The organism is Pseudomonas putida (genome assembly GCF_005080685.1).
In the GTDB taxonomy this organism is placed as follows: Bacteria; Pseudomonadota; Gammaproteobacteria; order Pseudomonadales; family Pseudomonadaceae; genus Aquipseudomonas; species Aquipseudomonas putida_V.
The window spans coordinates 396,983-454,653 of sequence record NZ_CP039371.1 but is presented as its reverse complement, the minus strand read 5'-3'; the positions used below and the strand labels follow the sequence as shown (position 1 = coordinate 454,653).

Genomic DNA, 57,671 nt, shown 5'->3' with positions numbered 1-57,671 from the left:
CCATGTCGCCGACCCAGCTGGGGCCAATGATCAGTATTCTCATGCTTAGTCCAGAAACGGTCGGGGAGGCTGCAGGCTGCGTTACAGCCTGGCCTCCCCTCTTTATATTCAGGCTATGTGGCGGACAGTGTAACACTGGGGGTGCGAAGTGCCCTCATCGCCGGCAAGCCGGCTCCTACATGAACCGCAAAGGCCCGGTAGGAGCCGGCTTGCCGGCGATTGGCCCTCACCTCAAACCGAGCTCTCCCCAGATCCGCCGCACCTCGCGGCGCTCATCGGCGAACTGCGCCGCGTCGATCACCCCGGCCTGCTTCTGCAAGGCCTGACGGTGCGACGCCGAGCGGAACGCCTTGTACACCTCGCGCAGCAGGACCGCATCGCTGGCCGGCATCAGGCCGGCCTGCTCGAGTTCCTCGAGGATACGAATGTTATCGGTCCAGCGCAGGATGGCCGGATGGTCGTGGGACCAGGCCAAAGCGGCGTATTGCACCATAAATTCGATATCGACGATACCGCCGGCATCCTGCTTGATGTCGAAGGGCATGCCGGCGTCGAAGGCATTGCCCGCAGTGCCCGAGGCGGTGGCCTTGGTGCCGAGGTTGTCGCGCATCTTGGCGCGCATTTCGCTCACTTCGGTGCGCAGCCCGGCCAGGTCGCGGGCGCGCCCCAACACCTTGGCGCGCACCCCCTCGAACGCCGCCGCCACCTGTGGGCAGCCCACCAGCACGCGCGCGCGTACCAGCGCCTGGTGCTCCCAGGTCCAGGCCTCGTTCTGCTGGTAGCGCTCGAACGCCCCCAGCGAGCTGACCAGCAGGCCCGAGGCCCCGGACGGGCGCAGGCGCATGTCGACCTCATAGAGCTGGCCGGAGTTGGTCTGGGTGGTCAGCAGGTGAATGATGCGTTGCCCCAGGCGGGTGAAGAACTGCGCGCTGTCGATCGGCTTGGCACCGTCGGTTTCCGCCTGCGGGTCGCCATCGTGGATGAACACCAGGTCCAGATCCGAGCCGTGGCCAAGCTCCAGGCCACCGACCTTGCCGTAGCCGATGATGATGAAGCCGGGGTCGCACAGGCTGCCGTCGCTGCGCTTGGGCTGGCCATGGCGTGCCACGGTCTGGCGCCAGGCCAGGGCAAGTACCTGGTCGAGGATGGCCTCGGCGAGCCAGGTGAGGTAGTCGCTGACCTTCATCAGCGGCAGGTTGCCGGTAATCTCCGAGGCGGCCACACGCAGGCTGTGGGCCAGCTTGAAGTGGCGCAGCGCTTCCATCTGCTGCTCCAGGTCGTCCTCGGGGATGCGCGTCAGTCGCTCGCGCAGTTCGGCGGCCAGCTCTGGAGCCAGGGGCGGGCTGAACAGCCGCCCCTCGTTGAGCAGTTCGTCGAGCAGCAATGGATAGCGCGCGATCTGCTCGGCGATCCACGGGCTGGCGGCGCACAGGGTCAGCAGCCGGCGCAGGGCCCCCGGGTTCTCGGTCAACAGCACCAGGTAGGCCGAGCGCCGGGCCACCGCCTCGACCAGCGGCAGCACGCGTTCGAGCACCAGGTCAGGGTTGGCGTGCTCCACGGCCTGGGCGAGCAGACGCGGGATGAAGGCATCCAGGCGCTCGCGGCCAATGCGCTGCATCGAGCGCAGCTGCGGGCTGGCCCGCAGGCCGGCCAGGCGGCGCAAGGCTTCGGCGGGTTGATGGAAGCCGGCCTCTTCGAGCTGGCGACCGGCCGCGTCCTCGTCCTGGGCCTGCTCCCACAGCGGCGACCATTCGCCACCGACCACCAGCTCGCCCTCGCTTTCCTCTTCGTCGGGGTCGGCGATGACCTGGCGGAAATGCCAGTCGACCCGGCCACGCCAGTACATCAATTGGTCGTGAAACGCCTGCCAGTCGGCGAAGCCGAGCATGTAGGCGATCCGCGCGCGATCGCTATCGCCTTCGGGCAGCATCTGCGTCTGGCGGTCGGCGATGGCCTGGATGGCGTGCTCGGTGTAGCGCAGGAATTCATAGCCCTCGCGCAGTTCCTGGACCACTGCCGGCGGCAGGTAGCCCTGCCCTTCCAGGGTCGCCAACACCTTGAGCAGCGGCCGCTGCTGCAAACTCAGGTCGCGCCCACCATGGATCAACTGGAAGGCCTGGGCGATGAACTCGACCTCGCGGATGCCGCCCGCGCCCAGCTTGATGTTGTCGGCCATGCCCTTGCGCCGCACCTCCTGCTGGATCAGGTGCTTCATGGTGCGCAGCGCTTCGATGGCGGAGAAGTCGAGGTAGCGGCGATAGACGAACGGGCGAAGCATGTCCAGCAACTGCGCGCCGCTGGCCTGGTCGCCGGCGACCACCCGCGCCTTGATCATCGCGTAGCGTTCCCAGTCGCGTCCCTGGTCCTGGTAGTAGTGCTCCAGCGCGTTGAAGCTCAGCACCAGGGCGCCGGACGAGCCGTAGGGGCGCAGGCGCATGTCGACGCGGAACACGAAGCCATCGACGGTCACCGGGTCCAGGGCCTTGATCAGCCGCTGGCCGAGGCGGGTGAAGAACTCCTGGTTGTCCAGCGAGCGCTTGACCCCCTCGGTTTCGCCGCCTTCGGGGAAGGCGAAGATCAGGTCGATGTCCGAAGACAGGTTCAGCTCCACCGCGCCCAGCTTGCCCATGCCCAGCACCACCATGTGCTGGGGCAGGCCGCTGCGGTTGCCGATCGGCGTGCCGAACTGCTGACAATGGCGCGGGTACAGCCATTGGTAGGCCTCGTCGATGGCCGCATCGGCGAGATCGGACAGGTCCTGGCAGGTTTCGCCCAGTTCGGCCTGGCGGGTGATGTCGCGCCAGATGATCCGCAGCTGCTGGCGGTTGCGCTCGCGTCGCAGGTTGCGCGCCAGCTCATCCTCGCTCTGCGCCGCCTGGGCCACTGCGGCGATGTGCCCGCGCAGCTCGCCGGGGGCGTAGCGCCGGTCGAGTTCGCCACTGGCCAGCAGCGTGCAGAGCATCAAAGGTTCGCGCTGGGCCTGGTCGAGGACGAAGTCGCTGGCAGCGGCAACCTGATCGAACTGTTGCCGGTGCACCGGGCTCCAAGCCTTGAGGTCGAGGTCTGGGTAAGCGGCCACGGCATCGTGCAGGAACTGCTGGTTACGTGCGACCAGCGGCTGCAGGGCGGCGGGCAGATCGAGCGGCAAAGGCAGGCGCATGGGCTATCCTTGATCGGCGAGAAAGTGAAGGGTAGAAGCGGCCACGGGGACGCTGGACCACGGTTGGACTGTCGTACAAAAGTTGGAAATAGCTGAAAAATCCGAAACATTGGCAAGAAACATCACTAAACACCCGCTCGCGACACCACGCCAACCAACATGAACGTTTTTCCCCACAAGCCGAGGTGCGACCAAACGTCGCATTTCTGTAGTTTTACTACTACCCCGAAGCGGTAAAAGCATGAAATGCGAAAGCATTTGTAGTAAAACTACACGGCGCCGGATCACACACCGGTAATCCAAGAATTCACGACGTCTGCCCATAAGGCCAGTCGCAAACTCAGGCCCCCGATTCTGGTGGCCTTTCCGCCCTGGAGCAAGCCATGCAAGACCTCGATCCAATCGAAACCCAGGAATGGCTGGATGCCCTGGAGTCGGTCCTCGACAAAGAAGGCGAAGACCGCGCTCATTACCTGATGACCCGTATGGGCGAGCTGGCCACCCGTAGTGGCTCGCAGCTGCCGTATGCCATCACCACGCCGTACCGTAATACCATCCCTGTCACCCACGAAGCACGCATGCCTGGCGACCTGTTCATGGAACGCCGCATTCGCTCGATGGTGCGTTGGAACGCCCTGGCCATGGTCATGCGCACCAACCTGAAAGACTCGGACCTGGGCGGACACATCTCCAGCTTCGCCTCCAGCGCCACCCTGTACGACATCGGCTTCAACTACTTCTTCCAGGCCCCGACCGAAGAACACGGCGGTGACCTGGTGTTCTTCCAGGGCCACGCCTCGCCTGGCGTCTACGCTCGCGCCTTCATGGAAGGCCGCATCAGCGAAGACCAGATGAACAACTTCCGCCAGGAAGTGGACGGCAACGGCCTGTCGTCGTACCCGCACCCATGGCTGATGCCTGACTTCTGGCAGTTCCCGACCGTTTCGATGGGTCTGGGTCCGATCCAGGCAATCTACCAAGCTCGTTTCATGAAGTACCTCGAAGCCCGTGGCTTCATCCCGGCCGGCAAGCAAAAGGTCTGGTGCTTCATGGGCGACGGCGAGTGCGACGAGCCGGAATCCCTGGGCGCGATCGCCCTGGCCGGCCGCGAGAAGCTGGACAACCTGATCTTCGTCATCAACTGCAACCTGCAGCGCCTCGACGGCCCGGTTCGCGGCAACGGCAAGATCATCCAGGAACTCGAAGGCGTGTTCCGTGGCGGTGGCTGGAACGTCAACAAGGTCGTCTGGGGCCGCTTCTGGGACCCACTGTTCGCCAAGGACACCAACGGCGCCCTGCAGCGTCGCATGGACGAAGTCATCGACGGCGAGTACCAGAACTACAAGGCCAAGGACGGTGCGTACGTCCGTGAACACTTCTTCAATACCCCAGAGCTCAAGGCCATGGTCGAAGACCTGTCCGACGACGAGATCTGGAAGCTCAACCGTGGCGGCCACGACCCGTACAAGGTCTACGCGGCATACCACCAGGCTGTGAACCACAAGGACCAGCCGACCGTCATCCTGGCCAAGACCATCAAGGGTTACGGTACCGGTGCTGGCGAAGCCAAGAACACCGCGCACAACACCAAGAAGGTCGACGTCGACAGCCTGCGTCACTTCCGTGACCGCTTCGACATCCCGGTCAAGGATGCCGACCTCGAAAACCTGCCGTTCTTCCGCCCAGAAGAAGGTTCCGCCGAGGCCAAGTACCTGGCCGAGCGCCGCACCGCCCTGGGTGGCTTCGTGCCGCAGCGCCGCGCCAAGAGCTTCAGCGTGCCGACCCCGCCACTGGAAACGCTCAAGGCGATCCTGGATGGCTCGGGCGACCGCGAAATCTCCACCACCATGGCCTTCGTGCGCATCCTGGCGCAGCTGGTCAAGGACAAGGAAATCGGCCAGCGCATCGTTCCGATCATCCCGGACGAAGCCCGTACCTTCGGTATGGAAGGCATGTTCCGCCAGCTGGGCATCTACTCGTCCGTGGGCCAGCTCTACGAGCCGGTCGACAAGGACCAGGTGATGTTCTACCGCGAGGACAAGAAGGGCCAGATCCTCGAGGAAGGCATCAACGAAGCCGGCGCCATGTCGTCGTTCATCGCTGCCGGTACCTCGTACAGCTGCCACAACCAGCCGATGCTGCCGTTCTACATCTTCTACTCGATGTTCGGCTTCCAGCGTATCGGCGACCTGGCCTGGGCCGCTGGCGACAGCCGCACCCGTGGCTTCCTGATCGGCGGTACCGCCGGCCGTACCACCCTCAACGGTGAAGGCCTGCAGCACGAGGACGGCCACAGCCACATGATGGCGGGCACCATCCCGAACTGCCGCACCTATGATCCAACCTACGGCTACGAGCTGGCGGTGATCATCCAGGACGGCATGAAGAAGATGACCGAAGAGCAACAGGACATCTTCTACTACATCACCGTGATGAACGAATCCTACCAGCAGCCAGCCATGCCGGCCGGTGTCGAGGAAGGCATCATCAAGGGCATGTACCTGCTGGAAGAAGACACCCGCGAAGCCGCGCACCACGTGCAACTGATGGGCTCCGGCACCATCCTGCGCGAAGTCCGCGAAGCTGCGAAGATCCTGCGTGAAGAGTTCAACGTCGGTGCCGACGTGTGGAGCGTCACCAGCTTCAACGAACTGCGTCGCGACGGCCTGGCCGTGGAACGCGCCAACCGCCTCAAGCCTGGCCAGAAGCCACAGCAGACCTACGTCGAGCAGTGCCTGAACGGTCGCAAGGGTCCGGTCATCGCCTCCACCGACTACATGAAGCTGTTCGCCGAGCAGATTCGCCAGTGGGTGCCGAGCAAAGAGTTCAAGGTCCTGGGTACCGATGGCTACGGCCGCAGCGACAGCCGCAAGAAGCTGCGTCACTTCTTCGAAGTCGACCGGCACTTCGTGGTGCTGGCTGCCCTGGAAGCCCTGGCTGACCGTGGCGAGATCGAACCCAAGGTTGTGGCTGACGCCATCGTCAAGTTCGGCATCGACCCGGACAAGCGCAACCCACTGGACTGCTGAGGAGTATCTTTAAGTGAGCGAACTCATTCGCGTACCTGACATCGGCAGCGGTGAAGGTGAAATCATCGAGCTGTTCGTCAAGGTCGGTGACCGTATCGAGGCTGACCAGAGCCTGCTGACCCTGGAGTCCGACAAGGCCTCCATGGAGATTCCGGCCCCCAAGGCCGGCGTGATCAAGGAACTCAAGGTCAAGCTGGGCGATCGCCTGAAAGAAGGCGACGAGCTGTTGGTCCTGGAAGCCGAGGGCGCCGCTGCTGCGGCCCCTGAGGCTCCTGCCGCCGCACCTGCCCAGGCAGCAGCGCCTGCTCCTGCAGCCGAAGCGGCGCCTGCTCCTGCTCCGGCCGCAGCCCCGGCTGCCGCCAGCGTGCAGGACATCCACGTGCCGGACATCGGCTCGTCGGGCAAGGCCAAGATCATCGAAGTACTGGTCAAGGCCGGTGACACCGTCGAAGCCGACCAGTCGCTGATCACCCTGGAGTCCGACAAGGCGTCCATGGAAATCCCGTCGCCCGCCGCTGGCGTGGTGAAGGAAGTGATCGCCAAGCTGGACGACGAAGTCGGCACCGGTGACCTGATCCTCAAGCTGGAAGTCGCAGGCAAAGCACCTGCTGCCGCCCCGGCTCCGGCTGCTGCACCGGCCAACGCCGAAGCCGCGCAAGCAGCAGCGCCTGCCGCTGCTGCCCCGGCTGCCGCCCCTGCGCCAGTGGCCACCGCTCCGGCCGCCGGCAGCAACGCCAAGGTGCATGCCGGCCCGGCCGTGCGTCAGCTGGCCCGTGAATTCGGTGTCGACCTGGGCGCGGTCGCCGCGACCGGCCCGCACGGCCGTATCCTCAAGGAAGACGTACAGGTCTACGTCAAGTCGGTCATGCAGAAGGCCAAGGAAGCACCGGCCGCCGGCGCGACCGGTGGTGCCGGCATTCCGCCGATCCCGACCGTCGACTTCAGCAAGTTCGGCGAAGTGGAAGAAGTCGCCCTGACCCGCCTGATGCAGGTCGGCGCCGCCAACCTGCACCGCAGCTGGCTGAACGTGCCGCACGTCACCCAGTTCGACTCGGCCGACATCACCGAGCTCGAAGCGTTCCGCGTCGCGCAGAAGGCCGTGGCCGAGAAGGCCGGCGTCAAGCTGACCGTTTTGCCGCTGCTGCTCAAGGCCTGTGCCCACCTGCTCAAGGAGCTGCCGGACTTCAACAGTTCGCTGGCACCAAGCGGCAAGGCGATCATCCGCAAGAAGTACGTGCACATCGGCTTCGCCGTGGACACCCCGGATGGCCTGCTGGTCCCTGTGATCAAGAACGTCGACCAGAAGAGCCTGCTGCAACTGGCTGGCGAAGCCGCGGCCCTGGCCGAAAAGGCGCGCACCAAGAAGCTGTCGGCCGACGACATGCAAGGCGCCTGCTTCACCATCTCCAGCCTCGGCCACATTGGCGGCACCGGCTTCACGCCGATCGTCAACGCGCCGGAGGTGGCGATCCTCGGTGTCTCCAAGGCCACCATGCAGCCGGTCTGGGACGGCAAGGCCTTCCAGCCGAAGCTGATGCTGCCGCTGTCGCTGTCCTACGATCACCGCGTGATCAACGGCGCTGCCGCCGCGCGCTTCACCAAGCGCCTGGGCGACCTGCTGACCGACATCCGCACCATGCTGCTGTAACAGGCAGCCAACCTGCCTCCCTCCGGGGAGGCAGGCACCCTTTTCGAGCTGCCACGCTCGTACCTCAACCCCGCCCTCTGGCGGGGCTTTTTTTGCCTGAAATTCAACACGATCGTTAGGAGCTTAATCACAACGCGTCCGGAAGCGTCCTACGAAAGCTCATTTGCTGTTGGACGTATGCTGGAAGCTCAACCATTCATGTAATGGTGCTGCTCCTGGTTATCGCAGATACAAAAAACCGATTGCGGCCATTTCATGAATAGTGGAACATGAACTCACTACTCAGCCCCGTACGCAGTGATTCAGTTCACTGGCCGTTGGGGTGAAAAAACCGGCCAAGGCCGGTTTTTTCGTTTTTAGGAATAGTCAATCTTGCGTACCGCGTGCTTTGTCGACGGCTACAACCTCTTCTATGGCCTCTTGGCCGGCACCCAATACAAGTGGCTTGACCTTCAGGGCCTCCTGGCCCATATCCTACGTGTCCAGCACCCTGGAAATACGCTGGAGTCAGTCAGCTTCTTCACTACCGGCGTTAAACCTTCCCTGGCCTCCCGTGGCACTGCCTCCAAAGAAGCCCAGGACACCTATCTGAGGGCATTGATCGCACTAGGTGTGGAGGTTTTCCATGGGCGCCATCAGCTGGAGCCAGGCAAAGCGCCCCGCTTCGTTGACAAAAGAACTCCAGCTTCTCGAAACGATCAAGTCGAAATCTGGAAGCTCGAGGAAAAAGAAACAGATGTTCACATTGCAATCAGCATGTATCGACTTGCTGCGCGACAGGCGAAATTGGCACCTGAGCAAAGGGTCGGGCAACTGGTGCTGGTCTCCGCCGATACAGATATGACTCCAGCCCTGCGTGCGCTTCATGAAGATTTCCCAACGCTGAAATTGGGTGTGATTCTTCCGCACCGAGAGGGCACCCAACGTACGGTGCCTGGATCGCTGAAGCATTATGCCCACTGGATGAGGCACGTTGTTTCGAACGTTGAGCTAGCCGAGCACCAGCTTCCACAGCGTGTAGCGACTCGCAAGAAACCCGCCGACAAACCCTTCTACTGGTAACCAGCCTTAAGGATTCTCGGCCAATGGCCGAAAACCTGACTGATACCCCATATGGCCGCTTGCCAGCTTTGGGGACATGATGCAACCTTGCCAGATGCGCCGCCGTCCCAGGCCGCGTCACCTCTTCAAGCGAGTCTTCGATGAAAAGCCAACCCGATGCCGCCAGCCGTGTGGCGGCCGAGGTCGTCACGCAGCTTCCCGTGCCCTCGCGGCTCGGCATGCTGCGTTTCGAAAGGCTCAACGAAGCGAGCTGGGCCATGCTCTACCTCGACCCGACTTGCGAACGCGAGTTCGCCATGCCCGCCGCCGACCTCTGCGCACTGATCGACTCGCCCTACGCCAGCCTGATGGAGCCCGAGGCGCGCTACGCATTGCACGACGACATCCAGCAACAACTGGGCCGCCGCGGCTACTACCGGGTGCGCTACACCCTGCATGCCCAGGCCGGGTCGCTGCGCCTGCTGGAAACCGGCGAAGCCTACAAGCAGCACAACCGCCAGTTGCTGCGCGGCTACCTGACGGTGCTGGACGACCAGGCACATGGCGGCGCCGACCCGACCGCCGACGAGCTGGAGTCGCGCAACAACCGCCTGCAACTGGCCCTGCAACTCAACCAGCATGCCCAGCAGGAACAACTCGAACATCTTGAACGCGTGCGCGGCCAGCAGGACCTGATCCTGCGCCTCGCCCGCCAGCGCTACAGTGCCGAGAACTCGCTGCTCGAGGCCGCCGAGCTGATCACCCGCAGCGCCTGCGAGATCTACAAGGTCGACAGCGCCAGCATCTGGCACCTCGACGGCCAGCGCCTGGAGCCGATCAGTGCCTGGCTGCGCGACGAACAGGTGCATCGCCTGCCCGAGCCGATCGACGCCAGTAGCTTTCCCGACTACCTCGAAGCCCTGCACACCAGCCGCGCCATCGACGCCCACAACGCCCGCCACGATCCGCGTACCCGCGAATTGGTGGCAGCCCTGCCGGTGACCGACAATGCCATGCTCGACGCCAGCATCCGCGTCGATGGCCAGGTGGTGGGGGTGCTATGCCTGGAACAGACCGCCACACCCAGGGCCTGGCAGTCCGACGAGATCGCCTTCGCCGGCGAGCTGGCCGACCAGTTCGCGCAGGTCATCACCAACCACAACCGACGCACCGCGGCCAGTGCCCTGCACCTGTTCCAGCGTGCCGTGGAGCAAAGCGCCAGCGCCTTCTTGCTGGTCAACCGCGACGGCGTGGTCGAGTACGTCAACCCAAGCTTCACGGCTATCACCCAGTACAGCACCGAAGAGGTTCAGGGCCGTCACCTGGCCGAGCTGCCGGCACTGGAAAACCTCAGCGAGCTGCTGTTCGACTCGCCATCGAGCCTGGCCATGGGTAACAGCTGGCAAGGCGAATTCAAGAGCCGGCGCAAGAACCTCGAACCCTACTGGGGCCAGCTGTCGATTTCCAAGGTGTACGGCGACAACCGCGAGCTGACCCACTACATCGGCATCTACGAGGACATCACCCAGTCCAAGCTGGCCCAGCAGCGCATCGAGCGCCTGGCCTATACCGACAACCTGACCAACCTGGGCAACCGCCCGGCGTTCATCCGCAGCCTCGACGAGCGCTTCGCCCACGTGGGCGACAGCCCGATCTGCCTGTTGCTGGTGGACATCGACAACTTCAAGCGGATCAACGACAGCCTCGGCCACCAGACCGGCGACAAGCTCCTGGTAAGTCTGGCCCGGCGCCTGCGCAACAGCCTCAACGCCGACGGCATGCTGGCCCGCTTCGCCAGCAACGAATTCGCCGTGCTGCTCGACAACACCAGCCTGGAAGACGGCCAGGGTGTCGCCCAGCAACTGCTGCACACCCTCGACAAGCCGATGTTCGTCGACAACCAGCTGATCAACGTCACCGCCTCGGTCGGCCTCGCTTGCGCGCCGCTGCATGGCAGCGACCCGACCACGCTGATGAAGAACGCGGGCCTTGCGCTGCACAAGGCCAAGGCCAACGGCAAGCACCAGGTGCAGGTATTCACCGAGGTGCTCAATGCCGAGGCCAGTTACAAGCTGTTCGTCGAGAACAACCTGCGCCGGGCGCTGACCCAGAACGAGCTGGAGGTGTTCTACCAGCCCAAGCTGTGCCTGCGAAGCGGTCGCTTGCTGGGCCTGGAGGCGCTACTGCGCTGGAACCACCCCGAGCGCGGCATGATCCGACCCGACCAGTTCATCAGCGTGGCCGAGGAAACCGGCCTGATCATCCCCATCGGCAAATGGGTGGTACGTCAGGCCTGTTGCATGAGCCAGCAACTGCGCAAGGCCGGCATGGGCAGCCTGCACGTGGCGATCAACCTTTCGCCCAAGCAGTTCTCCGACCCCGACCTGGTCGCCTCGATCGCCAGCATCCTCAAGGAAGAAGCCCTGCCCCCGCACTTGCTGGAGCTGGAACTGACCGAGGGCCTGCTGCTGGAGGCCAGCGAAGACACGCACCGCCAGCTCGACGAGCTCAAGGCCCTGGGCCTGAACCTGGCCATGGACGATTTCGGCACTGGCTACTCGTCGCTGAGCTACCTGAAGAAGTTTCCGATCGACATCATCAAGATCGACCGCAGTTTCATCAACGAGATCCCCGACAACCAGGACGACATGGAAATCACCTCGGCGGTGGTGGCCATGGCCCACAACCTCAAGCTCAAAGTGGTGGCCGAGGGTATCGAGACGCCCGAGCAACTGGCGTTCCTGCGCAGGCACCGCTGCGACGTGGGGCAGGGTTACCTGTTCGACCGGCCGATCCCGGGGCGCGAGCTGGAAGCAAAACTCAAGCGCTATCCGCGCGGTCCAATGGCCTGACAGCGGCGTAAAGCTCGGGCACTATAGAACCCATTCGGGCCCTTTCGCGGGCAAGCCCGCTCCTACAGGATCTCCACAGCATTCAGATCCTGTAGGAGCGGGCTTGCCCGCGAAGGGTCCTGCACCTATCCAACTGACAAACAGAGGAACGGCCATGGTCCTGCGTTCTGAAATCCTGGTGAACAAAAACGTCATGCCTACCGCCGAGCAGGCCCTGCCCGGCCGCGAAACCCCGATGACCCTGCCTGAGTTCCACTACGTGTTCGAAGGCACCCCGCTGCTCGGCCCGTTCTTCGAAGGCAACATCGACTTCGCCATCTTCGGCCTCGGCTGCTTCTGGGGCGCCGAGCGCCGCTTCTGGCAGCGCGAGGGCGTGGTCAGCACCGTGGTCGGCTACGCCGGCGGCTTTACCCCCAACCCTACCTACGAAGAAGTCTGCTCGGGCCTGACCGGCCATACCGAGGTGGTGTTGGTGGTGTTCGACAAGGACAAGGTCAGCTACCGCGAGCTGCTGGCAATGTTCTGGGAACTGCACAACCCCACCCAGGGCATGCGCCAGGGCAACGACATCGGCACCCAGTACCGCTCGGCCATCTACTGCACCAGCCCCGAACAGCTGGAGCAGGCCAAGGCAAGCCGCGACGCTTTCCAGGCCGAGCTGAGCAAGGCCGGGTTCGGCGAAATCACCACCGAGATCGACCAAGCGCCGACCGTGTACTTCGCCGAGGCCTACCACCAGCAATACCTGGCCAAGAACCCGCAAGGCTACTGCGGCATCGGTGGCACCGGCGTATGCCTGCCACCCAGCCTCCAGGGCAACTGAAACATGAGCACGATGACCCTGTTCCATTCGCCGTTGTCGCCCTTCGTGCGCAAGGTCATGGTGGTGCTGCACGAAACCGGGCAGCTCGAACGCGTGACCTTGCAGCCGGTGAACGTCAGCCCGGTGAGCGGCGACGAGCAGCTCAACCAGGGCAACCCGATCGGCAAGATCCCGGCCCTGCGCCTGGCCGACGGCACGGTACTGCACGACAGCCGGGTGATCTGCGAGTACCTCGACCTGCAGCATGTCGGCGAGCCGCTGCTGCCACGCGAGGGCTCGGCGCGCTGGCGGCGCATGACCCTGGCCTCGCAGGCCGATGCGATCATGGATGCGGCGGTCTCCAGTCGCTATGAAAGCTTCCTGCGGCCTGAGGACAAGCGCTGGGATGGCTGGCTCGAGGCGCAAGCCGGGAAGATCCGTCGGAGCCTTGCCAACCTGGAGCAGGAGCACCTGGCCGAGCTCATGTCCGGCTTCGATCTCGCGGCGATTGGCGTGGCGTGTGCGTTGGGGTATCTGGATTTGCGCCAACCTGAATTCGGTTGGAGGGAGCGCCAGCCAGGGTTGGCGGCCTGGTATGCCGAGGTGGCCAAGCGGCCCTCGATGGCTGCCACGGCACCGGTGGCCTGACCGCCCTCTTCGCGGGACAAGCCCGCTCCCACAGACACAGCGCAGTACCTGTGGGAGCGGGCTTGCCCTGCGAATGGGCTGCACAGCAGCCCCAGGCCTCAACGCGGTATTACAGGAAACAACTCCCTGATTCTGCGGGCCAACCAGCGCCCAATCTCCCACAGACACAGCGCAGTACCTGTGGGAGCGGGCTTGCCCCGCGAATGGGCTGCACAGCAGCCCCAGGCCTCAACGCGGTATTACAGGAAACAACTCCCTGATTCTGCGGGCCAACCAGCGCCCAATCTCTCTATCCTCCCTCATGCCGCCCTCCCCACCCGCGCCCAGTCCAGCCGCCGCGTCAGCACCATGAACACGCCCAGCAAGCCAAAGCACAGCAGCGAGCCCATCAGCAGCGCGTAGTCCTCGGCACTGAGCAAGCCATAGAGCATCGCGTACAACGCCGCCAGCCCCGCCGCGAATCCCACCCCTCGCCCCAGGCTGCGCAACACGTGGCTCAGGTAGAAACCGATCAGCAGCACGCAGGCCGCTGCCGACAGCGCATAGGCCGGGCCAAAGCCGATGTGCTCGGACAGCGACAGCAACAGCAGGTAGAAGAACGCCAGGGCCACACCGACCAGGATGTACTGCACCGGGTGCACGCTGAGACCCTTGAGTACCTCGAAGAGGAAAAAGCCAGCAAAGGTCAGGGCAATGAACAGTAGCGCGTACTTGATCGCCCGTTCACTCTTCAGGTACTGGTCAACCGGGTCGACGAAGCTCACGCCGAAGGTACGCTCGCTGAAGTCCGCGCATTGCCCGCCAGTGGCGCACTGGCGCAGGGCATCTTCGAGGTTGGTGGCGAAGAACGAGGTCTGCCAGTGGGCCGTGAAACCTTGCTCGTCGATGTCGCGGCGGCTGGGCAGATAGCTGCCGACGAAGCTTGGGTGCGGCCAGTTGGCGTGCATGTCGACGCTGCTGGTGCGCCCCACCGGCAACAGGTGCAATTGCCCCGTGCCTTGCAACGCCAGGTCGAAACCGTAGGTGAATTGCCGGGCTTGCTGGCCCTCGAGCTGCGCCAGCGGCACATGCACGCCGCTGCGCATCCAGTCCAGGCCGGTGCCGGCCTCGAAAGGCACGCGCTGATCGTCGACGCTCAGCTCCAGGGCATTCTCGATGCCGCGGATATCGGTGATGCCGATCACCAGGAAGGGTTTGTCGAAGCGATAGTCGTCGTAGTCCTTTTCGATGCCCCAACGCGCCGGTAGCTTGAAGCTGCCAGACAGACGCCCCTTGGCGTGGAACAAACGCGCCTGGTAGATGCCTCGGGCGCGCAGCTCGGTATCCACACCCAGGTCGGCATCGAAGGTTTCCGGCAGGAAGTACAGGTGGCCGGCGACGGTGCTGGTCTCCTCCACGCTCTGGCCGTCCTTTTCGATCCAGCGGCGCTGATACTTGCGGTACGGCACCACCAGAAGCGGGCCGCTGATCTGCTGGTCGTAGCTGGCGCTCTGGGCGATATCGTGCAGCACGCCGTCACGCAGTTGCTGACGTTCGTCGATCAGGCCGCTGATCATCAGCAGGGGGATGAGCAGCAGCACGATCAGCAAGGCGATGGTGCCGAGCTTGAAACTCAGGGTCTTGTTCATGGGGCCTCCTATGGCAGTGGGCGCAGTGTCTGCGCCTTGCATGGAGGCTGTGTGGGGATTGTGTGGGGATTCGGTGTTTTTGGGGCTGCTGCGCGACCCATCGCGGCGCAAGGCCGCTCCTACACAGATCGCCGAGCGTTGCACATTACCTGTAGGAGCGGCTTCGTGCCGCGATGGGCCGCGCAGCGGCCCCGGCGACATCAGCTGATACGCCGAGCCGGCAGCCACAACCGCACCCTTACCCCGCCGTCGACGTTCTCTACCTCTAACGCCCCACCATGCAGCTGCATCACCTCGGCCACGAAGTTCAGACCCAAGCCGGTGCTCTTGCGCCCGGTCCCTGGCCGCGGCAGCGAGTAGAACCGCTCGCTGACCCGCTCCAGGGCATAGTCCGGAATCGCCTCACCTTGGTTGAACAGGCTCAACGCCACGCGCTCGCCCTGGCGCTCCAATTCGAACAGCAGTGCGCCACCGGGCGGTGTGAAATCCAGGGCGTTATCGAGCAGGTTGGCCAATGCCTGACGCATCAAGAACGGGTCGCACCATAGCCGCAGCGCCACCGGCACGCGCTGGCGAACCTGCAAGCTGCCGCCCTCGATGCGAGGCGCATGCGCCAGCAGCAGCTCATCGACCAAGGGCGCCAGCGCCACCTGCTGTTCATCCTCCAGCGCCTGCATCTGCTCGACCCGCGCCAGGTTGAGCAGCCGTTCGATCATCTGCTGCAAGCGCTCGCTTTCCCGTTCGATGTTGCCGGCAAAGCGTGCCCGCTGCTCATCCGGCATGTCGCCCTGGAGCAGCTCGGAGGCGCCGCGGATCGCCGCCAATGGGCTTTTCAGCTCGTGGGTCAGGGTGTGCACGTAGCGCTCCACGTAGGCCTTGCCTTCGAGCTGCGTACGCATGCGTTCCACGGCGTTGGCCAGGTGCGCCAGTTCACCGCCCTTGTAGTGCGGCAAGGCCGCGCGCTGACCTTCGCTGACCGCCTGGGCATAGCGGGCCAAGCGCCGCAGCGAGCGGGCCAGCCACCAGGACAGTGCCGCGCCGATCACCAGCCCCAGGCCGATCAGGCTCAGCCCCAGGATCAGCAAGCGTCGCTCGGAGCGGTCGATATAGGGCTGCAATGAGCTGTTGGGTTTGGCCACGGTCACCACGCCGATGATCTTGCCGGCATCGACGATCGGCGCGGCGACATGCATGACAGACGTGCTCTCGTCGTCCGCCACGCTGCGTGTGGAGCGCGCGCCGTACTGGCCACGCAAGGTCAGGTAGACGTCGTTCCATTGCGAATAGTCCTTGCCCAGGTCCTGCCCAGTGGAGTCGAGCAGCACGATGCCCTTGGCGTCGGTGACATAGATGCGGTGACTCACCGCCGCCTTCTCCAAGCCCCAGATCTGCGCACCGGGGCTGCGCAGCCCATAAGCCTTGAGCACCTCCGGCAAGCGACTTTGGCCGAGGGTGCCGGCCTTGACCTCGTCATGGAGGATTTCGGCCAGCAGGTTGGCGGTATCGACCAAGGTTTCCTCGGAGGACTGACGGACCACCGGTCGGATCTGCTCACGCACGGTATTGAGCAAAAAGTAGCCGGCCAGGCCGACGAACAGGAAATACACCAGGAAGATCCGGATCCCCAGGCGCATCAGGCGTGGTCCGGGCTATAGCTGTAGCCGAGGCCACGATGGGTCTGGATTGGCTCGGCGTCGCTGACCACCTGGCGCAGCTTGGCGCGCAGGCTCTTGATGTGGCTGTCGATGGTGCGCTCGTAGCCGACGTCGGAGGCCACGCCCAGGGCGTCGAGCAACTGCTCGCGGCTGAATACCCGCCGGGGTTGCTCCAGCAAGCATTGCAGCAGGCGGAACTCGTGGCGGGTCAGGGGAAGTGGCTGACCACGGTAGGTGATCTGCATCCGCAAGGTGTCGAGGTGGAACAGCGTGGCCTCGCTGGCAGGCTCGGCCCTGGGGGCCATACGCTTGAGAATCGCACGTACCCGCGCCGCCACTTCGCGAGGGCTGAACGGCTTGACCACATAGTCGTCGGCACCGATCTCCAGGCCCACCACACGATCGATCTCGCCATCGCGGGCACTGAGAAACATCACCGGCACCTCACTGAAACGGTGTAGCTGGCGACAGGTTTCAAAGCCCGTCATGTCGGGCAGACCGATGTCGAGGATGATCAGGTCGGCGGGGCACTGGCGCTGCTGGTCGAGGGCAGCGCTGCCCAGGGTCACCCAGGCGGTGCTGTGGCCATCGGCCTGCAGGGCGTAGACCAGGGTGTCGGCGATGGCGGCTTCGTCTTCGACGATGAGAATATGGGGCATGATGCGCGGCCTGTGCAGATGTCGAGGGCAACGCATTATTGTGTAGGAGCGGCCTTGTGTCGCGAAAGGGCCGCGAAGCGGCCCCGGCAATATCTGCATCAACGCTGACATCGTGGGGCCTTGTGTCGCGGCCCTTTCGCGACACAAGGCCGCTCCTACAAGGGGCCAGTCCGGCTTCAGGTCAGCAGTCGGGCTTGCCTGCGGTGAAGCGCTTGGCCGGGTTCACCGCCGCCTTGAACTCGCGCAGCGCCTTGGCGCCGACCAGCAAGGGGTAGTTGAAATGGCTGCGGTCCACCAGGTTGACCTCGACGGTGCGCTTGACATCACCCAGGCAAAGCTCCAGGTCGACCACCGGGCGCTTGGAAAGCTCGGGCGCATCGCCCTCTTCTTCTTCATCGACTCGGTTCTTGATCTTGCTGATACGCGACAGCTTGTGTTCGTACACCTTGCCATCGGCATCCTTGGTGGCCAGGCGGAATCGAACCCACTCCTCGCCATCACGGGTGAACAGTTCGATGTCCTTGGCAGACAGCGAGGCGGTGTAGGCGCCAGTGTCCATCTTGGCCTTCAGGGTTTCGCCGATTTCCGGTAGGCCGATGTTCTCGTACCGGCCATACAGGGTGGGCTCGGCAGCCATGACAGGCAGGGCCAGCAAGGACAAAAGGGCAAGCAATGGTTTCACGGGCAAGCTTCCTCGAATGGGTCAATGCTTAGACTGTTGGAATGAGTTAGGTTCGTTGTAACCAGGGTAAACAACATAATGTGAAACATTTGTCCTCACCGTCGGGCATTGGACATTTGGCGTAGCCCACCGGGCTGCTTATCATTGCCGACCGCTTACGTCCTACAACAAGAGTCTTCTTATGCGTCGCCTGCTGATTGGCATTCTTACGACCACCCTGCTACTGCTCAACACCTTGGTGTTGATCGGTCCGCTACTGGTGTTCGCCCTGCTCAAACTGGTCTTGCCAGGCCGTGGGCGCGACTATGCCTCTTGGGGGGTGATGTGGATCGCCGAAACCTGGTCGGAGATCGACAAACTGATCTTCGCCCTGTGCATTCCCACCCAGTGGGATATCCGCGGTGTCGAGAAGCTGCGCCAGGACACGTCGTACCTGGCGGTGAGCAACCATCAGACCTGGGTCGATATCCCCGCGCTGATCGAAAGCCTCAACCGCCGTACACCATTCTTCAAGTTCTTCCTGAAAAAGGAGCTGATCTGGGTGCCGTTGCTGGGCCTGGCCTGGTGGGGGTTGGATTACCCGTTCATGAAGCGCTACAGCAAGGCCTTCCTGGAAAAGCACCCGGAGCTCAAGGGCAAGGACCTGGAAATCACCAAGGCCGCCTGCGAGTTGTTCAAGCGCCAGCCGGTGACCGTGGTCAACTACCTGGAAGGCACACGCTTCACCGAGGCCAAGCGCCAGGAGCAACAGTCGCCCTATCGCCATCTGCTCAAGCCCAAGGCCGGCGGGGTGGCGTTCGTGCTGGCTGCATTGGGCGAGCAGCTCGATGCACTGCTGGACGTGACCATCGTCTATCCGGGCAACCAGGCGCCTGGGTTCTGGGCGTTGCTCAACGGCAGCATCAGTCGGGTGATTATCGACATTCGCGTGCGGGAACTGGACCCGGCGCTGTGGGCTGGAGACTACGAGAACGACCCGGTTTTCCGCCAGACCGTGCAGGACTGGGTGAACCAGCTGTGGGTCGAGAAGGACCAGCGGATCGAGCAGTTGCGGGTGGAGATGGGCTGATCTCTTTTTGGCCCTCAATGGCCTGTTCGCGGGTAAACCCGCTCCTACAGGATTTTTACCGCCCTTCAGAACGGCGCGGTGCCTGTAGGAGCGGGTTTACCCGCGAAGAGGCCTGAACAGACCCTAAAGAATCCCGATTAAAACCCACGCTAATAATCAAAATAAGGATTACTTTTTTGTCATCCCCCACCTAAGTGGATAAAAATCGATCTAATCACAACTAGAAAAACGCCAGGATCGATCAATGGCCCATCCACCTTGCTCCCCCAACGCGCAACTGCGCCGTGTCCTGGGCCTACCCGCCCTGGTGTTCTTCGGCCTGGTCTACATGGTCCCCCTGACCATCTTCACCACCTACGGCATCGTCACCGAGCTCACCGGTGGCCGCACTGCCGGCGCCTATCTGGTCACGCTGGTGGCCATGCTGTTCACCGCCGCTTCCTACAGCTTCATGGTCAAACGCTTTCCGGTGGCAGGTTCGGCATACTCCTACACCAACCTGGCCTTCGGCCCAAATGTCGGTTTCCTCGCCGGCTGGTCGCTGCTGCTGGATTACCTGTTCCTGCCAATGATCAACTACCTGCTCATCGGCCTGTTCCTCAACATCGCCTTCCCAGCCATTCCGGCGTGGTCGATCGCCCTGGCCTCGATTGCCCTGGTCACCGTGCTCAACGTGGTGGGCATTCACTCGGTGGCCAAGACCAGCAACCTGATCGTCGGTGCGCAGATCGTCTTCATCGCAGTGTTCGTCGCGCTTTCCTGCAAATCCCTGGCTGGCCAGCCGCTCGACCTGCTGTCGCCGCTGCTGGGTGACGGCACACAACCCGGCTTCGGCCCGCTGATGGCCGGCGCTGCGGTGCTGTGCCTGTCGTTCCTCGGTTTCGATGCCGTCTCCACCCTGGCCGAAGAGTGCCGCGACGCTCGCCGCGACGTACCCCGGGCGATCATCCTCACCACCTTGTTCGCCGGCGTGCTGTTCACCGTGCTGGCCTATGTCAGCCAGCTCGTGTTGCCTGGCAGCACCTTCGCCAACGCCGATGCGGCGGCCAATGAAGTGATGCTCAAGGCGGGTGGGCAATTCCTGGCCAACTTCTTCACCGCCGCCTATGTCGCCGGCAGCCTGGGTTCGGCGCTGGCCTCCCAGGCGGCGGTGTCGCGCATCCTGTTCACCATGGGCCGCGACAACGTGCTGCCACGACGCAGCTTCGGCTACCTGTCGCCGCGTTTCGGCACGCCGGTGTTCGCCATCGCGCTGGTGTCGGCGTTCTCGCTGTTGGCGTTGGTGATCGACCTGGCGACCCTCGCCTCGCTGATCAGCTTTGGTGCCCTGGTGGCGTTCTCGGCGGTGAACCTCGCAGTGGTGAAAACCCACTTGATCGATGGCAACGCTGCGCGTACGCCCAACGCGCTGCTGTGCTATGGCGTGGTGCCGCTGGTGGGATTGGGGCTGACCCTGTGGCTGTGGACCAGCCTGTCGGCGCTGACCCTGGTGATTGGCCTGTGCTGGTTCGCCCTGGGCCTGGCGTACCTGGCGGTACTGACCGCCGGTTTCCGTCGGCCGGTGCGGCTGGTGGACTTCACAGAAGCTGCCTGACCGAACGCAATCCTGCTGTTCTTGTGGGAGCGGCCTTGCGTCGCGAAAGGGCCGCAAAGCGGCCCCGGCAATCTCTGCGGTGACGCTGAAATCCTAGGGCCGCTTCGCGCCCCTTTCGCGACGCAAGGCCGCTCCCACAAGTGGTGCTGCGCCAGGCTTGAAGGCCGGCACTGGCGCTAGAGAACCGTCAGACCGAAGGTTGGGTCAACGGCGCCGGGGTGGTCCACAAACTCCCAAGGTTCTGCAACAACGACCCGGCAATCCCTTGCTGTCCCAGGTACTGCAGGATCAACGGCGCAAACTGCCCGATCATCCCGGTATCCATCCCCAACGCCTTGAACGCGTTGTCCAGGTCGGTGCGGTTCTCCACGTCGTTGCCCAGGGCCTTGCTCAAGGCCGACTGGCTTTCGCTGTTGTTGCCCAGCAACTCACCCAGCCCGCTCAGCCCGCCCAACGCGTTGGCGCCCGACAGCAGATCCAGCCCCGGCACCGCCTTGGTCAGCTGGCCGTAGTCGTCACCACTGAGGTTATTGCGCGCCAGCCCGAGCATGGCCCCAGCCCCACCCACGGCCTGCTCGGGAGTGATCTTCAATTCGCTGCCCAGGGTGTTGAGCAGATTGGCCTGCGCCTCGGGCGCCTGAACCTGGCCCTGCTGTTTTTGCGTCTGCATGGCCGACACGGCGTTGGCGGCGTCGCTCAGGTTAAAGGCGAACACCGGGCTTGCGGCCAGGGTCATCAGGGTTGCCAGGGTGAAAGCTTTCATGGACGGACCTCGTCGGCCGGAATGGCCGGGAAACGAGGCGTTGGACTGGGGGCTTGAATCTTTGTTCCGGGCCGGTTGTCGGGGTGGGGCTGCCGGCCTCATCGCGGGCTGTCGCCCACAGGTCAAGTGCTGCAGTCCGGATCGATGGCGAAGCTTCCAGAGCGGCCTGACAAGCCTTGATATCAAACCTATCACTTTTGCCAGTGGTAACGCGCTCGTGACTGCTCGATACTCGAAACATCATGTCCAAGCACTAGCGAGACAGCATCGTTTTAGATGAGGGTCCAGATATGCCCCAAGGCGAAAATCGCGCATACTCAGCCTACGGGTACGCCACAGATCAATCATTCAGCGAAACGCTTTCTGGATTTAAAGGCGAACTCTATCTAGCCGTCCTCGGCAGTTATCTGCTGGGCAACGGATATCGCATTTACTCACCACACTTGCTGCGATTCCTTTCGCCAGACTCATGTTCCCCATTCGCTGAGGGCGGCCTCAACCATTACGCCTATTGTCTAGCCGACCCAATTAATTACGTCGATCCGTCTGGACAATTTTCTGTCAAGCAATTGCTGAGTCGTCGTACTCAGCCACGCAGAAATTCACTCGCATCTGCGGGAGCTAGAGAACGTCACCCTATACAACTGGCACAGCCGCAACCCGGTTCGACTCAGGGACGTAGCGTGCCAGACGGTTTCGAGCTGGTGGGTTATCATGGCAGCTCGAAAAAATATCAAGCGTCGTTGGAAGCAGGCATTAAGCCTCGACCTGGGGACGACAACACCATGGGAGCAGGGTTTTATTTCTCTTCGCGTCATGATATCGCCTCAATGTATGGTGCACACGGCCCAGGTAATCAGCATGTATACGGCGTGTACGCAAGGAATTTCAAACACCTTGAGCAAGGGAGGGACTTTGACTATCTAGGGGGCAGCAAGGAACTATTTGTCGTACGCGAAAGAGCGTTTGCTAACTTCGCAGTGAGGGCTCAGATAGAGGGCAAGCTCATTCGCAGGAACTCCTATACCAAGGAGCACATTTAAATGGGGCCCGATCAACTTCCTCTCTAACCACACTGTCAATCAGGAAAGATGTGAATGAACCTATACACGCCCTACGGCTACTCAGCCGCTACATCATCCACGCTCGGCATCCTTGCATTTTGTGGCGAACCGGTGGATAGGACAACCCAGAGTTATTTGCTCGGGCAGGGATATCGGTCCTATCAGCCTTTCCTGATGAGGTTTTGTCAGCCTGATCGCATGAGTCCTTTCGGAGAGGGTGGTGTGAACAGCTATGCCTTTGTGGGTAACGACCCGGTCAATTATACGGACCCCACTGGCGGCTTCAGACTGTTCCGACGCGGGCGAACCTACAGCGGCCAAGCTAAAGTAGTGGACCTTGGTTTTGCCTTTATGGCTAAACATCCTACTGTTAAAGGCAAGCGCGCCATCACTGCAATCGTTCACGGTCAGGCGGGGGCCGTAGAAGGCGAACGCAGACCTGTTTCAGCGGCACGTTTTGCAGCGTCCCTTGATAAGAAAGGATTTGAGACCTCCCGATATGACATTCACATAATTTCATGTATGTCTGGAGATCCCGCACAGGATAGACAATCATTTATACAGTCACTGTCGAACATCACCGGACGGAACGCTCATGGCTACTCAGGCACGGTCACGGCGAATCCAACGTTCGGGCGTACATCAAATGCTTTGACTCCAATCAAGGTCCGGGTAGTGTCTAAACTCCCGTCCTATGCTGAGTACAAGAAAGATTTTGTCTACCAGCCCCGGGTCGCGTCCCCACAAAAAGCCATACGTGACCCTGGCTGATACTCTGGAAAGCGGTGGCCAGGCTGCCCTGCCAGCATGCAACTTTTTGACGATGTCCGAATGGGCTTGAAGCAATCTGCGCGAACGCCTCCATGTAAAGAGATTTGAATCATGAACAAAGCACAGAATAATTCGCTGTTCTTCTATCAAGGCGACAGGCTGGTTACCGTGAAACAAGGCGCCGTCAGTCGCACTATTTTCCGCACCCCAGACCTGCCGTTGGCCGAGCAGCAAACGGCCGGCAGCACGACGGCAGGCCTGCTCGCCACCGACGACAAAGGTTCGGTGCTGTCGGTGCAGGAGGCCGATGAAGACGAGCCGCACGGTTACTCCGCCTACGGGCACGACCCCGGGTTGCCATCGTCACGCACGCTGCTGGGTTTCAATGGCTAAGCGTTGCTTGCTTCACACAGCGACTACCTACTGGGTAACGGCTACCGCTCGTTCAACCCGGCCCTGATGCGTTTCATGTCCTCAGACAGCCTCAGCCCTTTCCGTGCCGGTGACTTGAATAGTTACGCGTATGCGCTGAACGATCCGGTCAACTATAGCGACCCAACCGGCCACTGGCGGTTGTTTACGCAAACCAAGGTCTTCTCGGGCGATGCGCGGCCTGTCAACCGTGGACACATCTACTTGGCCAAGCATCCCCAGCGCAAAGGTGAGAAAGCAATAACGGCGGTCTACCACGGCGACCGCGGTTATCTAACCGGGCATAGAGGCGCCATCACACCTGATGCTTTTGTCCGCTCGGTGACAAAGAAGGCGGGATTGCCTGTCGATAAATACGACCTGCATGTCATCGCGTGTTACACCGCAGACCCTCTGGAAGGCAGGCCGTCGTTCATAGAGTCAGTAGCCAGGCTGACGGGGCGGCGTGTGTATGGCTATTCGGGAACAGTGTCCACCTCGGAAAAAGAAAGCCCTCCCGCCTCAAACGGAGATGTTTATTACAGGACGCTGATCCGCACAGAACTGGCGTTCTGGGCTCGAAACAAAAAAGAATTCAACTACCGGCCCGTCTCGGTCGAGACTGCGCAAACGATAAGGGATTCTGTTGTTTCTGCCAGTGGCCGGGTGATTTGATCAAGAGAAAGGAAAAGAAAAGAAAGGGGAAAAGAAAGGGGACAGATTTATTTCTCGCAGCTGGCAAACCCGCTCCCGTAGATATGGAGACCTGCATCATGAGCAAAGCATCGAACAACACGCTTTTCTTCTACCAGGGCGACAAGCTGATCACCGTGAAACAGGGCGAACAGCACCGCGCCATCTTCCGCAATGCGCAACAGCCTCTAGCAGAGCTGAGTACAGACGAAACCCAGCCCGGCGGCTTGCTGGCCACCGATGACAAAGGCTCGGTCCTTGTGGTGCAAAACCCAGATGAGCGGGTAGGAAAAAGCCCCTCTTCATGAGGGGCTCTTGGTTACATCACGGCATCAAGCCGCGCCCCACATCTTGTGCGGGTCAATCACGAATTTCTTCGGCACACCTGCATCGAACTCACCATAGCCTTCCGGCGCCTGGTCCAGGTTGATCACCTGAACCCCCACCACTTCGGCGATGTTGATGCGGTCCCACATGATCGCCTGCATCAGCTGGCGATTGTACTTCATGGTCGGGGTCTGGCCGGTGTGGAAGCTGTGCGACTTGGCCCAGCCCAGGCCGAAGCGAATGCTCAGTGCACCGATCTTGGCGGCGGCATCCACCGCGCCTGGGTCTTCGGTCACGTACAGGCCTGGGATACCGATGTTGCCGGCGACACGGGTCACTTGCATCAGCGAGTTCAGCACGGTAGCCGGGGCTTCGTGCTTGGCACCTTCGTGGCCATGGCCACGGGCCTCGAAGCCTACGGCGTCGACAGCGCAGTCCACTTCAGGCTCGCCAAGGATGTCGACGATCTGCTCGTGCAGCGGGGTGTCCAGGGACAGGTCGACCACTTCGAAGCCCTGGGACTTGGCATGCGCCAGGCGAGCTGGGTTGAGGTCACCAACGATCACGCAGGCGGCGCCCAGCAGGCGCGCCGAGGCAGCGGCAGCCAAGCCGACCGGACCGGCACCGGCGACGTAGACGGTGCTGCCTGGGCCAACGCCAGCGGTGACGGCGCCGTGGTAGCCGGTCGGCAGAATGTCGGACAGGCAGGTCAGGTCACGAATCTTCTCCATGGCCTTGTCGCGGTCTGGCAGTTTCAGCAGGTTGAAGTCGGCGTACGGCACCAGCACGTACTCGGCCTGGCCGCCTGTCCAGTCGCCCATGTCGACGTAGCCGTAAGCGCCGCCGGCGCGGGCCGGGTTGACGGTGAGGCAGACGCCGGTGTGCATCTCTTTGCACGAACGGCAGCGGCCGCAGGCGACGTTGAACGGTACCGAGACCAGATCACCGATTTTCAGGCGTTCGACGTCACGGCCCAGCTCGACGATTTCACCGGTGATTTCGTGGCCCAGGACCAGGCCGACCTGGGCAGTGGTGCGACCACGGACCATGTGCTGGTCGGAGCCGCAGATGTTGGTGGAGACCACCTTGAGGATCACGCCGTGCTCGATCTTCCTGCCGCGTGGGTCCTGCATTTTCGGGTAGTCGATCTTCTGCACCTCGACCTTGCCGGCGCCGAGATATACCACTCCACGATTGCCAGACATTGCTCTTACCTCGCTTGATTTGTATTTATGCAGCGGTGGTTGAACGCGCCGCCATCCATGGGCGGCATGTGTTTCTGGAATGCAGGAATTGTGGGCCTGATGGCGCTTGTCGCAGTGACTGGAAGCGACAGGGAGATGCCTTTTTACGGCAGGTAAAAATGAGTCGGCCCCTTCGCGGGCAAGCCCGCTCCCACTGGTTTCACCGCCATGTTCGAAACGGCGGTGAACCGGTGGGAGCGGGCTTGCCCGCGAAAGGGCCAGTATAGGCGTTAGAGAACGACCGTCCGGTTGGCGTTGAGGAACACCCGCCGCTCGATGTGATACCCCACCGCGCGCGCCAGCGTCAGGCACTCGATGTCGCGGCCTTTGGCGATCAGGTCTTCCGGGTAATGGCTGTGGTCCACCACCTCGACGCCCTGGGCGATGATCGGCCCTTCGTCGAGGTCGTTGTTGATGTAGTGCGCCGTGGCGCCGACCATCTTCACGCCCTTGTTGTAGGCCTGGTGATAAGGCTTGGCGCCCTTGAACCCTGGCAACAACGAGTGATGGATGTTGATCGCCCAACCGTCCAGGCGCCGGCACAGCTCAGGCGACAACACCTGCATGTAACGGGCAAGGATCACCAGCTCGGCGCCGGTCTCCTCGATCACCTGCAGCACCTTGCGCTCTTGTCCCGCCTTGTCCTTGGGGTCGAGGGCGAAGTGGTAGTAGGGAATCTTGTGCCACTGCGCCAGCGGCTCGAGGTCTGGGTGGTTGGACACCACCGCGACCACGTCCATGCCCAACTGGCCGATGCGCTGGCGATACAGCAGGTCGTTCAGGCAGTGATCGGCCTTCGACACCATGATCACCACCTTGGGGCGGTGATTCGGGGCGGTCAACTCGAAGGTCATGCCGAACGCATCGCTACGCTCGGCAAGGCCTGCGCGAAAGCCCGCCTCGTCGAAATCATCCGGCTGGCGGAACTCCACGCGAATGAAGAAGCGCCCCGACAGGCGGTCGTCGAAGGAGTGGTGCTCGGTGACGTAGCAGCGCTGCTCGAAGAGGTAACGCGTCACCACGTCGACGGTGCCGAGCATGCTCGGGCAGTCGGCGGTGAGAATCCAGGTATCCGGTGCCCGACTCATGTTCGTTCTCCTCAGGCCTCGATGCTCAAGCCGTATTCGGCCGAAGCGTCCTGCAGCCACAGCCACCAGTAGTCGGCGAAGCTACGACGGATCACCAGCTCCCAGGTGTCCTCGGCGGTGCGGCGGATCACCAGTTGCGACTTGGCGAACACGGTGCCGACGGCCTTGCCGACCGGGAAGTTGTTCGGGTGCACGTCATAGCTGGTGGATTTCATCAGCACTTCGCGCACGTTCGGGCCGCGCAGTTCCAGCAGGCTCTGCCCGCCGCTGACGTTGACCACCTGGATGTGCTGGCCTTCGAGGGCGGCACGCAGCTTTTGCTCGACGGCCACTTCCTGGCCACCGGGGACGATCAGCAGCCACTCGTCGGGGCCGACCCATTGCAGCGACATCTCGGCGTTGGCGACCACGGTCAGGGCCACCGGCAGCTCCAGGCCCAGGGCCTTGTGCACGCCTGCGGCGAATTCCGGGTCGTGGCCGTCGCCACGCAGGGTCAGGTGGCCGAGGAACTTGCGTTCACGCAGGGTCACGCCCGCGTTCTTACGGCCCTTGCCAACCAGGCTGGCCAGGTCGGCGTGGTGCAGTGGCGACTGGGCCTTGGCATCGCTGCCGGGGTTTTGCTGGAAGACGTTGATAGCGCTCATTTCTTACCTGCCTTGAATTCGGGTGGGAGCGGGCTTGTCCCGCGAAGAGGGCGTTGAACTCGCCATCGCATTCGCGGGACAAGCCCGCTCCCACAGGGTTTGCATTCCAACGGGACCGATCTATGGGCCTTAAACGTTCTGCCGCTCACCCTTCGGATCGAAGAACACCGAAGACACGATTTCCGCCTCGATCACGCTGCCATCGGCCTGCGGCGAGTAGACCCGCTCGCCCATGCGCTTGAGACCGCCCTTGACCACACCCATGGCGAACGAATAGCCCAGGGAGTTGGCCGCGTAGCTGGAGGTGACGTGGCCGACCATGTCCATCGGAATCGGTTGCTTCGGATCGAAGACCAGTTGGGCGCCTTCCGGCAGCCATTTGGTCGGATCCACAGGCTTGAGGCCTACCAGCTGCTTGCGGTCCTCGCGCACGCAGTCCTCACGGTTCATGCCACGCAGGCCGATCCACGAGAACGGCTTGTTGCGGCCGACGCACCAGCTCATGTTCAGGTCGTCCGGCGTCATCGAACCGTCGGTGTCCTGACCGACGATGATGAAGCCCTTCTCGGCGCGCAGCACGTGCATGGTCTCGGTGCCGTACGGGGTCAGGTTGTACTTCTTGCCCGCCTCGATGATCTGTTCCAGCACGCCCATGGCGTAGTTGGCCTGGACGTTGATCTCGTATGACAGCTCACCGGTGAACGAGATACGGAAAACACGGGCCGGCACGCCGCCGACGTTGCCTTCCTTCCAGGTCATGAACGGGAAGGCTTCCTTGTCCATGTCGATGTCGGTCAGCTCGCTGAGCAGCTTGCGGCTGTTGGGGCCGGACAGGGTCATGGTCGCCCAGTGGTCGGTGACCGAGGTGAAGTACACCTTCATCTCCGGCCATTCGGTCTGGTGGTACAGCTCCAGCCACTGCAGCACACGGGCGGCGCCGCCGGTGGTGGTGGTCATGATGAAGTGGTTGTCGCCGACGCAGGCGGTCACGCCGTCGTCGAAGACCATGCCGTCTTCCTTGCACATCAGGCCGTAGCGGGCCTTGCCCACGTCGAGCTTGGTCCAGGCGTTGGTGTAGATGCGGTTGAGGAACTCGCGGGCATCCGGGCCCTGGATGTCGATCTTGCCCAGGGTCGAGGCGTCCAGGAAGCCCACGCTGTCACGCACGGCCTTGCATTCGCGGGCCACGGCGGTGTGGATGTCTTCACCGGCTTTCGGGAAGTACCAAGGGCGCTTCCATTGGCCGACGTCTTCGAATTCGGCGCCGTTCTTCACGTGCCAGGCATGCAGGGCAGTGAAGCGCACAGGCTCGAACAGGTGGCCACAGTGACGACCCGCTACCGCGCCGAAGGTCACCGGCGTGTAGTTGGGGCGGAACATGGTGGTGCCCATTTCCGGAATGGTGATACCGATCGAGCGAGCGGCGATGGCCAGGCCGTTGATGTTGCCCAGCTTGCCCTGGTCGGTGCCGAAGCCCAGCGCGGTGTAGCGCTTGACGTGCTCGACCGACTCGAAGCCTTCGCGGGTGGCCAGTTCGATGGCTGCGGCGGTGACGTCGTTCTGCTGGTCGACGAACTGCTTGGGTGCGCGGGCAGTGCCTTTGTCGTGCGGCACCTGGAACAGCGCCACGGTGGCCTCTTCCTTGCGTGCGACGGTTTTCGGCAGGCTGCCGACAGTGGCCTTGAAGCCGGCTTCGGTGGCTGCACGGGCGCCGCCTTCGAAACCGTCGGCGATCACGTCGCCCAGGGCGTAGACGCCATTGACGCCGCCAACGCACTCACGTTTTTGCGGGGCATCGCCCGGCACGAAGCCGAGGATGTCTTCGCGCCATACCGGGCGACCGCCCAGGTGCGAGGCCAGGTGCACGATCGGGCTGTAGCCGCCGGAGGTGGCGATCAGGTCGCAGTCGAGGACTTCGCCTGGGCTGGTGACTTTATGCGCCTGCACATCGATGGCGGCCACGCGGGCGCCGGTGACGTGCTTGCTGCCCTTGGCCTCGATCACGGCGCTGGAGGTGAGGATGCGAATGCCCTTGGCACGGGCTTCCTCGACCAGCGAACCACGCGGGTTGTGGCGGGCGTCGGCGATGGCGACCACTTGCAGGCCGGCGTCGTGCCAGTCCAGCGCGGCGCGGTAGGCATGGTCGTTGTTGGTCGACAGCACCAGCTTGCGGCCCGGCGCCACGCCGTAGCGGCGCACGTAGGTGGACACGGCACCGGCGAGCATGTTGCCCGGCACGTCGTTGTTGCCATAGACCAGCGGACGCTCGTGGGCACCGGCAGCCAGTACCACGCGCTTGGCACGCACTCGGTGGACGCGGTGGCGCACCTGGCCGATCGGTGCACGGTCGCCCAGGTGGTCGGTGAGGCGCTCGTGGATGGTCAGGAAGTTGTGGTCGTGGTAGCCGTTGACCGTGGCGCGTGGCAGCAGGGTCACTTCCGGCAGGCTTTCCAACTCCTTGACCACGGCGTTGACCCAGTCGGTAGCAGGCTTGCCGTCGAGGGTCTCGCGGGTGTCGAGCAGGCTGCCGCCGAACTCTTCCTGTTCGTCGGCCAGGATCACGCGGGCACCGCTACGGGCGGCCGCCAGTGCAGCGGCAAGGCCCGCGGGACCTGCGCCGACGATCAGCACGTCGCAGTGCTGGTTCATGTAGTCGTAGCTGTCCGGGTCGTTCTGCAGCGGCGCACGGCCAAGGCCTGCGGCTTTGCGGATGTACTTCTCGTAAGTCATCCAGAACGATTTCGGGTACATGAAGGTTTTGTAGTAGAAGCCCGGCGGCATCATGCTGCCGCCGACCTTGCCGAGGATGCCCATGACGTCGTTGTTGACGTTCGGCCAGCCGTTGGTGCTGGTTGCCACCAGGCCTGCGTAGAGGGCCTGCTGGGTAGCACGCACGTTGGGGACCTGGGTGGCTTCGCTGGAGCCGATCTGCAGGATGGCGTTCGGCTCTTCGGTACCCGCGGCGATGATGCCGCGCGGACGCGAGTACTTGAAGCTGCGGCCGATGATGTCGACGCCGTTGGCCAGCAACGCGGCGGCCAGGCTGTCACCGGCATAGCCTTGGTAGCTCTTGCCGTTGAAGCTGAAGTTCAGGACCTTGCTGCGGTCGATACGGCCGCCGCTGGCGAGGCGATAGGTCTGGCTCATACTTTTTCCCCTTGGCCTTTGACGGTCGACGGTGCGCTGCTTGGCTTGCCGGCCGCGGTCACCTGCGGCTTCTCGCCAATCTTGTAGGTTTCGAGAATTTCGTAGGTCACCGTGTCACGGGTGACGTTGAAGTACTGACGGCAGCCGGCGACGTGGTCCCACAGTTCGTGGTGAATGCCGCGCGGGTTGTCGCGGAAGAACATGTAGGTGCCCCACTCCTCGTCGGAGCAGGCAGCAGGGTCCAGCGGGCGGGCGATGTGCGCCTGGCCAGAGGCGTGGAACTCTTCTTCGGAGCGCAGCTCGCCGCAATGGGGACAGAAAATTTGCAACATGACGGTGGCTCCGGTTAGTGGGCGACGGCAGCGGCGCCGTGTTCGTCGATCAGCGCGCCGTTGTAGAAACGGTCGATGGAGAAAGGCGCGGCCAGCGGGTGCATCTCGCCCTTGGCCAGGCTCGCCGCGAAGACGTTGCCCGAACCTGGGGTGGCCTTGAAGCCGCCAGTGCCCCAGCCGCAGTTGAAGAACATGTTCTTGACCGGCGTCTTGGAAATGATCGGGCAAGCGTCCGGGGTGGTATCGACGATGCCGCCCCACTGGCGGTTCATGCGTACGCGCGAGAGGTTCGGGAACATCTCGACGATCGCCTGCAGGGTGTGCTCGATGACCGGGTACGAACCGCGCTGGCCATAGCCGACCCAGCTGTCGATACCGGCACCGATCACCAGGTCGCCCTTGTCGGACTGGCTGATGTAGCCGTGCACGGCGTTGGACATGATCACGCTGTCGATGATCGGCTTGATCGGCTCCGACACCAGGGCTTGCAGCGGGTGCGATTCCAGCGGCAGACGGAAGCCGGCCAGCTTGGCCATGTGCCCGGAATTACCGGCGGTGACCACGCCGACGCGCTTGGCGCCGATGAAACCCTTGTTGGTTTCGACACCGATCACCGCGCCGTTTTCCTTGCGGAAACCGATGACTTCGGTCTGTTGGATCAGGTCCACGCCCAGGGCGTCGGCGGCGCGGGCGAAGCCCCAGGCCACGGCATCGTGACGGGCGACGCCGCCACGGCGCTGAACGGTGGCGCCGAGGATCGGGTAGCGGGTGTTCTTCGAGCAGTCCAGGTAGGGGATTTCGGCCGCGACCTGGGCGGTGTTGAGCAGCTCGCCATCGACGCCGTTGAGGCGGTTGGCACTCACGCGGCGCTCGGAATCACGCATGTCCTGCAGGGTGTGGCACAGGTTGTAGACACCGCGCTGGGAGAACATCACGTTGTAGTTGAGGTCCTGGGACAGCCCCTCCCACAGCTTCATGGCGTGCTCGTACAGGTGCGCCGATTCGTCCCACAGGTAGTTGGAACGCACGATGGTGGTATTACGGGCGGTGTTGCCGCCGCCCAGATAACCCTTCTCGATCACCGCGACGTTGGTGATGCCGTGTTCCTTGGCCAGGTAGTAGGCCGTGGCCAGGCCATGGCCGCCACCGCCGACGATGACCACGTCGTAGACCTTCTTGGGGGTCGGCGTGCGCCACATGCGCTGCCAGTTTTCGTGGTGGCTGAGGGAGTGTTTGAAGAGGCCGAAGCCCGAGTAGCGTTGCATGGTCGTTTACTCCACTCAGCGGTAAACAGGGAAGTCTGCGCACAGGGCGGCGACGTTTTTCGCCACATCGGCTTCGACGTCGGCGTCACCGAGGTTGTCGAGGATGTCGCAGATCCAGCCGGCCAGAGCCACGCACTGGGCGACCTTGAAGCCGCGGGTGGTGACGGCCGGGGTGCCGATGCGCAGGCCCGAGGTGACGAACGGCGACTGCGGGTCGTTCGGCACGGCGTTCTTGTTGACGGTGATGTGCGCGCGGCCAAGGGCGGCGTCGGCATCTTTGCCGGTCAGGCCCTGGCGAATCAGGCTGACCAGGAACAGGTGGTTGTCGGTACCACCGGAGACCACGTCGTAGCCGCGGTCGACGAACACCTGGGCCATGGCCTGGGCGTTTTCGATGACTTGTTTCTGGTAGCTCTTGAATTCAGGCTCCAGCGCTTCCTTGAAGCACACGGCCTTGGCGGCGATGACATGCATCAGCGGGCCGCCCTGGGCGCCTGGGAACACGGCGGCGTTGAGCTTTTTCTCGATCTCTTCGTTGGACTTGGCCAGGATCAGGCCGCCACGTGGACCGCGCAGGGTCTTGTGGGTGGTGGTGGTGACCACATCGGCGAACGGGATCGGGTTCGGGTACAGGCCAGCGGCGACCAGGCCGGCGACGTGGGCCATGTCGACGAACAGCAGCGCACCGACCTTGTCGGCGATGGCGCGGAAACGTGGGAAATCGAGGGTCTTGGAGTAGGCCGAGAAGCCGGCGACGATCATCTTCGGCTTGTGCTCGACGGCCAGGCGCTCGACTTCGTCGTAGTCGATCAGGCCGGTATTGGTGTCGATACCGTATTGAACGGCGTTGTACAGCTTGCCCGAGGACGACACTTTGGCACCGTGGGTCAGGTGGCCGCCGTGGGCCAGGCTCATGCCCAGGATGGTGTCGCCGGCCTGCAGCAGTGCCAGGTAGACGGCGCCGTTGGCCGAGGAGCCGGAGTGCGGCTGGACGTTGGCGTAGTCGGCGCCGAACAGCTGCTTGGCGCGCTCGATGGCCAGAGCCTCGACCTTGTCGACGTGCTCGCAGCCGCCGTAGTAGCGCTTGCCTGGATAGCCTTCGGCGTATTTGTTGGTCAAGCCGCTGCCCTGGGCCTGCATCACGCGCTTGCTGGTGTAGTTTTCCGAAGCGATCAGCTCGATGTGATCTTCCTGGCGCTGTTCTTCGGCATTCATCGCCGCCAGCAGTGCATCGTCGTAACCCTGGATCTGGTCTTGCTTGCTGAACATCGTGTATCTCCCGGCAGCGATCGTTTTTTGTCGTAGGGCACTGTGGCCCTTTGTGGCGATGGTATGACTGGCCGGGGTGGGTCAGATGCCTGCGCACGCCTTGCAATGGCGCGTTTACGACATTCGTTGAAGTGGCGTGCCTGGGCTGGCCCTTTCGCGGGTAAACCCGCTCCTACAGGTACTGCGCGACCTCTGTAGGAGCGGGTTTACCCGCGAAAGGGCCGGACCTGGCAACTTGTATAGGCAACCGCCGAATCGATGGTTTAGAGTGCGGTTCTGCGTCGTAAAAAGGACCGCTGTGATGACCGACAACAACAACCAGCAATTCGCCAGCGACAACTATTCCGGCATCTGCCCGCAAGCCTGGGCGGCGATGGAAAAGGCCAATCATGGCCACGAACGCGCCTACGGCGACGACCAGTGGACCGCGCGCGCCTCCGAGTACTTCCGGCAACTGTTCGAAACCGACTGCGAGGTGTTCTTCGCCTTCAACGGCACCGCCGCCAATTCCCTGGCCCTGGCCTCGCTGTGCCAGAGCTACCACAGCGTCATCTGCTCCGAGACGGCCCACGTCGAAACCGACGAATGCGGCGCACCGGAGTTCTTCTCCAACGGCTCCAAGCTGCTGACCGCGCCCAGCGTCAACGGCAAGCTGACGCCCGAGTCTATTCGTGAGGTAGCGCTCAAGCGCCAGGACATCCACTACCCCAAGCCGCGCGTGGTCACGCTCACCCAGGCCACCGAAGTGGGCACCGCCTACCGCCCCGACGAGCTCAAGGCGATCAGCGCCACCTGCAAGGAGCTGGGCCTTAACCTGCACATGGACGGCGCGCGCTTCAGCAATGCCTGCTCGTTCCTCGGCTGCACGCCGGCCGAGCTGAGCTGGAAGTCAGGTATCGATGTGTTGTGCTTCGGGGGTACCAAGAACGGCATGGCGGTGGGCGAGGCGATCCTGTTCTTCAACCGCGAGCTGGCCGAGGACTTCGACTACCGCTGCAAGCAGGCAGGGCAGTTGGCCTCGAAGATGCGCTTCCTGTCCGCGCCCTGGGTCGGCCTGCTGGAAGGCGGCGCCTGGTTGCGCCATGCGGCCCATGCCAACCATTGCGCGCAGTTGTTGGCGTCGTTGGTGGCGGATTTGCCCGGGGTCGAGCTGATGTTCCCGGTGGAAGCCAACGGGGTGTTCCTGCAGATGCCCGAGCACGCCCTCGAAGCATTGCGCAATAAAGGCTGGCGCTTCTATACCTTCATCGGTAGCGGCGGTGCGCGGTTCATGTGCTCGTGGGATACCGAAGAGGCGCGGGTGCGGGAGCTGGCTGCGGATATCCGCAGCATCCTCGGCGCCTGAACAACCCTCGCGACCTGTAGGCGCGGGTTTACCCGCGAAGGCGGCAGTGAATTCGCCATCGCCTTCGCGGGTGAACCCGCTCCTACAAGGGATCGCTGCCAGACCTATTGCTCGGCGATGGTCCGGACGATGGCGTCCACCGTGGCATCGATCTGTGCCTGGGTACGCTCGAGGGTCTGCTGGTGTTCCTTCTGCAGCTCGACCTGCTTGGAACACAGGTTCAGGGCCGCCAGCACCAGCAGCTTGTCGCCAATCAGCGTCGGGTACTGACGCTTGGTTTCGGCCAGGGCGGTGTTGAGCATCCGCACCGCCTGCGCCAGGGTCTCTTCCTGGCCTTCGGGCGCCTTGATCGAGTAGTCGCTGCCCAGGATCGACACGACATTGATCGGCTGCGCTTGCAGTCTCATGCGCCGACGACGCCTGCGCTGGCGCGTTCGACCAGCGCCTGGATACGCGCAGCGGTAGCGCCGTGCTTCTCTTCCTGCTCCATCAACGACAATTGCAGGGTCTCGTTTTCTTCCTTGGCCTGGGCCAGTTCCTGGCCGAGGGCGGTGTTCTGCTCGGTGAGTTGAGCATTCTTGTGCATCAGGTCGCTGACCAGTTGCTCGAGTTGATTCAGGGAGGCTTCCAACATGGGGGCAGATCTCGGGTTGTTGCAAAGGGCGCACACGATAAAGAAAAGCGCGAACCCCCGCCATTAAATATCGGATTCACAAGGCAAAAAGCCCTGCGCAGATTGACAGGTCAAGCGCCCCCTTGTTCCGGCACGGATCAACCGCCGGTCGAGTATTTAGATAGCACCCTTATATTTTTTTCGGCCAGCCTCAAGACCGCTCGGTCACGACCGATAGCGAGGTGAGTCATATTTCGTCGTACTGACCGCGCCTCCCTCTACCCCTTGTCTGGATCCTTTCCATGTCCTTACGCAACATGAATATCGCCCCGCGCGCGCTACTCGGGTTCGCCTTGATCGGCGTGCTGATGCTTGGCCTCGGTATCTTCTCGCTCATGCAAATGGGCAACATCCGACAGGCAGGCGTCACGATCGAAAAGATCAGCGTACCCAGCATCAAGGCCCTCGACGAACTGACCGCGCTGAACCTGCGCCTGCGCACCCTGTCGTTCCGCCTGCTGCTCAACCGCGAAGCGCAGAGCCAGCAAGAGATCCTCAACCTGCTGGAGCAGCGCAACGGCCAGATCGACAACGCCCGCCGCACCTACGAGCCGCTGATCGCCGCCGCCGACGAGCGGGCCGCCTATGAACAGTACGTGCAATTGCTCAACCAGTATCGCCAGCTCGAATCGCGCATGCGCAGCTTGAACCAGGCTGGCAAGACGGAAGAATTGCGTGCGCTGATCAACACCGAGGTGCAGGCCAACTCCGAGCAGATCAACCAGGTCATGGACACCCTGGTGCGCATCAACACCGAGCAGACCCGCGAAACCAACGCCACGGCTGCCAGCCAGTATGGCGCCGCCTTCGCCCTGGTCATCGGCCTGCTGGTGGCCGCCACGGTGCTGACCTTCCTCTGTGCCTTCCTGTTGACCCGCAGCATCGTCAAACCCATCGACGACGCGCTCAAGGCCGCCGAACAGATCGCCGACGGCGACCTGACCCACAGCATCAACGCCGACGGCACCGACGAAGCGGCGCGCCTGCTGCGCGCCATGGCTCGCATGCAGGACAAGCTGCGCGAGACCCTGCATCAGATCTCCGGCTCGGCCACCCAGTTGGCCTCGGCGGCCGAAGAGCTCAACGCGGTCACCGACGAAAGCGCCCGCGGCCTGCAGCAGCAGAACAACGAAATCGAGCAGGCCGCCACGGCTGTCACGGAAATGACCAGCGCCGTTGAAGAAGTGGCGCGCAACGCCGTGAGCACTTCCGAAGCCTCCAGCGATGCCAGCCGTTCGGCCGGCGATGGCCGTGACCTGGTCATGGAAACCGTCGGCGCCATCGAGCGCATGAGCGGCGATGTGCAGGCCACCGCCAAGCTCATCACCCACCTGGCCGAGCAGTCGCGCGACATCGGCAAGGTACTGGACGTGATCCGCGGCCTGGCCGACCAGACCAACCTGCTGGCGCTCAACGCCGCGATCGAAGCGGCACGTGCTGGCGAGGCGGGCCGTGGCTTTGCCGTGGTGGCCGACGAGGTACGCGCACTGGCCCACCGCACCCAGCAGTCGACCAGCGAGATCGAGCGCATGATCGGCAGCATCCAGGGCGGCACCACCGAGGCGGTGGAATCGATGCGCACCAGCACCGAGCGCGCCGAGTCGACGCTGAACATCGCCAAGGGCGCAGGCCTGGCGCTGGACACCATCGCCGGAGCGGTGGCGCAGATCAACGAACGCAACCTGGTGATCGCAAGCGCCGCGGAAGAGCAGGCCCAGGTGGCGCGGGAAGTGGACCGCAACCTGGTGAACATCAACGACCTGTCGGTGCAGAGCGCCACAGGCGCGCATCAGACCAGCGCGGCGAGTGCCGAGCTGTCGCGCCTGGCGGTCGACCTGAATGGCTTGGTGGCGCGGTTCCGGACCTGACCCGACAACCCCGGGGCCGCTTTGCGGCCCATTCGCGGGACAAGCCCGCTCCCACAGAAAAACATAACCCATTGGTTTAGCGGGGATCTGTGGGAGCGGGCTTGCCCCGCGAACACCGGCGAAGCCGGTGCCATCCACCGCGTCGCCCCATTCGCGGGACAAGCCCGCTCCCACAGGGCCACAGTTTTCGGCGCCCCGACTTGCCCCGCGAAGGCGGCATCAGAGCCAAACAGCATCCCAATGCGAATAGTCGCCTGCCCGGCCAACCAACCCGGCTCTTATTGGGTTGGCAACGATGTACCTGGCAACTTTCAACACGCTCTCTTCCCGACGCAATGCCCGGTCCTGATAGCCCGGCTGCCATATTCTTTCGCGGCGCATGCCTTGCCGATAAAGCGCATGACTGCTGCGCGACTTGAACCTGCGCATCAAGCAGCAAAGGGTGGCGCCTCGCAATTCGATCAACCAATGCACATGGTCAGGCATCACCACCCACGCCAGGGAGTGACAAAGCCCATCGATTTCAGCCAGCCTGAATTGCTGGATGACGCTGCGAGCGAGTTGGAGCTGGGTGAATATCTGCTTTCGCTGGTGAGTTACCGTGGTCAGCAGGTAAATACCACCTGGCTGGGAGAAGCGACCACGACGTAGAAGGCAGGATTGGGCACGGTCCATGTGATGTCCCTGAATCAAAGCTCGGGATAGACCCTAGCCGAGGGATTATCGACATGAGACGGAGAATGTTTTCTGGATGTTGGCAGACACTCCCACAGGCTCAGCGCAATTCCTGTGGGAGCGGCGGTTCGGCGCCCTGACTTGCCCCACGAATGGGCCGCAAAGCGGCCCCATGCATTGCTGGATCAGTAATCGATCCGCACATCCCCTTTCGGCACGCTGCAGCACGACAGGATGTAGCCCTCGGCTTCGTCCTCTTCGGTGATGCCGCCGTTGTGCTCCATCTCCACTTCACCGCCCAGCTTGAGCACCTTGCAGGTGCCGCAGATACCCATGCCGCAGGCCTTGGGAATCATCAGGCCGACTTTCGCCGCCGCCGCGTGCACCGTCTCGCCCGGGGCGATGCGGATGCTCTTCTCGCTGCCGATGAACTCCACCAGGTTGAGGTCGGATACATCCACTTCCGGCGCGTCGGCAGCCTGTTCGGCATGCTCCACCGCATCGGCCTTGGCCTCCGCCGGCGTCGCGCCGAACGACTCCTCGTGGTAGTTGTTCATGTCGAAGCCAACCCCCTCGAGCATGCGCTTGACCGCCGTCATGTACGGGGTCGGCCCGCAGCAGAAGATGGTGCGCTCCATGTAGTCGGGGGCGATCAGCTCCATCAATCGCTGGTTGAGGTAGCCGCGATAACCCGCCCATGGCTCGCCCAGGCCGTGCTTCTCGCAAATGATGTGCAGGCTGAAGTTGGGGATGCGCGAAGCCATCTGCTCCAGCTCGCGGTGATAGATGATGTCCTTGGGCGAGCGGGCGCTGTGCACGAACACCATGTCGACATTGGCGTTGGTGTCGTAGAACCAGCGCGCCATCGACATCACCGGGGTGATGCCGACCCCACCGGAAAGGTACAGCACCTTGCCGGCCGGGAAGTCGATGGCGTTGAACAATCCCACCGGCCCGTGCACCGGCAGCTCGGCGCCTTCGTGCATGGTGTCGTGGAGGAAGTTCGAGACCTGCCCGCCCGGTACGCGCTTGACCGTGATGGAGAAGCTGTACGGCACCGACGGCGAACTGGAGATGGTGTAGGAACGCATCACCGGCTTGCCCTCGATCTCCAGCTCCAGGGTGACGAACTGCCCGGGCTTGAAGAAGAACATGATCGGCGCATCGGCCATGAAGCAGAAGGTGCGCACGTCCCAGGTCTCCTGGATGACCTTGACGCAGCGCACGATGTGGCGGCCGTTGGCCCAGGTCTGGGTAGTGACCGGATTGAGGAAGGTATCGGACATGTTCATCTCCAGCGGCCGACTATTGGCCTTTTTATGGCTGCGATAATGCGCAACCCGAAGGCTGTGCACATTCCTGCCAGCGACATCGGCGTGCTTATCGCGACCAGCCCCGCGCTACGGGGGCTGGCGCGTCGTAATTCAAATCGGCCATGTCGCCCATGGATACGGTTCAGGGCGTCTTCGGACGCACACTCCTCGGCAAAACAAACCGCTGTTTTTCAAACGACAGCCTTGCGGCACCACAACAACGATTAGCCACCTTTTGCCGGCCGCACACGGCCCCGAGGAATACACGATGGACGTCACCGCAACCCTGAGCCTGGGCGATCCACTGGAACCTGCACGCAAGGCCACCGCCGAGATGCTGCAGACCCGCGAGCGCACCTACTCGCTGCCCCAGCCTTTCTACACCGACGAGCGTCTGTTCCAGATCGACATGCAGGAGATCTTCCACAAGGAATGGCTGATCGCCGGCATGACCTGCGAGATCCCGGCCAAGGGCAACTACATCACCCTGCAGATCGGCAAGAACCCGATCATCGTGGTACGCGGAGCCGAAGGTAAGGTGCATGCCTTCCACAACGTCTGCCGCCACCGTGGCTCGCGCCTGTGCGTGAGCGAGAAGGGCAAGGTGGCCAAGCTGGTCTGCCCGTACCACCAGTGGACCTACGAACTCGATGGCCGCCTGCTGTTCGCCGGTACCGAGATGGGCGCCGACTTCGACATGCAGCAATACGGCCTCAAGCCTGTGAACGTGAAGGTCGCCGGCGGCTACATCTTCATCAGCCTGGCCGAAAACCCGCCTGCCATCGACGAGTTCCTGGCCACCCTGGACCACTACATGGAACCGTACGACATGGAGAACGCCAAGGTGGCGGTGCAGACCACCTTGATGGAGAAGGCCAACTGGAAGCTGGTGCTGGAAAACAACCGCGAGTGCTACCACTGCAACGGTTCGCACCCGGAGCTGCTGCAAACCCTGCTGGAATGGGACGACACCAACGACCCGCGCGCCAGCCAGGAATTCAAGGACCACGTGGCCGCCTCCGCCGCCGCCTGGGAAGCCGAGAAGATTCCATACCTGCACAAGAGCCATGGCCTGCGTAACCGCATCGTGCGCATGCCGCTGCTCAAGGGCACCGTGTCGATGACCATGGACGGCAAGCAGGCCTGCCAGAAGCTGATGGGCCGCATCAAGAACCCGGACCTGGGCTCGATGCGCATCCTGCACCTGCCGCACTCGTGGAACCACTGCATGGGCGATCACATGATCGTGTTCACCGTGTGGCCGATCAGCGCCCAGGAGACCATGGTCACCACCAAGTGGCTGGTGCACAAGGATGCCGTCGAAGGTGTCGATTACGACCCTGAGCGCATGCGCAAGGTGTGGGACGCCACCAACGACCAGGACCGCCGCCTGGCCGAGGAAAACCAGCGCGGCATCAACTCCACCGCCTACCAGCCCGGCCCGTACTCCAAGACCTACGAGTTCGGCGTGGTGAACTTCATCGACTGGTACAGCCAACGCGTTCTGGAGAACCTGGGCGCAGAGCCCGCGCCGTACCTCAAGGAAGTGAAAGCACAGTAACCGCCCGCGGTCATGCAAAAACGCCACGGCTGATCCCCATCAGCCGTGGCGTTTTACATTGCAATCCAAAGCATGCGAACAGCTTATCCACAGGTTCTTCCGCTACTGTCGAACCACCCGCCGACTGCCCGTGTCGGAAGCGACTGTACGTTTTTTGATCATATCTCTGTAAGCCAATGATCTAGAGGCCTGCAGACTCTATCAAACACCTTGTCCACAGATCGACCAACAGAAATTGTGAGCAAGGAAGATCTGCGTCTGTGGATAAGCGATCCAAGCCTCTGTATTCACTGCTTTAAGCTGATTATCAAAGCAATTGATCAGTTATTGACCAACTCCTTGCAGGCCTCGCCAATAAAGGGCTGCAGCATTCGTCGAACATATTATCCACAGACCCGCCAACAGCGATTGTGGGAAACTATGACGCCTGGCTGCCGGGACGTTGGAGATCAATCACCCGAGTGCCTGATCATTTCTTGATCAATCTCTTACAGGCTAAGCAGTACAAGGCTTACAGCGATGAGCGAACACTTTATCCACACCTTGGCGAACAGATTCGGTGGGCAAACGAAAGGCGGCACGTTGGCGTGTGGATTCAGGGACGAGAAAGGGCATCACGGGGGAGTTATGCACAGAAAGCAGGTTTGCCCCTATCGCCGGCTTGCCGGCGATAGGGGCAGAGGATTCAACGCAGCACGCCCTCCTCCACCAACAGCTTGAGAATCGCCTCTGCACCTTCCTGCGCCGACACGTCCTTGAGTACCTTGCCGCCACCGCCGCTGGCCTTGGCCGTGGCAGCCTTCATCCGGTCCGCGCCACTCTTGGCCTTGATCACCTTCAGCCGCTTGGGCCGCGGTCGCGCCGGCTGCAGCTCGGCCTCGACCAGCAGCTCATCCTCGACGATGGCCACGTTGCGCGCCGCCAACACGCCTCGCCGAGCCGGCCCAAAGGCACTCTGGCGCGGCTTGGGCGCGGCGTTATCCACCGTCGCCAGCAACGGCAGGCGCACCTTCAAGCGCCGCCGCTGACCGCGCGGCAGGGCCTGCAACACCTGGGCGGTGCCATTGTCGATCGACTCCACCTCGGCCAGGCCCACCACCAGCGGCCAACCCAGCTTCTCCGCTAACAGGAAGGGCAACATGCCCGACCCTTCGCCGGTTTCCGCCTGGCTGCCCGTCAATACCAACTGGGCGCCAGCGTCGCGCAGGTAATCGCCCAGCACGCCGAGCACATCGGCTCCCGCAGGCTGTTCCAGCACATCCAGATGGTCGAGCCCCATGCCCAGGTAGGCGCGCAGGGCCTCTTCACGCGGGTTGCCGGCGTGCACCACCTGCAAGTTATCCCCAGCCAGCTGCAGGCCCAGTTCCACCGCGCGGGCATCCTGCTCGGCACGGCGGGCGCGGCCGGAGCTTGGGTGGGCGCCGATGGAAACCAGGCTGATGACTTTCGTACTCATGCTCGTGCCCTTATGCGGCGTCGCGCTGAGCGCCGCTGCGGAAGTTTTCCACAGCCTCGATCAGTGCCTGGAGAATCGCCGAGCTGTCGCCAATCACCGACAGGTCGGCCCGTTTGATCATGTCGCAGCCCGGGTCCATGTTGATCGCCACCACCTTGTCGCAGGCACCGACGCCTTGCAGGTGCTGGATCGCGCCGGAGATACCCACCGCCACGTAGACCCGCGCGGTGACCCAGGTACCCGTGGCACCGACCTGGCGGTTACGCGGCATGAAGCCATCGTCCACCGCCACCCGCGAGGCGCCTTCGGTGGCGCCGAGGGCGGCCGTGGCCTGGTGATACAGGTCCCAGTCCTTGACGCCATTGCCGCCGGAGACGATGAACTCGGCTTCGGCCATGGCGATGGTGGCCGGATCGACGGCCACCGAGCCGAGGTCCTCGATGCGCGACAGGCTGCGCGCCACGCCTGTGGACAACTCCACCGGCAAGGCCTCGTGGCGGGTTTCGCTGACAGGTTCCGCGCACTCCGCCGCACCGAGGATCAGGCGCGGCACCGCACGTTGCAGGTCTTGCTGGCCGGCGCCGGCTCGGCCGATGCACTGCCCGTCCTTGACCTGCCACACGCGCGTCGCTGGGCGTTCACCCAGCGCAGCGCCCAGGCGCCGGCCCAGCTCGCCACCACCGCTGCGGCTGTCCGGCAGCAGCCAATGGCGCGGGTTGAACTGGTTATCCACAGCACGCAGGCCTTGCACCAACTGCTCCGGTGCATAACCTTGGTACTGCTCGCCTTCGATGACCAACAGGCGGTCGACGCCTGCCGTGGCGAAATGGCTCTCCTTATGCTCGCCGAACACGATCGCCAGCACCGCGCCATCGCTGCCGGCCAAGCCGTGGGCCAGGCCGAGCACGTCGCGGTCATGGCTGCTCAGGCGGCCACCGACCATGTCCGGCACCACGGCGATGTAGAACGCCGGCGCCGGTACCTGGTGCAGCGGCAATTGCACTTCTGCCGCGGCGCTGCGCCGCCCGCCGACACCAGTGCCCTGCTGGGCGCCACTGCGGTCGATGCGCTTGATGCCGTTGGGGCCGATGAAGCCAGCGGCGATGGCGTGGGGGTTCTTGCGCAACAGGCCGTTGGGGCCCATCCAGCGCGTCTGTTGCGTCTGCAGCGCCGCATGCAGCGGATGCAGGCGGTTACGGGCGATCCACTCGGCGCGTGGGTCGCGGCGGATGATGTCGCTCATCAGTGCACCTCCGCAGGTTCACGTTTGACCGTTGGCGACTTTGGGGCTGCGGGAGTTTCCTCCTCGATCAGCACGTCAGCCACCAGCTCGGCGAGGTCCTTGATCTGTGGGCGCGGTTCGACCACGCCTTCGAGCATCGCGGTGCATTGCGGGCATCCCACGGCAACCAGTTCGGCCTCGGTCTCGCGGATGTCGTCCATGCGCATGTCGGGAATACGCTGCTTGCCGGGGATATCGGTGATCGGCGCACCGCCGCCTCCGCCACAGCAGCGCGAGCGAAAGCCCGAACGCTGCATCTCGCGCACTTCGATACCCAGTGCCTTGAGCACCTCACGCGGGGCTTCGTATTCACCGTTGTAACGGCCCAGGTAGCACGGGTCGTGGTAGGTGACGCTGCCCCCCTTGTGCTGGCCAAGGTTGAGCTTGTTGGCCGCGATCAATTCGGCGATGTAGGTGCTGTGATGCTGTACCTGGTAGTCGCCGCCCAGGGCGCCGTATTCATTCTTGAGCACATGGAAGCTGTGCGGGTCGCAGGTGACGATGCGCTGGAACTTGTACTGGGCCAGGGTCTGGATATTGCGCTTGGCCAGTTGCTGGAAGGTCGCTTCATCACCCAGTCGACGCGCCACGTCGCCACTGTCGCGCTCTTCCAGGCCGAGCACGGCGAAGTCCACACCCGAAGCCTTCAGTACCTTGACGAACGAACGCAGGGTGCGTTGGTTGCGCATGTCGAACGCACCGTCGCCGACCCAGAACAACACCTCGGTGGTTTTCACCTCCGACAGCAGTTTCAGGTTCAGGTCGGCCGCCCAGTTCATCCGTCCGCCGGGGGCGAAACCGCCGGGGTTGTCGGTGGCGATCAGGTTGTCCAGCACCTCGGCGCCCTTGTTCGGCGTGGCGCCCTTTTCCAGGGTGAGATGACGGCGCATGTCGACGATGGCGTCGACGTGCTCGATCATCATCGGGCATTCCTCGACGCAGGCGCGGCAGGTGGTGCACGACCACAGCGTCTCGGCGTCGACCAGACCATTGACGATCGGCTGGTGCGGATGGCCCCCGTGCTCACCGATCGGTTTGCCTGGGTACGGGCTACCGGCGAACTGGGCATCGGTGCCGCCGGCCAGGCCAATGACCATGTCCTGGATGAGTTTCTTCGGGTTCAGCGGCTGGCCAGCAGCAAAGGCCGGGCACATCGCCTCGCATTTACCGCACTGCACGCAGGCATCGAAGCCCAGCAGTTGGTTCCAGGTGAAATCCACCGGCTTTTCCACGCCCAGCGGCGCATTCGGGTCTTCCAGGTCCAGCGGCTTGAGGCCAGTGGAGCGGCCGCCGCCGAAGCGTTCGGCGCGGCGGTGCCAGGCCAGGTGCAGGGCGCCGGCGAAGGCGTGTTTCATCGGCCCGCCCCAGGTCATGCCGAAGAACAGCTCCGACACGCCCCACAGCACCCCGAGGCCGAGCACACCGACCATCACCCAACCACCGGTGTTGGCCGGCAGGATGCCGGCGACCGGCAAGGTGGCGATGAAGAAGCTCGCGGCGAACACCAGCAGGCTTTTCGGCAAGCGCATCCACGGGCCCTTGGACAGGCGCGAAGGCGGATTCAGACGGCGTTTGAAGACAAAGATGGCACCGCTGAACATGATCACCGTAGCGACCAGCAAGGCGTAGCCGAGGATCTTGCTCTGCAGGCCGAAGCCGTGCACCAGGATCGCCAAGACTGCCGACAGCACGAAGCCGCCAGCGGTGGCGACGTGGGTCTTGGACATGTACTTGTCGCGCTCGACCACATGGTGCAGGTCCACCAGGTAGCGTCGCGGCATGGCCAGCAGCCCGCCGATCAGGTCGACCTTGCTTGGCCGGCCACGTCGCCACATGCGCACCCGGCGCAGGGCGCCGAGCACTGCCAGGCCAAGGGCAGCGAACAGCAGGATGGGTAGAAGGGTGTTCAACATGGGAGGCTCCCACAACAGCTGGATTCTTGCGCCGCCCAGAAGGCCAGCGCGGACCCCTGTAGGAGCGGCCTTGTGCCGCGATGGGCTGTGAAGCAGCCCCAGGAACTCAGCGGCACTGCACAGATCCCGGGGCTGCTTCGCAGCCCATCGCGGCACAAGGCCGCTCCTACAGGGGGGCCAATCCCGCCTCTAGAGAGGCGGAGCGGTCAAAAGTCCTTGCACAGGCGCAGGGCGTCGTAGATCGCCGCATGCACGTTACGCTGGGCCACGCAGTCGCCGATGCGGTACAGCAGGTACCCCTCGCCCGGCTGGCTGAGGATCGGCTGTGGCTTGATGGCGAACAGCGCCTCCACGTCGATCTGGCCCTTGTTGCGCGAACCCTCCTTGAGCGCGTAGTACAACTGCTCGTCAGGACGCACGCCGTTCTCGATCACCACCTGGTCGACCACGCGCTCTTCCTTGGCGCCGGTGTACTCGTTCTCGAGCACCGCCACCACCTTGTCGCCCTCGCGGTAGACCTTCTCCAGCATCATGTCCCCGGTCATGATCACTTCCTTGGGGTACATGCTGCGGTAGTAGGTCGGGAAGGTCGTGCCGCCCATCGCCACGCCCGGCTTGATGTCGTCGGTGACGATCTCGACCTGGGCACCCTTGTCGGCCAGGAAGTCTGCCGCCGACATACCGGTGAACTCGCAGATGGTGTCGTACACCAGCACGTTCTTGCCCGGTGCGACCTTGCCGTCGAGCACATCCCAGCTGCTCACCACCAACCCTTCGGCGGCGCCCCAGTGCTCGTTCTGCTCGACGAACGGATGGCCGCCCACCGCCAGCACGATGATGTCCGGGCGCAGGTCCTGGATGGTCGCCACATCGGCGGCCGTGCCCAGGCGCAGGTCGATCTTCAGGCGGGCGAACTCCAGCTGGTACCAGCGGGTGATGCCGGCGATCTGGTCGCGCTGCGGCGCCTTGGCGGCGATGGTGATCTGCCCGCCGATCTGTTCCTTCTTCTCGAACACGGTCACGTCGTGGCCACGCTCGGCGGCCACCCGTGCGGCCTCCATGCCGGCTGGGCCGGCACCGACCACCACGACCTTGCGCTTGGCCCCGGTGGTCTTCTCGATGATGTGCGGCACGCCCATGTATTCACGGGAGGTGGCGGCGTTCTGGATGCACAGCACGTCCAGGCCCTGATACTGGCGGTCGATGCAGTAGTTGGCACCGACGCACTGCTTGATCTGGTCGACCTGGCCCATCTTGATCTTGGCGATCAGGTGCGGGTCGGCGATGTGCGCACGGGTCATGCCGACCATGTCCACGTAGCCGCCTTCCAGGATGCGCGTGGCCTGGTTCGGGTCCTTGATGTTCTGCGCATGCAGCACCGGGACCTTGACCACTTCCTTGATGCCGGCCGCCAGGTGCAGGAACGGCTCCGGCGGGTAGCTCATGTTGGGGATGACGTTGGCCAGGGTGTTGTGGGTGTCGCAACCCGAGCCGACCACGCCGATGAAGTCGATCATGCCGGTGGCGTCGTAGTAGGCGGCGATCTGTTTCATGTCCTCGTGGCTCAGGCCATCGGGGTGGAATTCGTCGCCACAGATACGCATACCCACGCAGAAGTCGTCACCGACCTCGGCGCGCACTGCCTTGAGCACTTCCAGGCCGAACTTCATGCGGCCTTCGAAGGTGCCGCCCCATTCGTCGGTACGCTTGTTGACCCGCGGGCTCCAGAACTGGTCGATCATGTGCTGGTGCACGGCGGACAGCTCGACGCCGTCCAGGCCGCCTTCCTTGGCACGCCGCGCCGCTTGCGCGTAGTTGCCGATCACACGCCAGATCTCTTCCACCTCGATGGTCTTGCAGGTGGCGCGGTGTACCGGTTCGCGGATGCCGGACGGTGACATCAGGGTCGGCCAGTTGAAGCCGTCCCAACGCGAGCGACGGCCCATGTGGGTAATCTGGATCATGATCTTGGCGCCATGCTTGTGCATGGCGTCGGCGAGGTTCTGGAAGTGCGGGATGATGCGGTCGGTCGACAGGTTGACCGACGACCACCACTCCTGCGGGCTGTCGATGGCAACCACCGAGGAGCCACCGCAAATCGCCAGGCCGATGCCGCCTTTGGCCTTTTCTTCGTAGTACTTCACGTAACGGTCGGTAGTCATGCCGCCGTCGGTGGCGTAGACCTCGGCGTGCGCAGTGCTCAGCACGCGGTTGCGGATGGTCAGTTTGCCGATCTGGATCGGCTGGAACATTGCTTCGAATGCCATGACGCTCTCTCCGACTTACAACGGCTTGACGACGAACAGGCCGTCATCGTGACCTTCTTCCGAACCGCCGTAGACCTGCTCGGCCACGGTGCGGATCGAACTGCCACGGGCGGCGAGAATCTGGTCCATGGCACCGGCGAACCAGCCGGTGAACATGTAGTCGACCTTGCGGCCAACCTTGCCGTAGACGTACACGAATGCCGAGTGCTTGAGCTTGACGCTGCAGGTGCCCTTGTCGAGGTCGATGTCCTGGATCTCGAACAGGCCCCAGCCACGCTGGCTCAGCCGCTTCATGTAGTGCTCGAACACCGCCACGCCTTCCAGGCCGTGGCATTCGGCTTCTTTTTCACACCAGTGCCAGGCGGACTTGTAGCCGGCCTTGTAGAGGATCTCGGCATAGGCGTCGGCGCCCAGCACTTCCTCGATACCGATGTGGTTGTTGACGAAGAAATGCCGCGGCACATACAGCATCGGCAATGCGTCGCTGGTCCAGACACCGGTTTCGCTGTCGACTTCGATTGGCAATTGCGGGGCGATCTTGGCCATGGAAACTCAACTCCATAAAAATTTTTGTTTGGATGCCCCGGCGTTGCTGGCAGGGGCTTTCAGGCTTTGGAGAGCGGCTTACTCGCCCCACACGTCCTTGAGGACGTTGACCCAGTTCTCACCCATGATCTTGCGCACCACGCGCTCGGAATGGCCGCGCTTGAGCAAGGTTTCGGTGAGGTTGGGAATTCGCCCACGGTGCGAATGCCCAGCGGGTTGATGATCTTGCCGAAGTTGGTCAGGCGCCGGGCGTAGCCCTTGTCGTGGGTCAGGTATTCGAAGAACTCCTGGCCGTGGCCCTGGGTGAAGTCGGTACCGATACCGATGGCGTCTTCACCGACGATGTTCATGGTGTACTCGATGGCCTCGGCGTAGTCGTCGATGGTCGAGTCGATGCCCTTGGCCAGGAACGGCGCGAACATGGTCACGCCGACGAAGCCACCATGGTCGGCGATGAACTTCAGCTCTTCGTCCGACTTGTTGCGTGGGTGCTCCTTGAGGCCCGAAGGCAGGCAGTGCGAGTAGCAGACCGGCTTCTTCGATTCGAGGATGACTTCTTCGGACGTTTTGGAGCCGACATGGGACAGGTCGCACATGATGCCGACGCGGTTCATCTCGGCGACGATTTCGCGACCGAAGCCCGACAGGCCGCCGTCCCGCTCGTAGCAGCCGGTGCCGACCAGGTTCTGGGTGTTGTAGCACATCTGCACGATGCCCACGCCCAGCTGCTTGAACACGTCGACGTAGGCGATCTGGTCTTCGAACGCATGGGCGTTCTGGAAGCCGAAGAGGATGCCGGTCTTGCCCAGCTCCTTGGCCTTGCGGATGTCGGCGGTGGTGCGCACCGGCATCACCAGGTCGCTGTTGTCGCGGATCAGCTTCTGGCTGGCGGCGATCTGGTCGACGGTGGCCTTGAAGCCTTCCCAGACCGACACCGTGCAGTTGGCCGCAGTGAGCCCGCCCTTGCGCATGTCCTCGAACAGCTCGCGGTTCCATTTGGCAATGATCAGGCCGTCGATGACGATGCTGTCGGCGTGAAGTTCGGCTGGGCTCATCAGGCTGTCCCCTGTTATTGATTTGGGCTGCACCGAATCTTCTGTCGGCGCTTTGGGGCCAGCATATGCCTGTGCCCCGAGGCGCCCCGATGCAAAAACGACAGGGGGTTTGCCGAAAGCGTCAATGCGCGACATCGGGGCGTCTGGCACGGTGCCTGGGGATGAGAGACAGTCGCGATAACGACATTTCCGCCGTTATGAACAGTTCGACCGGGAAGCCATTCCCCCTAAAAGAACTACGAGTTACGCAGCGCCAGGCTATTTCCTACGGTGGCACCTCCTATCACGCATCTGGAGATGCCATCGTGTTACATATTCATTCACTTACCCGGCAGGCGTTGCCCGTGCTGATGTGCGCCACACTCGTAGGCGGCCTTCTTAACCTCGGGCAAGCCGAGGCGCGTACGCTTGGCTGCGAGATGACCGATACCGATACCTATAAAAAATACCTTGGCCCGGGTTGGCGGGACATCGCGGAGTACCCGGGGAATCGCCAGAAAATCATCATCGCCTCCGACCCGCAGGCTCACCGCGCCATGACTCAACGCAACCCCCATAAGGAGGACGGCCACAATAAAAGCGTTTGGCACAGCAACCTCGACGCCGTCACCAACGCCATACGCCAAGACCGGCGGGCGTCCTACTACGTACCGCTGGTAATCAACGGCGATCTCACCGAGTACGGCCATAGCACCGAACGCCGTGATACGCAGAGAAAGATGCATCAGGCGCGTGCCAACAGGCCAGGCCCACTGATATTGCCGGGGCTAGGCAATCATGACTACGACCAAAATGTCGGCAATTGCTCGAACAACGGCTGTGCCCGCGACTCGGTGTGTGACTTGGTGAAATGGGTGAACACTTTGTCACCGACTCCTTTCGACCATCGCTTTGACACCTCGAGTAACACGCATCGAGGCTCGCTGGCGTATTCGGTGGGTGTCGGTCGCGTGCACATCGTGCAATTGAACCTCGAACCCTCCTACACCCGGAATTTCGAAACCGGTGGCCTGACCGCCCCAGGTTTGAAGCGACGTTTCGCCATCAATTCAGCCATGGACTGGTTGGAAAGAGACCTGAAATATGCCCAAGCACGGGCAGGCACGTCATTATCAATTTGCATAAACGTAACAACTGGCAGGACGACTCGGTGCGCAATGGACGATTCGCCAAACTACTGGAACAGTACAACGTGGTGGCCGTCTTCGCGGGTCATTATCACGGCTCTATCGGCAAGGTGGCTACCATAGGCAAAGTTCCGGTATTCCAGACTGGCGCAATGCTGTCGAAAAGCTATCTGCGCGTCACCTTCGACTGGTCGACCTACAAAATGTGGGTGACGCCGGTTACCCTCGGCAGTTCCCCGCCGCCAGGGACAATCGTGAGCCTCAAACGCTAGCCCGACTCGCCAGGGCCGGTCATCCTCTTATACCGACGATGAATGGGCTGTCGCGCGGCGGGGCTAGACCGGCCCTTGATCCCCGCTGCTATGGCAGGCCGCATGAAGTTTTCTTAAGGTAGCTACCACAACGGCTGTCGCTGAGCGAGAATCCTGACGATTCGTCAGCCAGTTGGAGAGATAACGGATGAAATCATTGGCATGGCTGGTATTGCTGGTCGTGGTCACGGGCGCCCAGGCTGGTGAGGAAGAAAGTACCCCGTGCGACAACGTCGACACCGACCAACAGACCTTCGCCTGCGCAGCCTTCAACAAGCAGACCGCCGAACGGGAACTGCAGTCGGCGTATGACGACCTGACCCAACGTATTCGCGACCAATATGCCGACGAGGCGGACAAGGCCACGGCCCTGGTTGGGCGCATGGAGGCGGCAGAAACGTTGTGGACGCAGCTACGCGATGCCGACTGCAAGGTCGAGACCTATTCCGAAAAGCCGGGGAGCAAGGCATTCGAGGCGGCATGGAATACCTGTGTGGCGCAGCGCAGCGATGATCGCTCGGAGTATTTGCAATCGATCGGTCAGCAGTGAGGCCATAAAGACCGTCGCCAATGGTGCGAGAAGTCTCAAACGCTTGGAGTCCGAACGCTTCGAAACCTCGCCCGACACCACCGACGAAGCCATTGTCTTGACCGTCCAGGAGCTGAACTGGTTGCTTGACGGCTTTGACCTCTGGTGCAACCGTCATGCCACTTGCCGATCGACAACAACTTGGCAGAGCGCGCGACCAAGCCGTTTGTCATCGGTCGCAAGGCATGGCCGTTCAGTGACACGCCCAACGGCGCCACGGCCAGTGCCCAGATATACAGCCTGATCGAGACCGCAAAGATCAACGGCCAAGAGCCCTATACGTGGCTGCGCCACGTACTTGAGCGATTGCCCCACGCCTCGTCAGTAGCAGACTACGAAGCACTGCTGCCGTGGAACTGCTCGCCGGAGATGCCACGGTAAACCGAGGCATCATCTTGTGGTAGGTGGGGTTTATGGATCGCACTCGAAAAGTTGTGGGAGCAGTTGCGCGATGCCGATTGCAAGGTCGAGACGTATGCTGAAAAGCCCGGCAGTCCCGCATTCGAAGCGGCGTGGAGCACCTGCGTGGCGCAACGGAGCGATGATCGCTCGGAATATCTACTAGGCATTGGCCAACAGTGAAACGCCGCCGGTTTTGACTGACCTTATTTTCCCCCGGGGATCGTTATAGGCTTGGTCGTTGGAGGCGGTACAAACTGTTCAAGCTTTTGCGTGTGGCTGCCTTTCAACGTGCGCCCGTCAAACCACTCCACGCGCATGCTGTAGGCACGCCAGTCGAACATCACACGCAGGTAGTTGTTGTGCATGATCGCACCGCTGAGGAAGATGGGTACCTTGCCATAGGCCGAGTAGTTTCGTTTGCCCAAGTTCCGGTGAAAATGCCCAGCGAACACGGCAACGACGCGGTTCTGTTCGATGAGCTGCTTGAACTGGTGATTGTAAACATCAGAATCCTGCCAACCGCTGGGCTTGTGCAAGTTGATGATGGTATATTGACCTCGTGCCTTGGCATCGGCCAGGTCTTTACGCAACCAATTCATCGAGGCGGTAATATTGAATCGCCTTTTCGAACCCTTGGCCCCCAGCTGACCGCCCGTCTCGAAATACGTGGTATAGGTAGGCTCGTTGTTCAATTGAACGACATGCACTTTACCCACATCGAAGGAGTAGGACAAAGAGCCTGTGTGCCTGCCATTGGCGTAGGTATGGTCGAAGTTGAAACGCTGCGCTTGTCGCTCGATGGCCTTGGTCCAGATGATATGGTCACAGACCGCATCTCGCGCACACCCGTTGTTCGCACAATTGCCTACGTTCTGATCGTAGTCGTGGTTACCCAGCCCAGGGAAAAACAACGGCCCGCCCGGGGTACCGGACTTTACCGTCAGGGTGCGTGTGATGAACTGCCGAAACGCGCTGCGCTCGCCGCCATGACCGTACTCGGTAATATCACCATTGACGATCAGCGGCACGTAATGGCCACCGGCGCGCTCCGCCCGCAGGATATCCGCCAGACCATGGGTGACACGCTTCCACTTGGTGGAGTTGAACTCCTCCGAGCCATCAGCACGGGCCTTGACCCTAAAAGCCTGGGAATCGGATGTAATCAACATCTTCTGCACCGTGGCTGATGCGTTTTGCCAACCCGGGCGCAGGGTGCTACGAAAATCGGACGTCTCCGGGGCCGTTACTTCGCAGCCTGGAAAACTATTGCCCGGCTTTGGAACGATTCCACCAGGCGGAACCAACCCGGCCTGGGCAGCGCCGGATGAAAATAAAGCAAGCGCAAGGATCGGAAGAATCTGTGAACATTTATAAATACGCATAACAAGTCTCCATTAAATGACCATGAAGACCCTAACAAGCGGTTGATACGACCAATACTAGTAGATGTACGAGGTTGAGCTCATACCAACCCGCAACGCCTTTCCCATGGACTTAACCGTCATATCTCGACTACTTAAAGGCGGTTTTTTACTCATCGATCCCGTCGTGGAGAACAACCAAAACAGGCTTTGTAACAGCGAGTAAAGTAAGAGGCAGATTCAAAACCGCAGGCAACGCCTACCTCCATAACACTCATGTCTGAATGCTGCAGTAACTGTCGGGCCTTGTCTAACCTCAATCGCAGATAAAAGGCACGGGGTGTTAGTTCCAGGTGCACCTGAAACAATCGCTCGAGTTGTCGTCGGCTGACTTGTATGGATTGGGCCAGCGTGAGGGTATCGAGGGGCGATTCGATGTTCTTTTCCATCTCGCCAATCACCCGCACCAGCTTCTTGTTGCTGATGCCATACCGGCTGGCGATCTGCATGCGTTGGTGGTCTTGGCGTGGGCGGATACGCCCGAGCACGAACTGCTCGGAAACCTGCACCGCCAATTCACTGCCGTGCGACTGCCCGATCAGGTCGAGCATCAGGTCGATCGAGGCCGTGCCACCGGCACAAGTGATGCGCCTGCGGTCGATCTCGAACAACTCCTGGGTCACGTGCAAGCGTGGATAGCGCTCCTTGAAAGCGTCCAGCGCCTCCCAGTGCAGGGTGGCGCGGTAGCCATCGAGCAGCCCCGCTTCGGCCAACACCATGGGGCCGGTATCGATGCCGCCGAGAATCACCCCGGCGTGATCGAGGCGGCGTAACGCCTGCTGCAGCGGTGGGCCGTAGCAGGCCAGCGGATCGAAGCCCGCAATGATCAGCAATACCCCCCCTGACTCAACCTCTGCCAAAGGCGCATCGGCGTTCACCGACATGCCATTGCTGGCCAATACCGCACCGCCGTCCAGGCTCAACACCCGCCAACGGTACGACGGCCCCTTGAAGCGGTTGGCCACCCGCAGTGGCTCTACGGCGCTGATGAAGCCCATCGCCGAAAACCCTGGCAGCAGTAGGAAGTGGATCAGTTGCGGCATTGCAGGCTCCACGGGAGAAGAAGTCGCTTGCGTGCAAATGTTGGTCGCCGGAGTGCGATTTTTCGCACTGTGGGCAGCGTAGCGTGTTCACACGGTCCAGAGAGACCGGCCACCATAACAATATGCACTGCCGATGGAGAGCCACCATGCACCGCTTTGTCCGCCGCAGCCTGCTGTCCCTTGCCCTGAGCAGCACCCTGGTCACCCCACTGTTCGCCGCCGAGCCGGCCGAATGCAAGAACGTCCGCTTGGGCGTGGTCAACTGGACCGACGTCATCGCCACCAGCGCCATGGCCCAGGTACTGCTCGACGGTCTTGGTTATCAGACCAAGCAGACCAGCGCCTCGCAGCAGATCATCTTCGCCGGTATCCGCGACAAGCGCCTGGACATGTTCCTGGGTTACTGGAACCCGATCATGACCCAGACCATCACCCCCTTCGTCGACGCAGGCCAGGTCAAGGTGCTCGACAAACCCAGCCTGGAGGACGCCCGCGCCACCCTCGCGGTGCCGAAATACCTGGCCGACAAGGGCCTGAAGACGTTCGCCGACATCCACAAGTTCGAGAAGGAGCTGGGCGGCAAGATCTACGGCATCGAGCCAGGCTCCGGTGCCAACACCCAGATCAAGGCGATGATCGACAAGAACCAGTTCGGTCTGGGCAAGTTCCAGCTGGTGGAGTCCAGCGAGGCCGGCATGCTCGCGGCAGTGGACCGCGCCGTGCGGCGCAAGCAGGCGGTGGTGTTCTTCGGCTGGGCGCCGCACCCGATGAACGTCAACATCGACATGGCCTACCTGGGCGATAGCCAGGACGCCCTGGGGCCGGACGAAGGGCGCGCCACGGTGTGGACGGTGACCGCCCCGGACTATGCCGAACGCTGCCCCAATGCCAACCGCCTGCTGGCCAACCTGAACTTCAGTGCCGAGGACGAGAGCCGAATGATGCAGCCGTTGCTCGACCACAAAGATGCGCTGGAATCGGCGCGCCAATGGCTCAAGGACCACCCTGAAGACAAGGCTCGCTGGCTTGAGGGTGTGACCACCTTCGACGGCAAGCCGGCGGCCGAGAACCTCAAGCTCAGCGCCAACTGACCCGGCCGCTTCGCGGGGCAAGCCCGCTCCCACAGATAGACGCGCATGCCAGGGGCACCCGCTCCCCTGTGGGAGCGGGCTTGCCCGCGAAAAGACCACCCTATACCGCACAAGGAACCATCATGAACCACGACGTCATCATCACCTGCGCCCTCACCGGCGCTGGCGACACGGTCGCCAAGAGCCACCTGGTCCCGGTCACCCCCAAGCAGATCGCCGAATCCGCCGTCGAAGCCGCCAAGGCCGGCGCCACTGTCGTCCACTGCCACGTCCGCGATCCCGAGACGGGCCGTTTCAGCCGCGACGTGGCGCTGTACCGCGAAGTCATGGAGCGCATTCGCGAAGCCGACGTGGACATCATCGTCAACCTCACCGCCGGCATGGGCGGCGACCTGGAGATCGGCCCGGGCGAGTCGCCCATGGCGTTCGGCCCAGGCACCGACCTGATCGGCCCGCTGGAGCGCCTGGCCCACGTCGAGGCGCTGCTGCCTGAGATCTGCACCCTCGACTGCGGCACGCTCAATTTCGGCGACGGCAACGCCATCTATGTATCCACCCCGGCGCAACTACGCGCCGGCGCCAAGCGCATCACCGAACTGGGCGTGAAGGCCGAGCTGGAAATCTTCGACACCGGGCATCTGTGGTTCGCCAAGCAAATGATCAAGGAAGGCCTGCTCGAGGATCCACTGTTCCAGCTGTGCCTGGGCATCCCGTGGGGTGCGCCGGCCGACACCACCACCATGAAGGCCATGGTCGACAACCTGCCGGCAAACGTCACCTGGGCCGGCTTCGGCATCGGTCGCATGCAGATGCCGATGGCCGCCCAGGCGGTGCTGCTCGGCGGCAACGTGCGGGTCGGCCTGGAAGACAACCTGTACCTGGACCGTGGCGTGCTGGCCAGCAACGGCCAGTTGGTCGAGCGCGCCGCCGAGATCATCACCCGCATGGGGGGCCGCGTGCTCAGCCCGGCAGAAGGTCGGGAAAAGATGAACCTCAAGCGCCGCTGATCCCTTCAACACTCGCAAGTGCGCCATGAATCCTGTGGCAAGCAGGCAACGCGGTGGCTGGCACCGGCTACGCCGGTGTTCGCGGGCGAGCCCCCTCCCACAGGATTGGCATCAACCCTACTGTCCCTGTTTGTCCTGAGGATTCGACATGCCCTTCATCACCGAGATCAAGACCTTCGCCGCCCTGGGTAGCGGCGTCATCGGCAGCGGCTGGGTCGCCCGCGCCCTGGCCCATGGCCTGGACGTGGTCGCCTGGGACCCGGCACCGGGCGCTGAGCAGGCACTGCGCAAACGCATCGCCAATGCCTGGCCGGCCCTCGAAAAACAAGGCCTGGCGCCAGGCGCTTCGCAGGACCGATTGAGGTTCGTCGCCACGGTCGAAGACTGCGTGCGTGATGCCGACTTCATTCAGGAAAGCGCCCCCGAACGCCTGGAGCTGAAACTCGACCTGCATGCCCGCATCAGCGCCGCGGCCAAGCCCGATGCGATCATCGGCTCCAGCACCTCGGGCCTGTTGCCCAGCGAGTTCTACGAGTCGGCCAGCCACCCCGAGCGCTGCGTGGTCGGCCACCCGTTCAACCCGGTCTACCTGTTGCCACTGGTGGAAATCGTCGGCGGTAAGCGCACGGCCCCGGAGGCGATCGAGGCGGCGAAAGCCATCTATACAGCGCTCGGCATGCGCCCGCTGCACGTGCGCAAGGAAGTGCCCGGTTTCATCGCCGACCGCCTGCTCGAAGCGCTGTGGCGCGAAGCCCTGCACCTGGTCAACGACGGCGTGGCCACTACCGGCGAAATCGACGATGCGATTCGCTTCGGTGCGGGGCTGCGCTGGTCGTTCATGGGCACGTTCCTCACCTATACCCTGGCCGGTGGCGATGCCGGCATGCGTCACTTCATGTCGCAGTTCGGCCCGGCGCTGAAGCTGCCCTGGACCTACCTGCCCGCGCCTGAACTGACAGATGAGCTGATCGACGATGTGGTCGATGGCACCTCGGAGCAACTGGGCCAGCACAGTATCGCCGCACTGGAGCGCTATCGTGATGACACGCTGCTGGCGGTGCTGGACGCGGTGAAGACCAGCAAGGCCAACCACGGCATGTCGTTCAGCGACTGAGGGAAACACGATGCCCGCTTTGATCACCTACCGTACCCCAGTCCAGGAGGACTGGGTCGACTACAACGGGCATCTGCGCGATGCCTTCTACCTGCTGATCTTCAGCTACGCCACCGATGCGCTGATG

At 62.7% G+C, this 57,671-nt stretch carries 47 protein-coding genes and 3 pseudogenes (2 of these 50 running past the window's edge); 24 read left to right on the top strand and 26 right to left on the bottom strand.

Annotated elements, in window-relative coordinates:
• Together waaF and glnE are read right to left on the bottom strand one after the other, a co-directional pair.
• Positions 1-43, bottom strand: partial view of a lipopolysaccharide heptosyltransferase II gene (gene waaF / locus E6B08_RS02175; RefSeq protein WP_136912579.1) — the start only. 1,007 nt of this gene lie to the left of the window's left edge; the window shows 43 of its 1,050 coding nt (coding positions 1-43); its start codon is at positions 41-43; its stop codon lies off the left edge, out of view.
• 183 nt (positions 44-226) lie between these two features.
• Positions 227-3,160, bottom strand: coding sequence for a bifunctional [glutamate--ammonia ligase]-adenylyl-L-tyrosine phosphorylase/[glutamate--ammonia-ligase] adenylyltransferase (gene glnE / locus E6B08_RS02170; RefSeq protein WP_136912578.1), 2,934 nt, complete (start codon positions 3,158-3,160; stop codon positions 227-229).
• A gap of 383 nt (positions 3,161-3,543) precedes the next feature.
• On the opposite strand from glnE, the gene aceE reads away from it, so the two are divergent.
• The 6 genes from aceE (at position 3,544) to E6B08_RS02140 (ending at position 13,180) form a co-directional block, all read left to right on the top strand.
• Positions 3,544-6,189 (top strand): pyruvate dehydrogenase (acetyl-transferring), homodimeric type, encoded by a 2,646-nt coding sequence (aceE, locus tag E6B08_RS02165; protein ID WP_136912577.1) that lies wholly within the window; start codon positions 3,544-3,546, stop codon positions 6,187-6,189.
• A gap of 13 nt (positions 6,190-6,202) precedes the next feature.
• On the top strand, positions 6,203-7,837 hold the full coding sequence (gene aceF, locus E6B08_RS02160; protein WP_136912576.1) for a dihydrolipoyllysine-residue acetyltransferase: 1,635 nt from the start codon (positions 6,203-6,205) through the stop codon (positions 7,835-7,837).
• 372 nt (positions 7,838-8,209) lie between these two features.
• Positions 8,210-8,899 (top strand): NYN domain-containing protein, encoded by a 690-nt coding sequence (locus E6B08_RS02155; protein ID WP_136912575.1) that lies wholly within the window; start codon positions 8,210-8,212, stop codon positions 8,897-8,899.
• Between the two features lie 140 nt (positions 8,900-9,039).
• On the top strand, positions 9,040-11,730 hold the full coding sequence (locus E6B08_RS02150) for a GGDEF and EAL domain-containing protein (protein WP_136912574.1): 2,691 nt from the start codon (positions 9,040-9,042) through the stop codon (positions 11,728-11,730).
• 154 nt (positions 11,731-11,884) lie between these two features.
• On the top strand, positions 11,885-12,553 hold the full coding sequence (gene msrA / locus E6B08_RS02145) for a peptide-methionine (S)-S-oxide reductase MsrA (protein ID WP_136912573.1): 669 nt from the start codon (positions 11,885-11,887) through the stop codon (positions 12,551-12,553).
• A 3-nt stretch (positions 12,554-12,556) separates the two neighbouring features.
• A complete protein-coding gene (locus E6B08_RS02140; protein WP_136912572.1) occupies positions 12,557-13,180 on the top strand; it encodes a glutathione S-transferase in 624 nt (207 codons plus the stop codon).
• Between the two features lie 299 nt (positions 13,181-13,479).
• Here E6B08_RS02140 and creD read toward each other — a convergent pair whose 3' ends face one another.
• From creD to E6B08_RS02120, 4 genes are all read right to left on the bottom strand, one after another.
• Positions 13,480-14,808, bottom strand: coding sequence for a cell envelope integrity protein CreD (creD, locus tag E6B08_RS02135; protein WP_136912571.1), 1,329 nt, complete (start codon positions 14,806-14,808; stop codon positions 13,480-13,482).
• 200 nt (positions 14,809-15,008) lie between these two features.
• Entirely contained in the window at positions 15,009-16,442 is a 1,434-nt protein-coding gene (gene creC / locus E6B08_RS02130) for a two-component system sensor histidine kinase CreC (protein WP_136912570.1), read from the bottom strand.
• A complete protein-coding gene (creB, locus tag E6B08_RS02125; RefSeq protein WP_136912569.1) occupies positions 16,442-17,122 on the bottom strand; it encodes a two-component system response regulator CreB in 681 nt (226 codons plus the stop codon). Before creB ends, creC begins: the two co-directional genes overlap by 1 nt.
• A gap of 181 nt (positions 17,123-17,303) precedes the next feature.
• A complete protein-coding gene (locus E6B08_RS02120; protein ID WP_136912568.1) occupies positions 17,304-17,804 on the bottom strand; it encodes an ATP-dependent zinc protease in 501 nt (166 codons plus the stop codon).
• 181 nt (positions 17,805-17,985) lie between these two features.
• Here E6B08_RS02120 and E6B08_RS02115 point away from each other — a divergent pair, with 181 nt between their 5' ends.
• Together E6B08_RS02115 and E6B08_RS02110 are read left to right on the top strand one after the other, a co-directional pair.
• Positions 17,986-18,873 carry an acyltransferase gene (locus tag E6B08_RS02115; RefSeq protein ID WP_136912567.1) on the top strand — a complete coding sequence of 296 codons (888 nt, stop codon included), beginning with the start codon at positions 17,986-17,988 and terminating at the stop codon, positions 18,871-18,873.
• 244 nt (positions 18,874-19,117) lie between these two features.
• Entirely contained in the window at positions 19,118-20,467 is a 1,350-nt protein-coding gene (locus E6B08_RS02110) for an APC family permease (protein ID WP_136912566.1), read from the top strand.
• Positions 20,468-20,654: 187 nt separating this feature from the next.
• Here the strand turns inward: E6B08_RS02110 and E6B08_RS02105 are convergent, their stop codons facing one another.
• Positions 20,655-21,230 carry a DUF2780 domain-containing protein gene (locus E6B08_RS02105; protein WP_136912565.1) on the bottom strand — a complete coding sequence of 192 codons (576 nt, stop codon included), beginning with the start codon at positions 21,228-21,230 and terminating at the stop codon, positions 20,655-20,657.
• 290 nt (positions 21,231-21,520) lie between these two features.
• Here E6B08_RS02105 and E6B08_RS02100 point away from each other — a divergent pair, with 290 nt between their 5' ends.
• From E6B08_RS02100 to E6B08_RS02080, 5 genes are all read left to right on the top strand, one after another.
• Complete coding sequence (locus E6B08_RS02100) at positions 21,521-22,273, top strand: RHS repeat-associated core domain-containing protein (protein WP_136912564.1); 753 nt, start codon at positions 21,521-21,523, stop codon at positions 22,271-22,273.
• Between the two features lie 54 nt (positions 22,274-22,327).
• Positions 22,328-23,065: an RHS repeat-associated core domain-containing protein gene (locus E6B08_RS02095; RefSeq protein WP_136912563.1), complete on the top strand. Its 738-nt coding sequence runs from the start codon at positions 22,328-22,330 to the stop codon at positions 23,063-23,065.
• Between the two features lie 111 nt (positions 23,066-23,176).
• Complete coding sequence (locus E6B08_RS02090) at positions 23,177-23,458, top strand: hypothetical protein (RefSeq protein WP_416194365.1); 282 nt, start codon at positions 23,177-23,179, stop codon at positions 23,456-23,458.
• A gap of 3 nt (positions 23,459-23,461) precedes the next feature.
• The gene (locus E6B08_RS02085) at positions 23,462-24,151 is read left to right on the top strand and encodes an RHS repeat-associated core domain-containing protein (RefSeq protein WP_265411736.1); all 690 of its coding nucleotides are present in this window, start codon (positions 23,462-23,464) and stop codon (positions 24,149-24,151) included.
• A gap of 98 nt (positions 24,152-24,249) precedes the next feature.
• Entirely contained in the window at positions 24,250-24,477 is a 228-nt protein-coding gene (locus E6B08_RS02080) for a hypothetical protein (protein WP_136912562.1), read from the top strand.
• A gap of 24 nt (positions 24,478-24,501) precedes the next feature.
• Here E6B08_RS02080 and fdhA read toward each other — a convergent pair whose 3' ends face one another.
• From fdhA to E6B08_RS02045, 7 genes are all read right to left on the bottom strand, one after another.
• On the bottom strand, positions 24,502-25,701 hold the full coding sequence (gene fdhA, locus E6B08_RS02075; RefSeq protein ID WP_136912561.1) for a formaldehyde dehydrogenase, glutathione-independent: 1,200 nt from the start codon (positions 25,699-25,701) through the stop codon (positions 24,502-24,504).
• 269 nt (positions 25,702-25,970) lie between these two features.
• Entirely contained in the window at positions 25,971-26,828 is an 858-nt protein-coding gene (gene purU, locus E6B08_RS02070; RefSeq protein WP_136912560.1) for a formyltetrahydrofolate deformylase, read from the bottom strand.
• A gap of 11 nt (positions 26,829-26,839) precedes the next feature.
• Positions 26,840-27,472 (bottom strand): sarcosine oxidase subunit gamma, encoded by a 633-nt coding sequence (locus tag E6B08_RS02065; RefSeq protein WP_136912559.1) that lies wholly within the window; start codon positions 27,470-27,472, stop codon positions 26,840-26,842.
• Between the two features lie 129 nt (positions 27,473-27,601).
• Positions 27,602-30,619, bottom strand: a complete 3,018-nt coding sequence (locus tag E6B08_RS02060) for a sarcosine oxidase subunit alpha (protein WP_136912558.1) — start codon at positions 30,617-30,619, stop codon at positions 27,602-27,604.
• Positions 30,616-30,951 (bottom strand): sarcosine oxidase subunit delta, encoded by a 336-nt coding sequence (locus E6B08_RS02055; RefSeq protein WP_136912557.1) that lies wholly within the window; start codon positions 30,949-30,951, stop codon positions 30,616-30,618. Before E6B08_RS02055 ends, E6B08_RS02060 begins: the two co-directional genes overlap by 4 nt.
• A 14-nt stretch (positions 30,952-30,965) precedes the next feature.
• On the bottom strand, positions 30,966-32,216 hold the full coding sequence (locus tag E6B08_RS02050; RefSeq protein ID WP_133327444.1) for a sarcosine oxidase subunit beta family protein: 1,251 nt from the start codon (positions 32,214-32,216) through the stop codon (positions 30,966-30,968).
• A gap of 15 nt (positions 32,217-32,231) precedes the next feature.
• The gene (locus E6B08_RS02045; protein WP_136912556.1) at positions 32,232-33,485 is read right to left on the bottom strand and encodes a serine hydroxymethyltransferase; all 1,254 of its coding nucleotides are present in this window, start codon (positions 33,483-33,485) and stop codon (positions 32,232-32,234) included.
• Between the two features lie 301 nt (positions 33,486-33,786).
• Between E6B08_RS02045 and E6B08_RS02040 the strand changes: the two genes are divergently transcribed.
• Positions 33,787-34,830, top strand: coding sequence for a threonine aldolase family protein (locus E6B08_RS02040; RefSeq protein ID WP_136912555.1), 1,044 nt, complete (start codon positions 33,787-33,789; stop codon positions 34,828-34,830).
• Between the two features lie 104 nt (positions 34,831-34,934).
• Here the strand turns inward: E6B08_RS02040 and E6B08_RS02035 are convergent, their stop codons facing one another.
• Positions 34,935-35,237 carry a cell division protein ZapA gene (locus E6B08_RS02035; RefSeq protein WP_136912554.1) on the bottom strand — a complete coding sequence of 101 codons (303 nt, stop codon included), beginning with the start codon at positions 35,235-35,237 and terminating at the stop codon, positions 34,935-34,937.
• Positions 35,234-35,464 (bottom strand): hypothetical protein, encoded by a 231-nt coding sequence (locus E6B08_RS02030; RefSeq protein WP_136912553.1) that lies wholly within the window; start codon positions 35,462-35,464, stop codon positions 35,234-35,236. Before E6B08_RS02030 ends, E6B08_RS02035 begins: the two co-directional genes overlap by 4 nt.
• 281 nt (positions 35,465-35,745) lie before the next feature.
• On the opposite strand from E6B08_RS02030, the gene E6B08_RS02025 reads away from it, so the two are divergent.
• Positions 35,746-37,371 (top strand): methyl-accepting chemotaxis protein, encoded by a 1,626-nt coding sequence (locus E6B08_RS02025; protein WP_136912552.1) that lies wholly within the window; start codon positions 35,746-35,748, stop codon positions 37,369-37,371.
• 219 nt (positions 37,372-37,590) lie between these two features.
• On the opposite strand, the gene E6B08_RS02020 is transcribed toward E6B08_RS02025, so the two are convergent.
• Entirely contained in the window at positions 37,591-38,046 is a 456-nt protein-coding gene (locus E6B08_RS02020; protein ID WP_136912551.1) for an REP-associated tyrosine transposase, read from the bottom strand.
• Positions 38,047-38,231: 185 nt separating this feature from the next.
• Positions 38,232-39,332, bottom strand: a complete 1,101-nt coding sequence (gene gbcB / locus E6B08_RS02015; protein ID WP_136912550.1) for a glycine-betaine demethylase subunit GbcB — start codon at positions 39,330-39,332, stop codon at positions 38,232-38,234.
• Positions 39,333-39,627: 295 nt separating this feature from the next.
• On the opposite strand from gbcB, the gene gbcA reads away from it, so the two are divergent.
• Positions 39,628-40,920, top strand: a complete 1,293-nt coding sequence (gbcA, locus tag E6B08_RS02005) for a glycine-betaine demethylase subunit GbcA (RefSeq protein WP_136912548.1) — start codon at positions 39,628-39,630, stop codon at positions 40,918-40,920.
• Between the two features lie 685 nt (positions 40,921-41,605).
• On the opposite strand, the gene E6B08_RS02000 is transcribed toward gbcA, so the two are convergent.
• The 6 genes and pseudogenes from E6B08_RS02000 to E6B08_RS01975 form a co-directional block, all read right to left on the bottom strand.
• Positions 41,606-42,376 (bottom strand): electron transfer flavoprotein subunit beta, encoded by a 771-nt coding sequence (locus E6B08_RS02000; RefSeq protein ID WP_136912547.1) that lies wholly within the window; start codon positions 42,374-42,376, stop codon positions 41,606-41,608.
• Positions 42,377-42,386: 10 nt separating this feature from the next.
• A complete protein-coding gene (locus E6B08_RS01995; RefSeq protein WP_136912546.1) occupies positions 42,387-43,619 on the bottom strand; it encodes an electron transfer flavoprotein subunit alpha/FixB family protein in 1,233 nt (410 codons plus the stop codon).
• Positions 43,619-45,571: a dimethylglycine demethylation protein DgcB gene (gene dgcB, locus E6B08_RS01990; RefSeq protein ID WP_136912545.1), complete on the bottom strand. Its 1,953-nt coding sequence runs from the start codon at positions 45,569-45,571 to the stop codon at positions 43,619-43,621. The genes E6B08_RS01995 and dgcB overlap by 1 nt, the downstream gene beginning before the upstream one ends.
• Positions 45,572-45,777: 206 nt before the next feature.
• Positions 45,778-47,838 carry a dimethylglycine demethylation protein DgcA gene (gene dgcA, locus E6B08_RS01985; RefSeq protein WP_136912544.1) on the bottom strand — a complete coding sequence of 687 codons (2,061 nt, stop codon included), beginning with the start codon at positions 47,836-47,838 and terminating at the stop codon, positions 45,778-45,780.
• 15 nt (positions 47,839-47,853) lie between these two features.
• Positions 47,854-48,384, bottom strand: a complete 531-nt coding sequence (locus E6B08_RS01980; protein WP_136912543.1) for a DUF5943 domain-containing protein — start codon at positions 48,382-48,384, stop codon at positions 47,854-47,856.
• Positions 48,385-48,462: 78 nt separating this feature from the next.
• Positions 48,463-49,439, bottom strand: a pseudogene (locus E6B08_RS01975) (dipeptidase).
• Between the two features lie 197 nt (positions 49,440-49,636).
• Between E6B08_RS01975 and E6B08_RS01970 the strand changes: the two are divergent.
• From E6B08_RS01970 to E6B08_RS01950, 4 genes and pseudogenes are all read left to right on the top strand, one after another.
• A complete protein-coding gene (locus E6B08_RS01970; protein WP_192938609.1) occupies positions 49,637-50,689 on the top strand; it encodes a hypothetical protein in 1,053 nt (350 codons plus the stop codon).
• 336 nt (positions 50,690-51,025) lie between these two features.
• Positions 51,026-51,427, top strand: coding sequence for a lysozyme inhibitor LprI family protein (locus tag E6B08_RS01965; protein WP_136912541.1), 402 nt, complete (start codon positions 51,026-51,028; stop codon positions 51,425-51,427).
• A 162-nt stretch (positions 51,428-51,589) separates the two neighbouring features.
• Positions 51,590-51,847 (top strand): annotated as a pseudogene (locus E6B08_RS01955) (transposase domain-containing protein); the annotation flags it as partial.
• A 39-nt stretch (positions 51,848-51,886) separates the two neighbouring features.
• Positions 51,887-52,048: pseudogene (locus E6B08_RS01950) on the top strand (lysozyme inhibitor LprI family protein); the annotation flags it as partial.
• Between the two features lie 23 nt (positions 52,049-52,071).
• Here the strand turns inward: E6B08_RS01950 and E6B08_RS01945 are convergent.
• Both E6B08_RS01945 and E6B08_RS01940 read right to left on the bottom strand, forming a co-directional pair.
• Positions 52,072-53,250 carry a metallophosphoesterase family protein gene (locus E6B08_RS01945; RefSeq protein ID WP_136912540.1) on the bottom strand — a complete coding sequence of 393 codons (1,179 nt, stop codon included), beginning with the start codon at positions 53,248-53,250 and terminating at the stop codon, positions 52,072-52,074.
• A 152-nt stretch (positions 53,251-53,402) separates the two neighbouring features.
• Positions 53,403-54,332, bottom strand: coding sequence for a GlxA family transcriptional regulator (locus E6B08_RS01940; RefSeq protein WP_136912539.1), 930 nt, complete (start codon positions 54,330-54,332; stop codon positions 53,403-53,405).
• Between the two features lie 146 nt (positions 54,333-54,478).
• Between E6B08_RS01940 and choX the strand changes: the two genes are divergently transcribed.
• The 4 genes from choX to E6B08_RS01920 form a co-directional block, all read left to right on the top strand.
• Complete coding sequence (gene choX, locus E6B08_RS01935) at positions 54,479-55,423, top strand: choline ABC transporter substrate-binding protein (RefSeq protein WP_136912538.1); 945 nt, start codon at positions 54,479-54,481, stop codon at positions 55,421-55,423.
• A 122-nt stretch (positions 55,424-55,545) separates the two neighbouring features.
• Positions 55,546-56,430, top strand: a complete 885-nt coding sequence (locus E6B08_RS01930) for a 3-keto-5-aminohexanoate cleavage protein (protein ID WP_136912537.1) — start codon at positions 55,546-55,548, stop codon at positions 56,428-56,430.
• 148 nt (positions 56,431-56,578) lie between these two features.
• Positions 56,579-57,544, top strand: coding sequence for an L-carnitine dehydrogenase (locus E6B08_RS01925; protein ID WP_136912536.1), 966 nt, complete (start codon positions 56,579-56,581; stop codon positions 57,542-57,544).
• A 10-nt stretch (positions 57,545-57,554) separates the two neighbouring features.
• Positions 57,555-57,671 carry the start of a thioesterase family protein gene (locus E6B08_RS01920; protein WP_136912535.1) on the top strand. The gene runs 360 nt beyond the window's last position, so only the first 117 of its 477 coding nucleotides appear in the window; it begins with the start codon at positions 57,555-57,557; its stop codon lies off the right edge, out of view.

Bases quoted from the DNA above. Each gene is read 5' to 3' on its own strand.
- glnE (WP_136912578.1), bottom strand. From the start codon at position 3,160: ATGCGCCTGCCTTTGCCGCTCGATCTGCCCGCCGCCCTGCAGCCGCTG.
- aceE (WP_136912577.1), top strand. From the start codon at position 3,544: ATGCAAGACCTCGATCCAATCGAAACCCAGGAATGGCTGGATGCCCTG.
- E6B08_RS02150 (WP_136912574.1), top strand. From the start codon at position 9,040: ATGAAAAGCCAACCCGATGCCGCCAGCCGTGTGGCGGCCGAGGTCGTC.
- msrA (WP_136912573.1), top strand. From the start codon at position 11,885: ATGGTCCTGCGTTCTGAAATCCTGGTGAACAAAAACGTCATGCCTACC.
- E6B08_RS02140 (WP_136912572.1), top strand. From the start codon at position 12,557: ATGAGCACGATGACCCTGTTCCATTCGCCGTTGTCGCCCTTCGTGCGC.
- creD (WP_136912571.1), bottom strand. From the start codon at position 14,808: ATGAACAAGACCCTGAGTTTCAAGCTCGGCACCATCGCCTTGCTGATC.
- creC (WP_136912570.1), bottom strand. From the start codon at position 16,442: ATGCGCCTGGGGATCCGGATCTTCCTGGTGTATTTCCTGTTCGTCGGC.
- creB (WP_136912569.1), bottom strand. From the start codon at position 17,122: ATGCCCCATATTCTCATCGTCGAAGACGAAGCCGCCATCGCCGACACC.
- E6B08_RS02115 (WP_136912567.1), top strand. From the start codon at position 17,986: ATGCGTCGCCTGCTGATTGGCATTCTTACGACCACCCTGCTACTGCTC.
- E6B08_RS02110 (WP_136912566.1), top strand. From the start codon at position 19,118: ATGGCCCATCCACCTTGCTCCCCCAACGCGCAACTGCGCCGTGTCCTG.
- E6B08_RS02105 (WP_136912565.1), bottom strand. From the start codon at position 21,230: ATGAAAGCTTTCACCCTGGCAACCCTGATGACCCTGGCCGCAAGCCCG.
- E6B08_RS02100 (WP_136912564.1), top strand. From the start codon at position 21,521: ATGCCCCAAGGCGAAAATCGCGCATACTCAGCCTACGGGTACGCCACA.
- E6B08_RS02095 (WP_136912563.1), top strand. From the start codon at position 22,328: ATGAACCTATACACGCCCTACGGCTACTCAGCCGCTACATCATCCACG.
- E6B08_RS02090 (WP_416194365.1), top strand. From the start codon at position 23,177: ATGAACAAAGCACAGAATAATTCGCTGTTCTTCTATCAAGGCGACAGG.
- E6B08_RS02080 (WP_136912562.1), top strand. From the start codon at position 24,250: ATGAGCAAAGCATCGAACAACACGCTTTTCTTCTACCAGGGCGACAAG.
- fdhA (WP_136912561.1), bottom strand. From the start codon at position 25,701: ATGTCTGGCAATCGTGGAGTGGTATATCTCGGCGCCGGCAAGGTCGAG.
- purU (WP_136912560.1), bottom strand. From the start codon at position 26,828: ATGAGTCGGGCACCGGATACCTGGATTCTCACCGCCGACTGCCCGAGC.
- E6B08_RS02065 (WP_136912559.1), bottom strand. From the start codon at position 27,472: ATGAGCGCTATCAACGTCTTCCAGCAAAACCCCGGCAGCGATGCCAAG.
- E6B08_RS02060 (WP_136912558.1), bottom strand. From the start codon at position 30,619: ATGAGCCAGACCTATCGCCTCGCCAGCGGCGGCCGTATCGACCGCAGC.
- E6B08_RS02055 (WP_136912557.1), bottom strand. From the start codon at position 30,951: ATGTTGCAAATTTTCTGTCCCCATTGCGGCGAGCTGCGCTCCGAAGAA.
- E6B08_RS02050 (WP_133327444.1), bottom strand. From the start codon at position 32,216: ATGCAACGCTACTCGGGCTTCGGCCTCTTCAAACACTCCCTCAGCCAC.
- E6B08_RS02045 (WP_136912556.1), bottom strand. From the start codon at position 33,485: ATGTTCAGCAAGCAAGACCAGATCCAGGGTTACGACGATGCACTGCTG.
- E6B08_RS02040 (WP_136912555.1), top strand. From the start codon at position 33,787: ATGACCGACAACAACAACCAGCAATTCGCCAGCGACAACTATTCCGGC.
- E6B08_RS02035 (WP_136912554.1), bottom strand. From the start codon at position 35,237: ATGAGACTGCAAGCGCAGCCGATCAATGTCGTGTCGATCCTGGGCAGC.
- E6B08_RS02030 (WP_136912553.1), bottom strand. From the start codon at position 35,464: ATGTTGGAAGCCTCCCTGAATCAACTCGAGCAACTGGTCAGCGACCTG.
- E6B08_RS02025 (WP_136912552.1), top strand. From the start codon at position 35,746: ATGTCCTTACGCAACATGAATATCGCCCCGCGCGCGCTACTCGGGTTC.
- E6B08_RS02020 (WP_136912551.1), bottom strand. From the start codon at position 38,046: ATGGACCGTGCCCAATCCTGCCTTCTACGTCGTGGTCGCTTCTCCCAG.
- gbcB (WP_136912550.1), bottom strand. From the start codon at position 39,332: ATGTCCGATACCTTCCTCAATCCGGTCACTACCCAGACCTGGGCCAAC.
- gbcA (WP_136912548.1), top strand. From the start codon at position 39,628: ATGGACGTCACCGCAACCCTGAGCCTGGGCGATCCACTGGAACCTGCA.
- E6B08_RS02000 (WP_136912547.1), bottom strand. From the start codon at position 42,376: ATGAGTACGAAAGTCATCAGCCTGGTTTCCATCGGCGCCCACCCAAGC.
- E6B08_RS01995 (WP_136912546.1), bottom strand. From the start codon at position 43,619: ATGAGCGACATCATCCGCCGCGACCCACGCGCCGAGTGGATCGCCCGT.
- dgcB (WP_136912545.1), bottom strand. From the start codon at position 45,571: ATGTTGAACACCCTTCTACCCATCCTGCTGTTCGCTGCCCTTGGCCTG.
- dgcA (WP_136912544.1), bottom strand. From the start codon at position 47,838: ATGGCATTCGAAGCAATGTTCCAGCCGATCCAGATCGGCAAACTGACC.
- E6B08_RS01980 (WP_136912543.1), bottom strand. From the start codon at position 48,384: ATGGCCAAGATCGCCCCGCAATTGCCAATCGAAGTCGACAGCGAAACC.
- E6B08_RS01970 (WP_192938609.1), top strand. From the start codon at position 49,637: ATGAACAGTTCGACCGGGAAGCCATTCCCCCTAAAAGAACTACGAGTT.
- E6B08_RS01965 (WP_136912541.1), top strand. From the start codon at position 51,026: ATGAAATCATTGGCATGGCTGGTATTGCTGGTCGTGGTCACGGGCGCC.
- E6B08_RS01945 (WP_136912540.1), bottom strand. From the start codon at position 53,250: ATGCGTATTTATAAATGTTCACAGATTCTTCCGATCCTTGCGCTTGCT.
- E6B08_RS01940 (WP_136912539.1), bottom strand. From the start codon at position 54,332: ATGCCGCAACTGATCCACTTCCTACTGCTGCCAGGGTTTTCGGCGATG.
- choX (WP_136912538.1), top strand. From the start codon at position 54,479: ATGCACCGCTTTGTCCGCCGCAGCCTGCTGTCCCTTGCCCTGAGCAGC.
- E6B08_RS01930 (WP_136912537.1), top strand. From the start codon at position 55,546: ATGAACCACGACGTCATCATCACCTGCGCCCTCACCGGCGCTGGCGAC.
- E6B08_RS01925 (WP_136912536.1), top strand. From the start codon at position 56,579: ATGCCCTTCATCACCGAGATCAAGACCTTCGCCGCCCTGGGTAGCGGC.